The organism is Microcoleus sp. POL10_C6 (assembly GCF_036701585.1).
In the GTDB taxonomy this organism is placed as follows: domain Bacteria; phylum Cyanobacteriota; class Cyanobacteriia; order Cyanobacteriales; family Microcoleaceae; genus Microcoleus.
Map to the genome: position 1 here is coordinate 115,343 of NZ_JAUBRB010000001.1, position 57,671 is coordinate 173,013.

Here is a 57,671-nt window from a genome sequence, read left to right on the forward strand (position 1 = left end):
CGAAGAAATCCAACACAAATGCGTTATTACCTCCTTTAACGCTGGATTTCTGGAACAAGTGCGGCGGCTATCTGGCGATTTGGCGATCGGACATATTGTTGCTAATCTAGAAGCGTACAAAACTCAATTAGCTCAAGCTGTGACCTATCAGGATAATTTGATTAGCAGCCAGTATCGCGTTTTGCTGGAAAACCCCGCACTAATTCAAGAAAGCCGGAGTCAGGGAGTTGACATTGTGGCCTGGACGGTGGACGATCGAGCAGATATGCAAAAGTTAATTGATTTGGGTATAACGCGGATAGTCACTAATTGTTTGATATAATCTTTTTAACTTGATGTCTTGCACCATGATCAAGAACGGGCAAGATGCCCGTTCCACAAAACTCAATATATCTTGCACCATGATCAAGAACGGGCAAGATGCCCGTTCCACAAAACTCAATTAATAGATGAATTATTTTCGCAAAAGCATCCACGAAATGTCTGGCTATGTGCCGGGGGAACAGCCACCGCTAGGCACAAAAATTATTAAACTAAATTCTAATGAAAATCCCTATCCACCTTCTCCCAAAGCCTTAAAAGTGCTTCAGGAAATAGACGGAGAAATGCTGCGGCGCTATCCAGATCCAACTGGCAAAAGTTTCCGCATTGCTGCTAGTCAAGTTTTAGGAGTACCTGACGATTGGATTGCGGTAGGTAACGGCAGCGACGATTTATTAAACTTGATAGTTCGCGCTGTGGGGGAAGCCGGTAAACCAGTGGTTTGTCCCGCGCCTACCTATGTATTGTACCGCACATTGGCAGAAATTCAAGAGGCAGAATTTGTCGAAGTTCCTTATCCCGACGACTACAAGTTACCAGTCGATTTGCTAATAGCAGCCCAGGGTGCAGTGACATTTGTAGCTTCGCCAAACAGTCCATCGGGAACAGCCATATCTGTTGCAGATTTGGAGAAGCTGGCTAAAGAGTTATCGGGTATTCTTGTTATCGACGAAGCTTATGTAGATTTTGCCGAAGAAAATGCTTTGAACTTGACAGGAAAGTACAGTAATGTTATAGTTTTGAGGACGCTTTCCAAAGGTTATTCCCTAGCAGGATTGAGGCTGGGTTTTGCCATAGCAAATCCGGCGCTGCTGGCTGAATTAAATAAAGTCAAAGACAGCTACAATGTGGATGCTTTAGCCTATGCAGTGGCGGCGGGTGCGATCGCAGATCAAGACCACAAAATAGCCAACGCCGAAAAGATTAAGGATTCCAGAGCAAAACTAGCCGTTAGCTTCCAGGAATTAGGCTTTGACGTTTGGCCCTCGCAAACCAACTTTTTGTTAGTGCGGCCGCCAAACGGCGATGCAGAAAGAATTTATCAAACAATGAAAGTACGGGGAATATTGATTCGATACTTCAATCAGCCGCGATTAGAAGACAAATTGCGGATTAGTGTAGGTACGGAGGAACAGAATCAAATCTTAGTTAAAACCTTGAAAGAAATCCTATAAATAACGATCGCACTAAAATTAGTTTCTAGTGATGACTTTAGTCCTATGATTGGTATGAAGACTTGCATTCCTCACGACAAACAGCTTGATTACGGATAATTATTAGGATTATCACTAGCCAACCCTGCCGACTGAGCAATATCCAGCAATCTGTTGTCCGCCGAAACAAAAATTAGTTGAGTTTCGGGCATTGATGTTAAAACAGATTGAACGCGCAAAGCAGCCGCCAATTGCACAGCATCATAAGCCCGCAGTGGATATTGAACAATCAGTTCACCCGCCCTTTCAACCAGTGCCATATCAACTTCGATAACTCTATACCGACTATTGAATTCCGAGCGAAATTTTTGAATAAGTGCAGCCACTTCCGCAGCAGTTATACCGCCTTCACGTTGTCTGCGTGCAAAAGCACTAAGAACTTCCACCCAGGTGATGCGGACTACAAGCAGCGAGTTACCAGTCTGGGAATCCGTGAGCGTCTTGATCCAAGGGCTGCCAATTTCAACGACATATCTTTTGATGAGGGCGCTGCTATCCAAAAAATAAATGTTTACCACGGGCCGCGATCCTCGATAATCATTTCCGATAGAGGCTTGCCCGGTTTTGCCCCTAACCTTTTAGCCAATTCATACACATCTTCATCAGTGACAGCCTCGACGTTATGGGGATTGTTAGGTAGTGGAGTCACCAATCCTCGGTCAACTAAAAACTGGATTGCCAATTCTGCCTGCTTTTTTGGGTCATCTGGCCAGAGTTGAATCTGCACAGTTTCCCCATCATTCAATGACAAAGGACTCAAGGGACGAAAAACCCCGTTTTCGTAGATAGCAGTAATAGTTTCTGGCATAATTAGCCTCTTAATTAAATACTTTGACTTATTGTACTTCTTTTAATTACTTCGTTGCCACCACAGCCAAGTTCCAAGCCAATCGCTTCATCAAAGGCAACTTCTTCAAAAAGCCATCCCACCCTTCTAACCGAGAATATTCCGGTTTCAATCTCTCTTGTTCAATGATAATCTTTTTCCAATAACGCTCCTCATTGGGATGCACTTTTTCGATTAAATAAAAGCGTAAAAAAATCCAAAGCGATGTCAGCCAAAACGTATCGTAAGCCGTCTCCGAAAACAAAGATTGAACAAGTTTCACAATATTAATATCCAAAGGACTTTCATCCTCCGTCCGCACCTCAGTCGCCATCCTACGGTAAACATTAATCACCGGATTGTGCTTCATCGGGTCCCAAAAACAAGCTTTACCCCCAGGCTTCAGCACGCGGTGCATTTCGCGAATTGCCTTTTCAGGTTCCGGCAAATGGTGCAACAAATTAGAAGCGTAAACAATATCAAAACTATTATCCGGGAAATCCATGGCCATTGCATTCACCGTGCAGCCGTCTATTTTGACGCCGTTTTTCTCAGCCAATTTCAGAGCAACTTCTACCATGCCCTGAGAATAGTCCGCCGCGACACAATTGGCGCCTTTTTTAGCAAAATAAACGCTATTTTCTCCCGCGCCGCAGCCTAAATCTAACAGGCGTTTGCCTGTAATATCGCCCATTTGCTGGACGATAAATCTATTTTCTGGGGCGGTACAAGCTTCAAAGTAATCATTAACTCGAATGCCGTCAATATCGATTGTGGATGCCCAAGCATCGTGGAATTGCCGCTCTTTTTTTAAAGTTTCTTCTTGCATTTTTCAAGAGTTGGTTATGAGTCAAAAAAAGTAATTTTAAACCGCAGATAAACCCGGATAAAGGCAGATTAATTGAGATTTATCTGCTTCGATCTAGGTTCGTCTGCGGTTTGTTTCAAGAAAAATGGCTGACAATAAATTTATCAGCGCTGTGCTTTTGCAACAACTTGATTTCCGATCGCAGTTGGCTGTTCCGAGGATTTTTCAGTAGTATGCTGCAATGCCTGATACAGGCGATTTAAAGCGCTGATGTATGCTTCTGCGGAGGCTACGATAATATCGGTATTTGCTGAGTGACCGGAAAATACTTTGCCTTCGTGGCGCAAGCGAATTGTTACTTCGCCGATCGCATCTATGCCCGCTGTTACCGATTGTACAGAAAACTCGATCAACTCGTTCGGTACGTTTACCACCCGGTTAATTGCCCTGTAAATCGCATCCACAGGCCCAGTGCCGATCGCAGCATCGGTCAATTCTTCCCCCGCCGGATTCCGCACAGTGACAGTTGCTGTCGGGCGAGATTTGTCGCCGCAGGAAACTTGCACCAATTCTAACCGGAACAGTTCCGGTGCTTGGTGCACTTCGTTATTGGCTATCGCCTCTAAATCCCAATCAGTAATCTCTTTTTTCTTGTCTGCCAAATCTTTAAACTTGACAAAAGCCTTATTTAGCTCATCGTCTGCCATTTCAAAACCCAACTCTTTCAAGCGAGTGTGAAATGCGTGGCGGCCGGATAATTTGCCCAAGACGATTTGATTTTCAGTTAAGCCGATCGACTCAGCGTCCATAATCTCGTATGTCCGCTTATTTTTCAGCACCCCATCTTGGTGAATTCCCGACTCGTGAGCAAAAGCATTTGCCCCGACAATCGCCTTATTTGGCTGCACCAACATCCCCGTCAAATTGGAAACCAACCGCGAGGTTTTATAAATTTGGCGCGAGTCAATATTTGTCAGCGGTTCCTCAGAATCTGCAGGCCGGCCCAAGAACGGATTATAATATTGGCGCCGCACGTAAAGCGCCATTACCAACTCTTCCAGAGCTGCATTTCCCGCCCGTTCGCCAATCCCGTTAATCGTACATTCTAACTGTCTGGCGCCATTTTTCACAGCTTCCAAAAAGTTAGCAACAGCCAATCCTAAGTCATTGTGACCGTGAACCGAAATAATTGCGCGATCGATATTCGGCACATTTTCCTTAATTCCCCGAATCAAAGCCCCAAACTCGCTCGGAGTCGTGTAGCCGACAGTATCGGGAATATTAACAGTAGTCGCACCCGCTGCGATCGCTCGTTCTAGAACCTGATACAAAAACTCCGGTTCCGATCGACAAGCATCTTCCGGCGAAAACTCCACATCATCCACAAAAGACTTAGCGTAAGCTACCATTTCCGGCACAATTTCCAGAACCTCAGCCCGCGTCTTTTTCAGCTTATACTCCAAGTGAATATCGGACGTGGCCAGAAACGTATGAATTCGCGAATTTACGGCGGGTTTCAGAGCCTCGGCTGCTGTTTTAATATCCTCCTTTCTCGCCCTCGCTAAACCGCAAATTGTCGGCCCATTTTCTGTGCCAACCGATCGGGCTATTTTTTGGACTGCCTCGAAATCTCCCGTGCTGGTGAAAGGGAAACCCGCTTCAATCACATCCACGCCCAATCTCGCTAACTGGCGAGCGATCGTCAGCTTTTCATCCACATTCAGAGATGCACCCGGAGATTGTTCTCCGTCTCGCAAAGTCGTATCGAAAATAATAATCCGGTCTTGACTTGGTTGAGTTTTCATAGCTCTAAAAAAGTGTTTTCCTGATTTTTACTTGTCCGTTTTTCTGGATTTTTAGCCTCCAGTCACCAGTCCCCTGTCTCGCGCCAATAACGAATAATTAATAACCCATAACCCATAACTACTGACTAATGACTGCTGACTAATGACTAATGACTAATAACTAATGACTAATGACTAATAACTACTGACTAATAATCCATCTTCTCGATATGTTCCCTAATTTCATTTAGGTCTATATACCTATCTGTAGCATTTCGTAACTCTCTAGCAATCATTCCTTCGGTTGATACCACAGTAATATGAGTATTTTTCGAGCGGAGCAGCTCGATCGCCCGCTCAAAATCCCCATCCCCGCTAAACAGCACAACTTGGTCGTATTGATCCACGGTATTAAACATATCAACCACAATTTCTATGTCTAAATTAGCCTTTTGAGAATATCTGCCCGAAGCATCGTCGTAATATTCCTTAAGAATTTTAGTGCGAACCGTGTAACCCAGACTGATCAAAGCATCTCGAAATCCCCTTTGATCTTGGGGGTCTTTGAGACCCGTATACCAGAAAGCATTGATCAAGATGACATTCGGCTGCGAAGTTTTGAAATATTCGAGCACCCTGCGAGGATCAAAAAACCAACCGTTCTTTTGTTGAGCGTAGAACATATTGTTCCCGTCCACAAAAATAGAAAGGCGGTTCATTAAGTTTGTCATAGAAACTTAGACCTAATAATTGTAGAAAGAAGTTAATCTAAATATCACATTTTAGCAACATGGAGCTAACTGAGGCAATAGATTAGACTTCAGAAAACTCCATCTCCCCAGTATTTCATATTTTCGGCTCTACCGCCAGAGGGTTCTTTTAACCCTGCTTGCATTTGAGCGAGGGGCCCTCACAAACTATACGCCTAGTAACTCAATACCGGCTGCCGTGTCAAGGTTAATGGCGCCTTCAAACTACCGTGCCCACCGCCCTACCGCCAAGCAGGCATACGCCCAGCGCATAGCAGTAGATTTTGCTCCCCTGATTTCATAGCGCAGACTACCTCCGCTCAAGCCTTTTTGCTTTCAAGAGCCCAGCGAGCTAACTCTGTCCGGTTGTGCAGACCTGTTTTGCCCAGCATATTGCTGACGTGGCTTTCGATTGTCCGCTGGCTGACATTCATCACGTCTGCGATCTGGCGGTTTGCCATACCCTGCGCTAGCAACTGTACGACCTTTAACTCAGTGGGAGTCAATTCGACATTGCGGCGCGCCTTAATTTTTGGGCCACTGTCCATACCGGGATTTGAGTGGCTAATCAAGCGGGATGCTGCTTTCAGAGAAGATTCCACTTGGGCCACCAGTTCTTCTGGTTCAAAAGGCTTGACTATATAAACGTCAGCCCCAGTGCTCAAGCCTTTTACTCGGTCTGAACTTTGACCTTTTGCGGACAAGAAAAGAACCGGAATCCAGCTCGTGCGAGGGTCTTCTCTGATGTGTTTGACTAAAGTGTAGCCATCCATTTCCGGCATCATCACGTCGCAGATCATCAAGTCGGGAACTTCTTGTTCTAGTTTTTCCAGAGCGTCTCTGCCGTTTTCTGCTGTAATGACGTTGTAACCCCGAAACTCCAAGTAGTCCTTGACCAGCAAGATCAAATTGGGGTCGTCGTCAACCAGCATCAGCCGTTTTTGTTCTCCTGAATTATTGTCCTTTGTCATGTTTATTCCCGCTAAAGTATCCCGCATACTTCCTTCTTTTCACTTCTGTTTTTTCGGTCAGTCCCCCGCCACCCGGCTGGGAGTGGAGGACGACGATCGACTGAAGGGATGGCGGTGAGGGAAAGCGGGGCGGGTATTACCGCTTCCCAACCTGTAATCGACGGCTGTTTCTGAGTGTCTTACGACCTGGAACGCAGCCAAAACCAGTAATGGACGATCGCCCTGTCAAGATCGGCCTTGATTGATTGGAGATTGCCTAACAGAGCGCAAGTTAAATATTTAATCTCGATCGGTTCAATTTCAGGTTAATGCCCCGGTTTTAAATGATACTTCTGATATAGAGAAATTTAAGCAGACTCCCTACTTACGTATTTAACTGTTTCTAGTGTAGTTTGGCAACCTGCTTAGTGTCTGCCACTGAGAAATTTTTGCACAAAATTTCACAGTTCCTCCGATCGATTTTTTTGGTGTACCTTTTGAGAAACACCAGAAACACGGGAAGCCACCCAGGGAAGACAAGAACCTAACTACAGTTTTATGGAGCTGTAGCAGGTGCGATTGCCCGCAAGCCAAACTGTCTCAAATTCTCACCCTTAACCTTAAATTTAACCTTTAATTATACCCATGTACTTTAACAGCGCTATAATTAGACGTTTTGCTCCGCCTCAGCAGGCACTGGCAAAGGATGAGTCAAGAAAGCGTATTCTTGAACGACCTTTGAGTTTAGGAGATGTTCCTGAATAATTCTCTCAATGACGGGTGGAGTAACGTCGCGATACCACACTCCGTCTGGATAGACTACCATAATCGGGCCAGACGCGCACACTCGCAGGCAATTGGCTTTGGTGCGAAAAACGCAGGTTGGTCGAGTGGCAGTTGGCTTGTCCAACCCCAATTCTTGCAAGCGTTTTTTTAAGTAATTCCACGCCTCCAGACTGGTTTGCCGAGCGCAGCACTTGGGCACGGTTTGGTCGGCACAGATAAAAATATGCCGCTCGATTTGAGCGATTCCCAGGCTTTGGACGCAAGCGCTCAAGCCTTGGCTGCAATATTCCTGGTTATTTTCTGTCATTTTATTCATCACTCAAAAGTAATTGGTTAGCGGTCTAAAGTCATCACCACAGCGTCCACTCCCAGGGCGGTTTCATTGTCTTGTAGGGGCTGCCCCCCGTGGCTGCCCCTACCTATGAAATAACCGAAAAATCGTCGGTGGGGAGGGTAGGCACGGGGGCACTACCCCTACAAAATCCTCGTTTTTTGGAGAATGAAACAGCCCTGCACTCCCCCCTCTCCTTCCCTTCAACTCATGCTCGGTTCGGGAACCCGTACTGACAACTAAGTTGCGATCGCCCCTTTCTAGAGCTAAATTAGCACTCAGGAGTCGAGAGTGCTAATATGTCAGTTGTAAGTAGTCCGCTGTTGCTTTCATCGTGACCCCTGACGACTGACGACAATCTGTAATCTGGAGATTTATTTATGGCAGCAGTATCACTGAGTGTTTCTACCGTTAAACCGTTAGGCGAGCGCGTGTTCGTAAAAGTAAGCGCTAGCGAAGAAAAAACCGCCGGCGGCATCCTTCTGCCCGACACAGCTAAGGAAAAGCCCCAAGTAGGCGAAGTCGCGGCCGTGGGCCCCGGCAAGCGCAATGACGACGGCACCCGCATTGAAATGGAAGTCAAAGTCGGCGACAAAGTTCTCTACTCGAAGTACGCCGGCACCGACATCAAACTCGGCACAGACGAATACGTCTTGCTTGCAGAAAAAGACATTCTGGCGATCGTTAACTAATTAATCATTAGTCATCAGTCCTTAGTCCTTAGTCCTTAGTCATCAGTCATTAGTTTAAAGCGAACGCCGCCAAACAACTAATGACACGGGACAAATGACTAAAATCCATCATCCCCCATCCAAAATCTCAAATCCTCTCATCCCCAAAAACTATGGCTAAGCGTATCATCTACAACGAAAATGCACGTCGCGCCCTCGAACGCGGTATGGACATTTTGGCCGAAGCAGTGGCCGTAACCCTCGGCCCCAAAGGCCGTAACGTGGTTCTCGAAAAGAAATTCGGAGCTCCTCAAATCGTCAATGACGGTGTTACCATCGCCAAAGAAATCGAACTAGAAGACCACGTAGAAAATACAGGCGTTGCCCTGATCCGTCAAGCAGCTTCCAAAACCAACGACGCAGCAGGCGACGGTACCACAACAGCTACCGTTTTGGCTCACGCCATGGTCAAAGAAGGTCTGCGTAACGTAGCAGCCGGCGCAAATGCGATCGCCCTCAAGCGCGGTGTTGACAAAGCAACCACGTTTTTGGTAGAAAAAATTGCCGAACACGCCAAACAAGTAGAAGATTCCAAAGCCATCGCTCAAGTCGGCTCCATCTCTGCTGGTAACGACGATGAAGTCGGCCAAATGATTGCCAACGCAATGGACAAGGTGGGCAAGGAAGGCGTGATTTCCCTGGAAGAAGGGAAGTCTATGACCACCGAATTGGAAATCACCGAAGGGATGCGCTTCGACAAAGGCTACATTTCTCCCTACTTTGTTACCGACACCGAACGGATGGAAGCGATTCTCGAAGAACCCTTCATCTTGCTGACAGACAAGAAAATCGGCTTGGTACAAGACTTAGTACCAGTGCTCGAACAAGTAGCCCGTTCCGGCCGCCCGCTGTTGATCATTGCAGAAGACATTGAGAAAGAAGCTTTAGCTACCCTCGTTGTCAACAAACTGCGCGGTGTGTTGAACGTGACTGCTGTTAAAGCACCTGGTTTTGGCGATCGACGCAAAGCCATGTTAGAAGATATCGCCGTATTGACCGGCGGTCAACTGATCACCGAAGATGCCGGTTTGAAACTGGAAAACACCAAGCTGGAAGTAATCGGCAAAGCTCGTCGCGTCACCATCACCAAAGACAGCACCACAATTGTTGCCGAAGGTAACGAAGTCGCAGTCAAATCTCGCTGCGAACAAATTCGCCGTCAAATGGACGAAACCGAGTCTTCCTACGACAAAGAAAAGCTGCAAGAACGTTTGGCCAAATTGGCTGGTGGCGTCGCAGTCATCAAAGTCGGCGCGGCTACCGAAACAGAAATGAAGGATCGCAAACTGCGTCTTGAAGATGCGATCAACGCAACCAAAGCTGCTGTCGAAGAAGGAATTGTTCCTGGCGGCGGTACAACTTTGGCTCACCTGACTCCTCAATTAGAAGAGTGGGCTAACAGCAGCCTGAAGGGCGAAGAATTGACCGGTGCTTTGATTGTGGCACGGGCTCTGGCTGCTCCTCTGAAGCGGATTGCTGAAAATGCTGGTTTGAATGGCGCTGTGATTGCTGAGCGCGTCAAAGAAAAGCCGTTCAACGTTGGTTTCAACGCAGCGACAAATGAGTTTGTCGATATGTTTGAAGCTGGTATCGTTGACCCTGCGAAGGTAACTCGTTCTGCTCTGCAAAATGCCGCATCTATTGCTGGTATGGTGCTGACAACCGAGTGCATCGTCGTTGACAAGCCTGAACCGAAGGATGGCGCTGCTGCAGGCGCTGGCGGCGGCATGGGCGGTGGCGACTTCGATTACTAATCGATAGTTTGATGGGGCGGGCTTTAGGGCCCGCCCTGTTATATTGGTAACAGTTTTTAGTGTTAGGTATAACTTTAACTCTGAAGATAAATTAATTAAATTATTTTTTTCCTCAAAACGCAAGGTCACAACCTAATGGCCAAACCCTGCGTTTATATAAAAACTAGGAATTTTAAAATGGCTAAAACAAATGTGGAGATAATTCCCAACGAAGCCTTAGTAGTTCGTGATGGTCGTAATCATCCAGAAGATATTCAACGTGCCATAGGAACCCACCCCAGCGGCCTCACGGGAATTTCTGTAGAATGTGCAGTAGAATTGTCTGTAGCAGAATTAGCATTAGCAATCCCTCACAGACAAGTGGGTGTTACCACAGTGGCTAAAGTTCGCTCGGAAGGTGGAGATGTCATCCGTACTTCTGGCAGAAGTTTAAATCATGCAACTCTCACTGGCTTAACACCAGAAAAAGCAAGTCTTCTGCTGATACCAACGATTCCTAACCCATCTAGGACTTAGGCAACTGGCACATAGATTAGGGTGCGTCAGACCCTCAAACCCTGGTTATATTAATCCATCACTTCGTCTGACGCACCCTACAAGCTCATCTAAGTGAGTCAGTTGCGTAAATCTCCCCTCAAAAAATTTATCTTAAGTGTCGTAATAAATATGAGTTCTCCTAGAATCTTTGCAGACTTTCATAATGCTGATAAACAGAGTCGCCTTCGTCTGAATTGTGTTGGTACAATTGAAGATTTGAGCCGCCAAAATATTAAATTGCAAAATGGTCAATTGCTCACCCTCTATAGCGAAGAATTAGAAGTGGATGGCGTAGTGCAATATTCTGAAGAGGAAAGTCTTTGGGTGGCAGCAATTGATTGGGAGCAAATTAGACAAGTAGAGGATATGCTTCTTCCAGCAACTGTCTAGTTAGGGATTGCTAAATATTCGTCCTTGGGAATGGAAATAACATGAATCTATCATTTAAAGATTTCAGGTTTATTATAGAAGCCATTGAACATCAAATCAATGCCTATCAAGAACGTTTGCAAGTAATTGAAGATGTAGATGAGGATGAGGCTGCCGATCTAGGGAACGATATTAAATTTTTAGAGCTTCTCCACGCAGACATGACGACAACTTTAGAGCAGAATACCAAACCTTTAAGTTCTGATGATAGTTTTTTGCCCTATCGAAATGATAATTATTCGGAAAATTCACAAGATTTATCTTTTCAAGAATTAGTAAAATTAACGCTTAAATTGTCAGTTAGCGAGCGGTTATTTCTAGTAGAGGCTATTACCTCGTCTGTGCGTCAGGAAGTTACTATCAGCCAATAATCAGCCAATAATAGCATTTTTAGAAGTTTGTTATGATGATATTTTGATTATAGCAACCGCCATGAAACTTTACCACACTCCCATTTCCGCCAACTCCCGCCGCGTCTGGATCGCCCTCTTAGAAAAAAACCTCGACTTTGAATTAGTAGAAATCCACTTGGACGGCGATCACTTGCAGCCAGACTTTATCGCAATGAATCCTTTTCACCGCGTCCCTGTTTTGGTGGATGATGACTTCACTGTCGTCGAGTCTTTAGCAATTCTTGACTATCTAGAAGCGAAGTATCCAGAACCGGCAATGCTGCCAAAAGATGCCAAAGATTTGGCAGTTGTGAAGATGGTAGAATTGGTCACGGTTAACGAACTTGCGCCGGCACTTTACCCCCTCAGCAGTGAAAAAATGGGATGGGGAACTCCCCAACCGCAGGAAATCGCAAAGGCTAAGGAAAAAGTCGATACAGTGTTGAAATTCTTTGAAGGTTTGTTGGACGATCGCCCTTTTTTCGCTAGCAACAGTCTGACGTTTGCCGAGTGCGTTGCCGGCACCGTCGTGCCCTTGCTATCTTGGGTTGGTGTGTCCCTAGACGGCTATCCTAAAATTCAAGCTTGGTGCGATCGACTGCTTGCCCGCCCCTCATGGCAGCAAACTCAATTCACCGAGGCAGATTTGGCGGCTTTCGCATCTCGGAGACAAAAATTTCTCGCACAATCTGAAGCCTCCTGAACCAATCAATTGTGAAGCGATCGCTTTTTTTCCTAGCTGTTTTTGCCTGCATCCAAATTCCCATCGCAGCAATGGGGCAGCCCGCCGCCCGATCAAACTACGAACCAATTAACGTCAAACAGTTCCTGGGCGATCGCAAAATTACCGTCTCCAACCCCAAAGATATCGCAGCAAAACTCTTTAGCAGTGACCGAGAATCTGAAGGCCGAAAAAGCGACCAAATTGCAGTTGAATATCCCACGGGAGAAACAGCAGTAATTGTGCATACAGTCGTCGGTTTAGCTGACGATTCTGTTGCTGCAATGCGACACCGCATCGAACTCAGACTCAGGCAAAATAAGTGGGAAATTGTCTGGATTGGCCGACAATCCAAGTGTCAACCAAATCGCGGACACCAAAATTGGACAAGCGGCCGCTGTCAGTAGAAAGGTCGATCGGCTTTTTGCTTAAATTTATTCACCCCGCCTTCATTGCGAGGAAGGAAGCTAGGACTTTACGCAACCAATGATGAAAAACAGAGGCACAGAAAGATTCGCTACCGCTGGCTGCCGACAGAAATAAGTTATTCCTGCGTAAGTCCAGGAAGCAATCTGGGATCTGCGTTGTTTCCTGGCTGCGCCACAATAACTTAAAACTATTTTCGGTGTCGATCGCTCTTTTAGTCAAAAAGAGCGATCGAACTCAGAAGTTTACTTGCACATGATCAAATTTCCAGCCGAGATGAATCCGGGCACAGGGCCTGAAATCTCAAGCCAATTGCGCTCTTCTCCATTCTTATCTTTCACTAATTGGAAATTGGGAACAAGCGTTACTTGACCGTTAGCCGCTACGCTGCCTTTAACAGCAGAAGTCTTTGAAGGCTCCGCGCGGATAACTAGACCCTTCGGCGCTACGCGAGGTTCTACTTGGCGACACAGACTTACAGGGCCCACTGCTGGGGCTGGTGCTGGGGCTGGTGCTGGTGCTGGGGCTGGTGCTGGCGCTGGCGCTGGTGCTGGTGCTGGTGCTGGCGCTGGCGCTGGTGCTGGTGCTGGTGCTGGCGCTGGTGCTGGTGCTGGCGCTGGTGCTGGTGCTGGTACTGGTGCTGGTGCTGGTGCTGGTGCTGGCGCTGGTGCTGGCGCTGGCGCTGGTGCGGGACTTGGGGAAGGTGCCGGTGCAGGCGCTGGTGCAGGTGCTGGTGCTGGCGCTGGTGCTGGCGCTGGTGCGGGACTTGGGGAAGGAGTTTGACTAATTGTGCACGAACCTAAATTACTTTCGTCGTTGGGATAGCCACTAGCCACATACCCTGTGACGGGAGCGGTAATTTGAATCCAGAGGCGACCGTCGGAGGCTTTAACAGAAGTAGCACCTTGGGACAGCGTTACCTGTGTGTTAAGTGCTACCCCGCCAACTCTAGGGGATTTGGGGTCTGGGTTCTGACGAACCGTCAAACCTTCTTTGGGAGTGACTTTGCGGCAAAGGTTGCCAGCCTGGGCTATTTGAAACGTGGCGCTATCTTCAAAGGAAATATTTTCAGCATCTTGACTGACAGTGGATGTTGATGGGGCGGCAACAGCGATGGCATTCGCCTGCAAACTTCCGGCTACGATCGCGATCGCGCCCAGCAATGCAGCGGGTTTGTTCCAGCAATTCAAGTTTTTCATCCGTTCAAATCCTCACTTAACCACAATAATTATCTTAATTGCAGGTCAATATAGCAAAAAAATCGATTTGTCTTCCACAAAAAAGCTTTATATAACTTTTTTATGACCACAAGTCAAGTTTTATTGATATTATTTAATGTTTGGTGAGTTGAGCGAAGAGACATAAAGCTGCTACGCCTATAAATGGCTCATTATGGCAGAGCGGGATAGGGGGAGAAGGTCAGAGTGTCCGAGTCGGGGAATGGCAGAGGGGGAAAGTCAACAGTTAACTGTTTAAATGCGGGACAGTTTACTAGGAATCAAAGTCATGTGTTGTCCGCCAATATCTTGTCAGGTGTTCGTTAAACCATTTAGCTGCCTGTTGTTGCAGTTGAGTAGTATGGGGCTACATTTCAGGTGAATTCTTGGCAGCTTCGAGAGCGAGATTGTGCTGGACATGCTCCAAGATTCAGATTGACCAAGAATTTCTTGATGGTGCAAGCCCCCGGATTTATCCGTGGAATCAATCCCAAATCGAAAATCGAAAATCCTCAAGCCCCCCGCATTTATCCGTGGGGTCGCCTCTAAAATCTAAAATCTAAAATCTAAAATCGATTGACAGGCGATTGGCGCGATCGACCCCATCGTCGCAGTGGGGTGTCGGAAGCCGGATACAGTTCTTCGATCTCGCTGACATAACTCCATTGTCGATCGTACCTTACTTAAAATTGTGGTAAACAGCACCAATCGCTAGCATTGACCCGAGGGCTGGCGTCAATTTGATAAAATCTTCCAAAACGGAAACTTATCGGCTTGAGGCACAGTTGTGTTTTTCTGGCTAAAGTCGCCCCGCCATCAGCGACAGTTGCTGTAGCTGTTTGCAACCGATTTTGTTCCTGTGGAGACAACCAGCACAAAACCTCCGAACAAAAGCAGCCCGCTCACATCAGAAACCAAATATTTGCGCCAATTCTGATTTAATTATATTGCTATAGCAACCGCACTCGATGTTTAGGAGGTTTTCAATTGCTAAAACTAATGCGGTGATTCCTGCGGAATGGGAGCATATTAATGATAGGAAAAATCTTTTTTTCGCAGGGCGATGGCGATTAGCGCACGTACAAGGAGAGGAAAAGCCCAACGAATCTCCTCCCTTCTTCCTTCTTTCCCAAATAACTAAAGCCTTCTCTCTCAGAGAGTTAAAGCTTTCTTCCTTCTGCTATATAATAACCAAAGCGTTAAATATTTTTGCAGTGACAATAACTACTAACAAAAAAGACGGCAAATCCTCTAAATATCCCTTTGACGGTCTATCTTTAGACGATCGCAATCCCGACTTCATTCAGCTTTTGTTGCCATTCTGGGAATGGCTGTACCGCTACTACTTCCGCGTACAAAGCGACGGCTGGCACCACGTGCCTGCCAGCGGAAAAATGCTCGTGGTTGGTTCTCACAACGGGGGACTCGCCGCTCCAGATATGTTTATGTTCCTATACGAATGGTTCCGCAGGTACGGAACGGAACGCTTGGCCTACGGATTGATGCACCCAACGGTTTGGCAAGTTTCTCCTGATGTTGCTAGCATGGCGGTTCAGTGTGGAGCCCTCAAGGCGCATCCGAAAATGGCGATCGCAGCTTTGCGGAAAAATGCCCCAGTTCTCGTCTATCCGGGCGGCGCTCAAGATGTTTTCCGCCCCCACCACTTGCGCGATCAAATCTACTTTGCCGGACGCAAGGGATTTATCAAATTAGCATTGCGAGAAGAAGTACCAATTGTACCAATTATATCGCACGGTGCTCACGATACTTTGATAGTTTTGGCAGATTTGTACGAACAAGCAAAGCAATTGCATGAATTGGGAATGCCGTGGCTATTTGGCATCGATCCGGTGGTATTGCCCGTGTATTTGGGATTGCCTTGGGGATTGAGTATTGGGCCTTTGCCAAACCTGCCTTTACCCGTGCAAATTCGGACTCGCGTGTGCGAACCGATTGTATTTGAGAGGTATGGTTCGGAGGCGGCGCGCGATCGCGATTACGTTGATGCTTGTTTCGAGCGAGTTACCGCCCAAATGCAAGAACAATTAGATTGTTTGGCTGGCAAGTAACGATTGCACAAGTCTAGATTATTCTCTGCAGCAGAAACCGATTTTTTTTACGACAAAATAGCGTGAGTCGCGAGGGATATGGGTAAAAAAAATGGTTTCTTGACTCTTATGGGTAAGTCGTGACTGCAAACAGTTTTTGAAATAAATCATTAGATTTATTTCAAAAACCGACAATTGCGGTACTAAATCGGATTTTACCCATCTTAATTACGTGAAATACCCGAAAACCGCCGTCGCCAAAGTGATACTTTTTATCATGCAGGTTGTAGCGGACATCATATCAGGTTAAATCAACGCTGATGAAGAGGATTTAATCTGCGTTTATCTTCCTTACTCGGCGGTGAAAAAATAGACTTGGCAAAACTAACCTGATTCTGTATAAACTCTTGATCTTAATTCGGCATTCTGTCGAACGGTGACTAATTGCCCGATCGCCTTAACCGCAATACTCGGATGAAAAAGTACAGCCGGCGACTCAATCATGTGCAGAACTTCCAAAAATGCTTGACAAACTTTAGCATCTGAGACCAGCACTTTTAACACTAGATCCATGTAATCAATTGTCAGCCGCGTAGCGAGGTTTAGTTTGGCACCTTCACTTCCCCGATAGCGGGAATCCTGACTGATGGCAAATGTCCAAGGAATTGTATGTAATTTTGCTAGTTTTTGTTGAAATTGTCCCGCAAATCCTGTTAAATCGCCTTCTGGATACCACTCTCTTTGCTTTTGCAAACATTCATCTAGCATCTGAGCATCCAGTGCAGCAACGGTCATTCCTTGGCCATAAACTGGGTTGAAAGCGCAAACTGCATGACCGATAACTGCCAAATTTTCAGGATAACAAGAGAGGCGATCGTAGTGTCGCAAACGGTTTTCGGTACCTCGATACCTATAAATAGGTGTTATTGCTTCTGCGTCTTTAATTCCATGATAAATTGTCGGGGTTGGCAGACTGCGGGCAAATTCTAGAAAACCTGCTTCGTCTGTGGGGGGATAATCGCGATCGCCCCCGGCGAAACCCACCAGCCAGCGATTGCCTTCGATCGGGAAAAGTGCACCGCCACGGGTGCGGAACGGCGGTCCGGGTGATACAAATACTGGCGCTGTGTCTGACAATTTACCGCTGCATTTATAAATGCGAGTGGCATAGCCGACAAAAGCATTGATAACGGTTTCTTGTGGAGGTTCATAACCCAAACTTTTCAACCATTGAGGTGTTTTGGAAACTTTGCCACCAGCATCGACTACTAAATCTGCATACAAATTCTCTACATGGATGTTACCAGGGTTGTGGCGATCGCGAAAACGCACCGACACGCCAGCAACTTCCGTGCGCGAGGCCTTAGCCATAAACCCCGTTACTGTACCTCCTTCGAGGAAATGCACATTCGTATTTTCAGCCAAGCGGCGGCGAATTTGCCAATCAAGTAAATCTCGACTGAACAAAATTAAATTATTTAGATCCGGGCTAAATTGCGGGGCCCAACCCGCCGGACTAAACCACCCGATCGACTTCGGATCTAAACTAGGAGCACCAGCAGCTACCAGTTCGTTTTCCAAGCCGGGAAAAAACTCTTCGAGGATGATTTTTCCCCGATTTAAAAGGATGTGAAGATGACGAGATTGAGGAATCCCAGGGCGAGGTGCGGGTTGGTCTGAAAAAAAATCTCGTTCAACAATACTTACTCGGTCGAAGTGTTTTGCTAATACTCTAGAGGCCAACAGTCCTGCTAAACTGCCACCAATAATAATTGCATGACTTTTTCGCTGCACTATCGAATTCCTTGAAAGCTAATTTCCTATGGCATTGATTGATGAATTGTGAACAATTTGTCTGGGCTTCTGTGCCGACTCTTAATATCGATCGACCCAAGATTTTCCTCTGCAATTATTTTAATCCGACTTACCATTACTATAGCGGTTCTCAAAAAAGTGACGTATGCCCTATGCCCTATGTCCTATGCCCTATGCCCATGAGTACCTCATATGAGAGCTCGAAAGGCTATACCATCTATCTCGGATGCGTCGCAGCGCACCTTACTCATAACGGAGAACTAAAAACTTCACAACGGCCAATTTAAATACCACAAATATTCCTAAAGTGACAGCCGGCCGCAGACATATTTCTACACTTCCAACTGTAGGGGGATGCTTTAGCTCGTCAATAAGGCGATGCTTGCCATTGGGGGCATGAGTCTAAAACTATACATTGGTTAACTTGCGCCAATGAGCGCGCACCCACTCCTTAACGAGGAATATACTATGTATCAAAATTTGCCAATAAATCCACAACTGTATAACATCGGGTTCTGGCTGGCCCAAGTACCAGTAGACCAGACTACAACAACAAACACAGCAGAAGACGCAGCACTCCTTTATTCCGGGCCGCAATTTTTTATCGCCTTGATAGCTGGAGTCGTACTAGCCTGCGCTTTCCAACTCTTGCTAACAAATTTATCAGTAGCTGCGGGCCTTTCGTACATGGGACAATCCCACGACGACGGCCACCACTCGGATAGCGGCAGCCCCCCAGTCCGCCACATCGGCCGAAAGGTAGGTACTTGGACGCTAATCACCGTCACCGTTGCCCTATTCTTTGCTTGCTTGCTAGCAGTTAAGCTCAGCTTGATTAGCAGTCCCGGTTTAGGTGCGATCGTCGGTTTAGTCGTCTGGGCAACCTATTTCTCAATGCTCGTCTGGGTGAGTTCCACCACCGTTGGTCAGTTGATCGGTTCCCTCGTCAACACCGCGACATCAGGCTTTCAAGCCATTGTCGGCACCGCAGCCTCGGCCATCGGCGCCAAAGCAGCCAGCAACCAAGTAGTCGCCACAGCCAAAGCAGCAGCAGCAGCAGTGGGTCATGAACTGGGTAGCGCGATCGACCCCACAAGCTTGCGCGAAAACGTCGAAGACTACATCCAAAGCCTCAAACCGCCAGAATTAGACATCAAAGGGATGCGTAGCGAGTTTGAAAAATTGCTTAATGATCCGCAACTAAAAACTATTGCAGCCGAAAATTTGCCGAATCTCGATCGGCAAACTCTCGTAGATTTAGTAAGTTCGCGATCGGACTTATCAAAACGCGACGTAAACCGGATTGTAGACCAACTTCAAGATGCTTGGAAACAAGTAGGAAAACAAGGGCAGCAATCAGACGGCATCGCCCAATTAGTAGACTATCTCAAATCTGCCAAATCTGGAGATTTGGTCTCAGATAAATTGGCAAGTAGAGTAGAAAAAGCCCTCAGCAATCTGGGCGGTCAAAATTCTGGACAAAGCCCGACCATGATGTCCCAAGCAACGACAATGGCAGTCAATGCTTTAATGGGAATAGTATTGGGTCGCACGGATATTTCTGACTTGGATGTGGAAAAAGTAGTCGGTCAGCTCAAAGAAGCTAAAGAGAAAGTTACCCAGCAAACTGATAAAATTACCGCTCAAGTCAAAGGCGAACCCGTAACTTACAGCCCAATTCGTGCGGACGTAGAAAACTACCTACTCAACACTTATTCGTGGCAGATGAACCCCCAAGCCATCGAGCGCGAATTTCGGGACGTTCTCTACGATCCTACAGCCGATCCTGGAACTGTGCGCCGCGAATTAGAAAAACTAAAACAGTCTAATTTTGCCGAAATTCTGGCTAGTAGAGGCGTTTTTACCCAAGACAAAATTAAAGAAATTTCCCAGGAATTAGAAGCAATTAGACAGCGCGTTTTACAAACCGTGATCTTTGCGGAGGAGCAAGAAAAATCTCGCGATTTGCAGTGGCGGTTGGAAACTTATTTGAAGCTGACGCCGAAAGAAGAACTGACAGCAGCAGGTATCGGGAGCGATTTCAAAAAAATCTTAGAGGATTCCGACGCTAGTTACGAACAGTTGCGCGATCGGCTTTCTCCTTACACCCGCGACAGTTTTGTGCAAATTCTCCGAGGCCGCGAAAACTTCGGATTCCAGGAAGTAGAACAGATTGTTCAAGAGTTGGAAAGGACGCGAGATGTAGTTTTAGCAGATGCTAAAGGTCTGCAAGAAGCAGCGCAGGCCCGACTAGACAACCAGTGGCAAAGAGTACAAGAATACTTGAAGTCTACGGGCAAAGAAGAACTTAATCCCGAAGGCATCAAGCGCGATTTGAAAACGCTGCTGGACAACCCGGAAGCGGGAATGTGGGCGCTGAGAGCTAGAGCTTCTAAGTTCGATCGCGAAACTTTGGTAAAATTGCTATCTCAGCGGAAAGACCTCAGCGAAGACCAAGTAAATCACCTTCTCGACAGCGCCGAAGAAAATTGGCACAGCGCGGTGCATGCGCCGCAAAAGTTGGCCGAAAAAGCTAAGGATCAGTACGACCATACAACAACCGCCCTTGCAGATTACCTCCGCAATACGGGCAAATCAGAACTCAATCCTGAAGGGATTCAGCGGGATTTGACAAAACTGCTGCAAAATCCCAAAGAAGGAGCTTTAGCGCTGCGTGGCCGTCTGTCTCAAGTCGATCGCGATACTTTGGTAAAACTGCTTTCTCAGAGACAAGATTTGAGCGAGGAACAAGTCAATCAAATTATCGACCAAGTGCAGGAAACCCTTGGCTCGATTGTGAAAGCGCCGCGCCGTTTGGCAAAGCGGATGCAAAGCCAAGTGCAGGATTTTCAGAGCGTTTTAGAAGATTATTTGCGTAATACGGGCAAGGATGAATTAAATCCCGAAGCCATCAAGCGCGACTTGCAACTGCTGCTGCATGACCCGAAAGTCGGCGCTTACAGTTTGGGCGAGCGCTTGTCACACATCGATCGAGCTACAGTTGTTTCTCTGCTGTCTCAGCGGCCGGATATTTCTGAAGCAGAAGCCAATCGCATTGTCGATGGAATTTTGTCGGTGCGCGATGAGTTCGCAATGCAAATTCAGAAAATACAGGAGGGTATTCAGTCGGTAATTGACGGGATTCTCGGAAAAATTCGGGATTACCTCAATTCGCTCGATCGCCCTGAACTCAACTACGAAGGCATTACGCGGGATGTGCGGAAGTTATTTGACGATCCGCAAGCCGGATTTGATGCTTTGCGCGATCGGCTTGGTCATTTCAACCGCGATACTTTAGTAGCACTAATGAGTTCCCGCGAGGACATTTCCGAAGCAGATGCCAACCGCTTGATCGACCAAATTGAAAGAAGCCGCAACAGCGTCTTGCAAAGAGCAGAACGCTTGCAGCAAGAGGCGCAGCTTCGCCTCGAAAGCATCAAATTACAAGCCGAAAAACAAGCCGAAGAAACCCGGAAAGCAGCAGAAGTTGCCTCTTGGTGGCTGTTTTTCACCGCTCTTACCTCGGCCGCAGCAGCAGCCGGCGCCGGTGCTTTAGCCGTCATCCGATAAAAAAGACCCAAGTTGCGATCAGATTGCAGATAGTGCCTGATATGAGTTTCTATTGATATCAGGCACTAATGTTAGTAAAGGAGTTGATCGGGAAGTGGGAACGGGTTTTTATTAATTTGTTAGTACGGTTGAATAATGTTATGGTAAACCAGTTCCTACCCCTTTTTTGAGGCTGGTGCCAACGGTGAATCTATACATTTTAATTACCAGTTTTGATTAATTTAAAATAGAAAAGTAAAAAGCGGCTTTTTTTGATTGTTGTATATTTTATTTGCGGATGTAAATGAAAAGTCGCCGGATATTCATTACCTCTCCTATCACAATTTTTGAACGTGGTTCAGGCTTCCCGGCGGGATTTGCTTTTCGGCAGATTCTACAACTGTTGCAAGGATTGCTGAAGAATGACAAAAATCAAAACAGTTATTGGAGTGAGAACCTTTTGGCAAAGCAAACTTCGCGGGCCAGTTCCCTCTCTCCTCAATATTTTTTAGGTACAATAATAGAGAGGGTTCTCCACCCAGCACGCCTGTTCTCCCAACCGCCCACATCCCTGGCTGCGTCAGTATCAAACGCGAATTGTTTTGAGTTCGATCGGCGGTTTATGTTGAAGATGCCGATCGTCAGGTTATAACTTGTAGGTCATTAGGTTGTGCATAATAGGGAACTAAAGCTGTGAAAATACTACACTGACTGTGGGGGGCAAGATACCGGATACCTTGGAAATACCAAGGGCTTTGCTTTCGTCAGCCCAGAAAAGTCCAAACACGCAGGCCCTGCGATCGCCAATGCTAAACAACCTACGTCTCAAACCTCTCCTGGCTAGTTGCCTATTAGCACCGTGAGGAGGGCGACGCCATGCAACTCCGAAAAAAAACACTATTAATCATCGGTGCAGCGCTGATCAGCCTGATTGTGGTTCTGTATGCCACTGCATCAACTATTTTGCTGCATGATTTTCACAACCTCGAGGCACAGTACGTCCGCCAGGATGTCGCACGGGCTTTGGACGCATTAGATGATGACTTGTCGAATTTAGACACCAGCGCCCAAGATTACGCCGAGTGGGACGATACTTACTCTTTCGTGGATACACGGAACGAAAATTTTGTCAAGTCAAATTTCGTCGATTCGACATTTATTTACTTGAGACTAAACTTCTTGGTACTGCTGGACTCCAACGGTAAGACGATCTTCAGCAAAGGTTTCGACCTTAAATCCCAAACCGAAATCCCGATTCCCGAAAGCTTAAAACAGCACTTGACCGAGGCGCTACTAGACTCATCGACAGTGGATGGCGATCGCCCCGCCGCCAAAACAGGCGTCCTCACCCTGCCAGAAGCGAGGCTACTGATTGCCGCCAAGCCCATCTTCAACAGCAACGCCCAAGGCCCGTCGCGGGGGACGCTGATCTTGGGACGCTACCTCGACAGCAGCGAAATAGGTTTGCTTTCAGAACTGACTCACCTGTCAGTGGATTTTAGATTGCCGAGCTTAGATTTTAAAGTGGGAGCGGCGAACTACTTCGGGCACAGCGCCAAGGCGATGGCTCGATCGAGGCAGGAGTTGGAAAATGTCAAACTCAAAATTTCCAACCTCAAATCAGTAGAAATTTTAGTCGAGCCACTCAGCGACACCTTAGTCGCAGGATACGCCCTGATTCGCGACATCCACGGCAACCTCGCGTTGCTGCTGCGAGTAGAGACAGATCGCATCATCTACGGCCAAGGTCAGGCTACCTTGGAGCTGTTTACCTTATCAATACTGGCAGTAGGTTTAATATTTAGCGCCATCACCCTGCTGTTGCTAGAAAAATTAGTCTTGGCGAGATTGGCTTCCTTGAGCACCAGCGTCAGCAACATCGCAGCCAACGGCGATCCAAGCTTGAGAGTTCCTATGGCCGGAGAAGATGAACTCTCAAGCTTGGCCGACGCCATCAATCGAATGCTAGAAGCATTGGGCAATTCTCAAGTCGAACGTAATGAAAGCGAAGACCGCTATCGGTTGATGGCCGAAAATTCAACCGACATGATCACCAGACACGACCCCAAAGGCGTGTTTGTTTACGTCTCACCCGCCAGCAGGGCTTTGCTGGGATACGAACCTTCGGAACTCATCGGCCGCGTCCCCAAGGATTATTTTCACCCTGACGATTTAGAAACCATTGCCAAAGCTCACTGGAAAGTCCTGGCGCTCCCAGTTACTTACACCGTCAGCTACCGCATCCGCCGCAAAGACGGCAAATACATTTGGTTTGAAACCACCGGCCGCACGATTAGTGATCCCCAAACAGGCGAAGTCCAAGAAATTATCGGCATTTCCCGCGACATCAGCGTGCGGAAGCAAACAGAACAAGAACTGCGAGAAAGCGAAGCTGCAATCAAAGCTTTGTACCAAGTGACTTCGGCTCCCCGTACAGACCCGCTCAACCACCTCTCTACATTTGATTTGCGCCTCCAAGAACTGCTGGCAATGGGATGTCGGCATTTAGGTCTGTCCGTGGGAATTTTGTCCTGCATTCAAGGCGACAACTATCAAATAATGGCTGTTGAGTGTCCCGACGGGTCGATAGTCAAAGACCAAATCTATGATCTGGAAAAAACTTTCTGCGTCGCTACGTCAATGGCAAAAGAACCGATCTACTTTGAGTCGGTGAGATTTTCGGGTTTTTCCTTTAACATTGACGATCGAGCCTTCCCAATCGAAGCTTACATGGGCATTCCCGTCACGGTGGCAGGTGAAGTTTACGGCACTCTGTGCTTCTTTTCTCCGACTCCTGTGACAGAACCGTTCCGAGCTGTAGACAGAGAGTTGATGAAACTGATGGCTCAGTGGGTGGGAAGCGAACTCGAACGCCAGCAAACCGACGTAGATTTGGCAAAAGCTCGCGATCAAGCACTGGCGGCTACTAGAGCCAAAAGCGAATTTTTAGCCACCATGAGCCACGAAATTCGCACTCCGATGAATGGAGTCATCGGCATGACCGGTTTGCTGCTGGATACCCCCTTAACTCGCGAACAGCGCGATTTTGTAGAAACTATCCGCAGCAGCGGCGATGCCTTGCTGACGCTGATCAACGATATTCTAGATTTCTCGAAAATTGAGTCGGGCAAATTGGACTTGGAGGAACATCCGTTTGACATCCGCACTTGCATAGAGGAATCTCTAGACTTGGTAGCTGCTAAGGCGGCAGAAAAAAAACTGGAAGTGGGTTACTTGATCGATCGTACAGTACCGGCAACGGCGATCGGCGATAGCACCCGCTTGAGGCAAATTTTAATCAACTTGCTCAGTAATGCTGTTAAATTTACCGACGCTGGAGAAGTGGTGGTTTCGGTGACTGCCAAAAAGATTTCAGTGCCGGCGGCTAAGGCTAAAGAACCGCCCTTAATTGCTGGCGAACCGGTAGCAATTAACCCAGCATACGAAATACATTTTGCGGTCAAAGATACCGGTATTGGCATTCCGAGCGATCGCATGGATCGGCTATTTAAATCTTTCAGCCAGGTTGATTCTTCAACGAGCCGGCAGTACGGCGGTACCGGATTGGGTTTGGCAATTAGCAAGCGTTTGGCCGAAATGATGGGCGGCCGGATGTGGGTGGAAAGTATGGGGAGTATCGCGGGCAATCCTCCGGCCCATTTTAGATCATCGGCAGTTTTTGATTTGGGATGGGCAGAATCTTGCGAAATTGCCGAAAAATATGGCTATGGCAAATCTGTACTCAGCAACAAGCCGATCGGCCAAAATACGAAATCCGTTGGCTCTACTTTTTATTTTAGTACGATCGTTTCTGGCTGCAAGAATTCCTTACCACTTAACTTGAGCAATTCTCAACCTGAATTAGCTGGCAAGCGAGTCTTAATTGTCGATGACAATGCTACCAACCGCAGAATTTTGACTCTCCAAGCTCAGTCTTGGGGAATGGTGGTTAGGGCTTCAGCTTCGGCTAGTTTGGCTTTAGATTGGCTGGCTGCTAAAGAGATGTTTGACTTGGCAGTTTTGGATATGCAAATGCCGGAAATGGACGGGTTAGCTTTAGCGGCGCAAATTCGCCGGTATCCTGATTGCGAAAAGTTGCCGTTAGTGATGCTAACTTCGATCGGCAGGCAAGAAATTAACCCCCCTGCTATGGAGATGGATTTTGCTGCTTTTTTGAATAAACCCATCAAACAATCTCAGCTTTACAATGTTTTAATCAATATTTTTGGAGAACACACAACTGAATTTAAAGGCCAGCGCACTACCGGGTCTTTCTTGCAAACCATACCCGTGCTGGCGGAGAAATTACCCCTGCGGATTCTGTTGGCTGACGATCATTTGGTGAATCAGAAGGTGGCTTTGCAAATTTTACAGCGGATGGGGTATCGCGCGGATGTGGCGGGAAACGGTATCGAAGTGCTCGAAGCTTTGCGCCGGCAGCCTTACGATGTGGTGCTGATGGATGTGCAAATGCCGGAAATGGACGGACTGGAAACTACCCGCCACATCCGCGAGCAATTTTCAGCAGATTTAACTTTAGAAAATGACACGGGAGAATCAGAAATTTCCGCAACTGATGAGCAATCTAATAATCTAGACGGGACTAAAAATCCCACGGGAGAATCAGAAGTTTCCGCAACTGATGAGCAATCTAATAATCGAAAATCCCGAATCCAAAATCCCAAATTGGCGGATGAGGAATCTAACAATCGAAAATCGAAAATCGAAAATCGAAAATCGAAAATCGAAAATCGAAAATCGACGAGGCCTTGGATTGTGGCGATGACGGCAAATGCGATGCAGGGCGATCGCGAAGAGTGTATGGCTGCGGGGATGGACGACTATTTGAGCAAGCCGATCGCAATTGAGCAGTTGGTGCGAGCTTTGAGCGCGTGTAAATCTCGATCGAACTCTGCATTCGATCGTCTGCAGCCGATTGTTTGTTTGGATGCCCCGGCGGAACAGATCGAAGGAACGAGTGAATTACAAGTGCGATCGAATGTGGTTGTTGCGGGAAATCCACAACTGACAATTCCCAATTCGCCGGCAGTCCTCGATTGGGGTGCATCAAATCTCGATCGGGCTTTGTCAGAAAGCCAGAATTCCCTGAGTCCCAAGATTATAGAGGGACTGCGAGAAGTGGAAGCTTTGGACGAGGCGATCGAGATTTACCTCGAAACAGCTCCCGAACTGCTGCGAGGCATCTCTATGGCTCTGTCCAACGCCGATCCGCTGGCTTTGCGGCGATCGGCTCACTCTTTGAAGTCGATTAGCGGTACTCTCGGTGCTTTTCGCTTGTTTGAACTGTGCGAGGAACTCGAAATCATGGGCCGCATCGGCACAAATGCTAACCAGCCTTTACCTGATCCGGCCTGCGCGCTTTTAGAAGAGGTTGAGGCCGAGTATCAAAGAGTCGAAGCGGCGTTAAAAATAGAGCAGTCTGTGGATTGTTAGCGGTTAGATCCTGTCCGATTGATTTCTCATAAATTCCAGTCCGCTTCGGGTAAGGCTGTCCATCTGAAACAACAGTAGACAATCGAAAGTTATCTCACCCACCCCAAGGAGGGGACTGTTAACTATTAACTTACTTTTTAGTTACCAAAACCCAATCATCCGCTGTTTTGAGAACCTCAGCATTCTGCAAACCTAAATGTTTTAAAACTGGTTTTTCTAACAGAAAATAAGGTTGAGGGAGAGTTTGCCATTTCTGTTTGAGCGTCGGCGCGTCGGCGACAATAACTTGGCGTTGACTATAAAAATTCAGCGATGGACGGCCCAAGCGGTGAGAAGTAAACACCTGTTGACCGGCGGGAGTTCCTGTGCGGACAATTTCGGCGATCGGCTTAACAGGATAATCCTCGGCCAGTTCCCAAACCCAGTTATCAGAAGCCACTAATACCAACAGCGTCAGGTAAGTTCCCCAAATTAAAACTAATATAAACTGCCGATCTTTGCGGTGCAGCAACACCGCCGCCATTGTCATTGTCAAAGCTACAAACATCAGCATTAACTGCAAATCTCGCTCTGGAGGCGCAATTTGTCCCCCGATCCGTACCCAGCCACTGAAGTACACGCAACCGACGACAGCAACTACACCCAGCATTGCCAAAATCGCGGGATGAGGCAACAAAGAAATAGCATCAAAACGTTCTTCTGCTTCCTCTTTGACCGGCTCTGGCGGCAGCCACAGTTGCTCCCAAACTTCAGCGAGATAACTGCCAACGGCAAGAGCAAAAGCTGGATAAATTGGCAAAACATACCACGGCAATTTAGTAGTCATCACAGAAATAGCCAGCAGATATACTCCAGTCCAAACCAATACTAATTTTGGCCCGGCAAAACTGCGATTTTCCCAACTCAGACGCAGCCCTTGTAGCCAAAATAACTGCCACGGCCAAGCTAATTTTAAAATTTCTAAAAGATAATACCAAGGCGGGCCTCTGTGACTGCTCACAGGTTCCGAAATTCGCCGGAAAGATTCGTTAACTAAATTAGTGTTGATGAAATATTGGCCGTAGTGCAGCCATTGGGCAAAATACCAAGCAGCTACTGGTAAAGTTCCGATCGCCAATCCGCCCCAAAGATACCCAGAAGTGAGGAGTCGCGGGGTATCCCAAACCAAAAAAATACAGCCAACAGCACCCAGCAGCAGCCCCAACATCACGCCCTTAGTCAGGCAAATGAGTCCGAACCCAATCCCCGCGCCCAAAGCGTAGCGCAAGTCGCGGCGCGATCGTAACAAACACCACATCGCCAGCAGCAAAAAACACAAAACTGCTCCATCCAACATCGCCAAACGTCCATGCCGCACCACCGGTAACAGCGTCAGATAAACGAGGGCAGAAAAAATGGCGATCGAACGCTGCGGAAACAACTCCCTGCCAATGGCGTAAAGCAAGGGCACTGAAGCCGCCGTCAGCATCGCCGGTGCCAACCTCGCCGTCAATTCGCTGACACCGCCGACGGCAAAACACAGCCCGATTAGCCAGTGTACCAGCGGTGGTTTGTTCAAATAAGGCATAGAGTCGATCGTTGGATACAGCCAATTTAAGTTGCCGCGCCAAATTTCGCGACTTACCTGCGCTGCAATGCCTTCATCCCAATCCCGCAAAGCCACGCCGCCCAGATTCAGCCCGAAAATCAGCACTGCCGCCAACAGAAAAGCCAGCATCCACACTTTGTCTGTAAAGCTGTCATTCCAGCGATTTTTCGGTTTGCGGCCCAGGAATGGAAAGATTTCTGACATAAGTTAAGAGAGTTTTGAGCGTCCCAAACTGAGGGTAAACTTAGACAGCAGTTATTTGCGACTAGGAAAATACCATGAACTTGCCTGTAATTATAGATATTATCATTGGCTTAGTATTTATCTACCTGACTTTAAGCTTGCTAGCTTCGGAAATTCAGGAACTGATTGCTACTGTTTGGCAGTGGCGCGCGGAACATTTAAAGAAGTCGATCGAAGTGCTGATTTCTGGAGGCAGCGAAGGCGCAAAAGATCCCCTGCAACTTAAGAGAGTTGGACAGTTGGCTCATTCGATTTACGCCAATCCGATTATCAAAGATTTGAATCAGGGAGCGAAAGGGCTGTTATCAGAGGGATTCCGCTCTGTTACGCACCGCATGGGGGATTTTTACCACGGAGTTACGGGTACTAAAAATGTTTTCGGCAATAAATCCAGTGGGCCTTCTTATATTCCAGCCGAGTGTTTTTCTGCTAGCCTTTTGGAGACTTTAAAGGTTTCTAGTTTGCTCAGCTCTATCTCTAAAACCCGATTGGAAAGATTTAAGGATTTACAATTAGCCCAAATTCAACAGATTGGACAAAATCTGAGTTTACCGGATGCTACTAAACCGATCATCGAGCAAGAATTTAGGTGGCTGAATGCGGAGTTCAATCGAGTTGTTGAAGATTATCAAAACAATTTAGCAAGTTTGAACAACAGCTTAGATCGGATGTCAGAAAAGCTAGGATTTTATATTAAGGATTCTCAGGTTTATCTACCAGAAACAGAGCTGGCAGGGAGAGAATTTCAGAGGCAGATGGCATTTGTGAAGGCTCGTTTTGACAGCAGAAATGAGCGGATGGCGCTGCTAGGGCAACTACAACCGAGTTTCAGCAATCTGTTAAATACTGTTAAAAAAAGTCAAGAGTCGGCAGCAGAAATTATGGAACTCAAAGAGGAGAGTCCGATTTATCAACAAATTCAAGAAACCTTGGACAGTATGCCAGAATCTTTGAAACGCAGCCTTTATATTTTAGCGCAGCGCGCTGAAAAAAGCGGTGGAGATACTCAAGAGCAGTTGCAGCGGTTTCAGAAAGAAATTGAAATTTGGTTTGACCAATCGATGGAGCGTGCTTCTGGTGTTTACAAGCGGAATGCTAGAGGGGTTGCGATTTTGCTCGGAACTGCGATCGCTGTAGCTGCTAATGCTGATAGCATTCATATTATTAATCGGTTGTCGAAGGATTCGATGTTGCGATCGACTGTTAATGTGTACGCTGAGCAGTTGGTGGAAAAAAATGCTAAGACTAAATTAGATAATTTAACAAGTCTGAGAAAAGTTCAAAAGGATGTAGATATAGCTTTGGATGAGGTAGCCCTGCCTTTTGGATGGAGCGAACAGAACAGCTTGGAACGAGATGCCAAGGGGAATTTATTGTGGCTGGCTTTGATTTCCAAATTGTTTGGTTGGATATTAAGCGGCGTAGCTATTTCTATGGGGGCTGCTTTTTGGTTTGAGGCGCTCAACAAGATTATTAATATTCGCAATGCAGGGAAAAAACCGCCATCTTCCACAGAATCTTGAGCGGTGCAGTTGCGAGGCCCATCTACTAAGTGTCATACCCTTTTAGATTTTAGATTTTAGATGGGGGCATGACTGAAGACTATCGAGGTTTGAAGCACCGGCTTACAGTTGGATTCTTTTTTGAAAGTGGGATCACGGATAGGATACCGGATCGATCGGTAATTTGGCGTTTGCCGGAAGTCAGGGAAAACACGCAGAATATAAATTCCGTGCGATCGCGGATGGCAGTGCTGCAGAAATAGGGGAAACTAATAGATAGGTTAAATAAGAATGGGCGAAATAAACAAGGTCGCTGGCAGTTTCAGAAGCTCTGACTCCAAGGCTGTATCTACCGCTAAACACACTTTTGGAGGACGGAATATGTTAACTTCTTTCAGGGAAACGACTCCCGCCTCGGAATACGCAGATCCCCCATCCCAAAGCTTTGTATTCAATGACTCCAGCATCAATGAAGGTGGATATTTTGTTTCCAGAATTTTGGCTGGGGAATCTGAGTGCATCGAGAAAATCACCTCCGCACTTCAAAAATCTGCCTCTATCCTTAGAGAGATTGACAAATTTGGCTCGACTTCTGGCGGCAGCTCGAACCAAGTGCAATTAGGCTTTGTTATCCTCAGTTCAGATTACCTGGAACCATACAAAAGTCAATTGTCAAAATCGCATACCTCTATGACTCAAAACAACGGACTTGGTTCGTGTTATGCCGATCGATATAGTGATACACTCAGCAACGGCGGTGGGAGCGATCGACTGTTTGCTAATTAAGGAGAGTAATTTAATGGAGGGTATCGAACCTACCGAGAGCGACTGAACCCGAATACAATTTTAATTAGGGAGGCAGGCGCGATCGCAATCAACGATTTCGATCTGACTAAATCAGCAATCATCTCAATTCGCGCTGAATAACTTGAATCACTTTTGCAGTGAGGATGGCAGTCCTCACAGTGTCGGTAGCACCCCATAAGCCAATTGATTTCCAGCCATAGGTTCCACTTAATATTAGATCGTTTTGACCGCAAGCATCCAGGATACAAGCCCCCGGATTGATCCGTAGAGAAATAAAAAACCTGTATCCGATGAAACTTGCCCCCGAATTTATCCGTGGTGTCAATGCTTCAATTCTAAAATCTAAAATCGATTGACTGTTAGTAAATGCAACCAAACGTCCTGGTAATCAGTATTTAGGTGTACCGCCCACCTAGCAGCTTCAAAGCATATAGAATTCTTCAAAATCTACATAATTCAGTTTTCCCTTGGATGAAATACAGCTAGGGAAACTCTAGTGCATTGTGCCTCTACGTAAAATATCACAATCAAATAAAAACTACTCAATATAATTAAGAGGAGTTATTCTGGGGGAAATTACCTCCACCCTTTCCGACTACCTGAAATCAGACTACTTTTAGCCAAATAATGTCGCACAAATTTGATGGTACAACCTAGATTGATTTATTTAAATCTGCAATATAAATGTTGTAATATCTTCCCATCGGTAGAGGTCATAATTTTCATTATGGTCAATAGAGAAAAGGTAAATGTGGCTCAAAATAAATCAACAAAAAAAATTTTAAAATGACGCCATTTCCAAATTAGGTGTTAAGATATAATCAAATAAGTCTGATGAGATTACTCCGGGGTGTATCTACTAATAATGCCCTTAATGGAGTCTCCAATATGAGTTCTACATTCGCTCAAGTTAACTCACAATCTGCTTTTGAAAAAGTGCCACTGCGCTCCTTAGTCTTCATTGACTCCAGCGTGGAAGATTACGAGTCACTTACAGCGGGAGTGCTGCCGGGACAGCAGGTAGTAATACTCGATCGCACCAAAAACGGCATCGAACAAATCAGCTCTGAAATTGAAAAATACGCCTCTACTAACGGGGCGATAGACTCGGTTCACATTATTTCTCACGGCAATTCTGGCAGCCTACAACTCGGCAATACTGCTCTGGGTTCAGATAACATAGAGCAATACAAAAGCCAGTTGGAAAAGTGGCAAACTTCACTAGCCCCACAAGCAGACATCATGCTTTACGGCTGCGATGTAGCAGGCGGTACAGGTGCTAATTTCGTCGATCGCTTCAGTCAATTAACCGGGGCTGACGTTGCGGCATCCACCAACACAACCGGCAGCGGCGGCGACTGGAATTTAGAATTTGCTTCTGGCCAAATTGAATCTCCCTTAGCCTTGCAGGCCGATGCGATGGCAAGTTACCAAGGTAATTTAGCTACGATCGTAGTAGCCAACAATAGCGATAGCGGGCCCGGTTCATTAAGAGCTGCGATCGCCACCGCTGTTGCAGGGGATACAATTACCTTCGCTCCAGGTTTAGCCAGCCAAACCATTACCCTCACCAGCGGTCAACTCGATATTCCCGTTGGCAAAAACATCACGATTGACGGCGCCGCCGCACCCGGTTTAACTATCAGTGGTAACAACGCATCCCGCGCCTTTTTTGTCAATGCCAACGTTGCGACTGCTACCACTTTTGCGGTCAAAAACCTCATTATTACTAACGGCAAAACGGCTGATCGAGGTGGCGCGATCGGCACAACCGACGAAGTAAACCTCACAGTAGAAAACGTTCAGTTCAACAACAACGTCGCCGATCAAGGCGGTGGCGCAATTTTCGGTAATTTCAACAATACCCTGACTGTTACCAACAGTAAATTCAACGGCAACGTAGCTACCGCAGCTAACGATGAACGTGGTGCAGGTGCGATCGGCTTTTTGAGTTTCAAAACTTTTACAGTCACCAACAGCGACTTCACCAACAACAAAGGAATTAACGGCGGGGCAATTAACAGCCTTCAAGGTAAGCTGACAATTGACAACTCTCGATTCATCGGCAACGACACCACAGCAGCCACTTTCGCCACAGGGCAGCCCAATTCTTTCTTAAGAGGTTTCGGCGGCGCACTTTATACCGATCGAGCCAGCAATCCGAGCGAAGCTTCCGGCACAATTAAGATTACCAATAGCGTATTTCAAGACAATAAAGGTCGAGGTGAAGGAGGCGCAGCTTATCTGTTCACCGGCAGCCAAGACAAAGTTATTTTGGAAAAGAGCACCTTCCAAAATAACGAAATTCTGGCGCTACCCGGTGGAAACCCTGGAAACGGTGGTGGGGTAACGATTTTGAGCGACAGCACCAACCAGGGATTGACCATTACCAGCACCACCTTTGCGGGCAACAAAGCCGGCAATCAAGGTGGCGGCCTGTGGACACGCAATGCCCCTGCTACGATTACTAACAGTACGTTTTCTGGCAACTCCACGGCGTTTGCTGCTGGTGATTTCAACAAACTCGGCGGTGCAATGACTCTTGGTGCACCCACAACCATTCTCAACACGACGATCGCCGATAATTCTGCAGGCTGGGTTGGTGGAGGTATCTTCGCCGATGCCAATAATGTCACCCTCAAAAACACGATTCTTTCCAACAATACAGCGGCTAACGGAGGAAACCCTTGGGGCATTCAGCAACACGCCACCGCCCAATATAGCGATCAAGGAGGGAATTTTCAGTGGCCGGTGATTGACACCGATACCAAGGTGACGACAAGTGTGACGATCGCAGACCCCTTACTTGGCCCTTTGCAAACCCTCAACGGCGCTTTAGTCAGGCCGCTGCTGATAGGAAGTCCGGCAATTGATAAAGGGGTTGCCACCGGCGCACCCACTACGGATCAGCGCGGCGTGACTCGCCCTCAAGATGGCGACAGCATTCCAGGTGCGATCGTGGACAGCGGCTCTTTTGAATTGGGAGGTAGTGTCGTCCCAGTGCCAACTCCCACACCCGCGCCAGTGCCTACTCCCACACCCGCGCCGGCGCCTACTCCCACACCCGCGCCGGTCCCAACTCCCACACCCGCGCCGGCGCCTACTCCCACACCCGCGCCGGTCCCAACTCCCACACCCGCACCGGTCCCAACTCCCACACCCGAACCGGTCCCGACTCCCACACCCGAACCGGCGCCAACTCCCACACCCGCGCCGGCGCCAACTCCCACACCCGCGCCGGTCCCGACTGAGACTCCGACTCCGGCGCCGACTCCCACACCCGCGCCGGCGCCAACTCCCACACCCGCGCCGGCGCCAACTCCCACGCCCGAACCGGTGCCAACTCCCACGCCCGAACCGGTGCCAACTCCCACACCCGCGCCGGCGCCAACTCCCACGCCCGAACCGGCGCCAACTCCCACGCCTGCGCCGACTCCGCCGCCAACACCAACTCCCGCACCGACTCCAACTCCGGCCTCAGATGATTCCCTACTCGATAGCCTCAACGCCCCGCAACTAGATCCTGCCACCATCACCCCCAACCCCGTCCAACAAACTATCAACGGCGGCGAGGGTACCGATTTCATCATGGGCGGTGTCATCAACGAGTCAATTAACGGACAAGCCGCCAACGATACTCTCTACGGCATGGGCGGCAATGACAACATTGACGGCGGCGCAGATAACGACTCAATCTTCGGCAATCAAGGCAGCGATTTCATCTCTGGCGACGCTGGCAACGATACCATCTACGCTGGCAAAGATAATGACACTGTTGTTGGTGGTGAGGGCGACGACTTTTTGAGGGGAGATTTAGGAAATGATACAGTTGCCGGCGGCGGTGGCAACGACACGCTTTTTGGTGGCAAAGATGACGATATCTTACTCGGTGAAGATGGTAACGACTACATTTTAGGCAACTTAGGAAATGACACAATTAATGCTGGAAACGGCAACGATATTGCTTTTGGCAATGAAGGCGCAGACCTAATTTTTGGCGATTTTGGAAATGACACGCTTTACGGCGGCAAAGAAAACGACAGTCTCGATGGCGGTGAGGGCAACGACTTGCTGTTGGGTGGCAATGAAAGCGATGTGCTGTTCGGCGACACCGATAACGATACGCTTTACGGCGGTAAGGGTAATGATATTCTCAGCGGCGGTGCTGGGGACGATTTCCTTTCCGGGGATATGGGGGACGATACTTTGACTGGTGGTTCGGGAAATGATGTGTTTTTCCTCAATCAAAGTTCGGGTAGCGACATCATTAATGATTTCCGCAAGGGAGAGGATTTAATTGGGTTGAATTCTGGTTTGAGTTTCAATCAACTCAGTATTACTTCCAGCAACAATCAAACTTTGATTACTGTGACGGGAACCAATCAATTGTTGGCGAAGCTTAACAATATTACCCCCGGTATTCTCACTGCTACCGATTTCACTCAGGTAACAATCTAACTGCCTGGGGTAGGGTGCGCTATAAGCAGCCAGCCCGCTTAGAAGTGGTGAAGATAGCTCCCAAACTCCTGAAATTTGGTGGATGACGTTAGCGCAGCCCGCCCCTAGGGGGGCTACGCCAACGAATAGGAGCGATCTGATTCTTTTCAACTGCGATCGGTAATAAATCTTGTTTATTGCCGATCGCCCACACCTAGAATGAGGCACATCCGTCTATTGCAATCCTGAGCTGGCTAGCCATAAGTAGCGCTTGAATAAAGCCAGCTTTCTCAACACTAAATTTCCGATTTCTGGGAACTTTTTTCCAGATAGTAAAAAAGTTAAATTAATCAAAATTTTAGGAAATTTTCCTGGTTTTATCTAATGTGAATGTATCAGGTACTAGCTAGAGCAATTCTCAGGAAGTCCGAAGTCCAGAAAAGATTTTCTGGATTTTACCTGACCAAGGCTTCCCAATGGTTTGATGCACTACTTATCTGGCTAAGGAGGTGCATGGCAAATCTACATATAGAGGTTCCCCGTGGCGGACTATTTACATTACATCCTCTGCTGCATTTAATTGCTAAAAAAATCGCAATTTTCACCCAGATTAAACGGATTATGGAGACCAGTCTCGAATTTCACTTAGGGATAAAATTAAAGTTTTTCCCTAAATTTTAATCTCCCCGATGGAGCACCGAGATTTTAATTCTGCCTTCGGCTTTTTGTATCTCTAGCCTTCTGCTTTCAAGGTGAATCTACCAGCAAATAGCAAACATTCTCATAGGGTATGCGAAATGAACTCCACTTTTGCCAGTATTGATTCACAATCTGCGAGCCGCAATTCTCGTTCTAAATCTATTGTCTTCATTGATTCCGAGTTAGATGACTATCAAACTCTTACGGGTGGCGTGCTTCCCGGTGCAGAGATCATCATTTTAGATAAAAATGGTAACGGAGTCGAGCAAATTACTGCGAAACTGCAAACAATTTCTGCTGCGGGGCGAACTGTAGACCAAGTTCACGTTTTTTCTCACGGCAATTCTGGCAGCTTGCAGCTAGGTTCTACGACGTTGAATTTGGATAATTTACCACAATATGAAAGTCAGTTGCAAGGGTGGCGAAATGCGCTAAGCGACAAAGCAGATATTGTGCTTTATGGTTGCGATGTTGCTGCGGGTTCGGGAAGCGATTTTGTCGATCGCCTGGGCGAGTTAACCGGGGCTGATATTGCGGCATCTAGCGATCGCACTGGTCGCGGTGGTAACTGGAATTTGGAGTTTGCCAAGGGTGATATTGAAGCCCCGCTAGCCTTGACTCCAGAGGCAATGGCGAATTATCAAGGGACTTTAGCGACGATCACCGTTACTAACAATAATGATAGCGGGCCGGGTTCATTGAGAGATGCGATCGCCTCCGCAGCAGCCGGCGATACCATTCAATTTGCCTCGACTCTGGCCAGCCAAACAATTACCCTCACTTCTGGTCAACTTGTTATCAACAAAAACTTGACAATTGATGCAGTTGATGCAGCGAATTTAACCATCAGTGGCAACAATAATTCGCGGGTAATCCGCACAGAGAGTGCAACAAATGTTACTCTAAAAAACCTGATTATTGCCAACGGCAAAGTTTCTGGAACCGATCAGAATAATGAGGCAACTAGCGCCGGTGGTGGCATTCAAACAGGAGGTAGCAGCACTTTAACTTTAGAAAATAGCCAAGTCAATAATAATGTTGCCGGTTTTGGTGGCGGCATTTACACGGGTTTCCGCAGCACGACGACTGTAATTAACAGCAAGTTTAGCGGCAATGATGGTTCACTAGCGGATAATACCGAACGTGGTGGCGGTGCGATCGCAACTAAAAGCGGCGGTGTTTTGACTATCAGAGATAGCGAATTTACCAACAACAAAGGCAGCTACGGCGGAGCTGTTAATAACCTGTTGGGCAGCATGACGATCGAAAACTCTAAATTCATCGGCAACCGCACAGAGAAAGGCGTTGGTGGCGCAGTTTACGTCGATGGTGCTAATGCTTCGGGGCCGAATGCAACCCCCGGCCCCGTTGCCGGAACTATTGCTATCCGCAACAGCGTTTTTGATGGCAATATTGGAGCGAGAGAAGGAGGAGCGGGATTTTTATTTGGCTATCTTCAAGATAAGATAGTTTTGGAAAATAGCACTTTTGTTAACAATAAAGCTGTTAAGGATCTAGCAGGAGTTGGAGGTTCCGGAGGCGCAATTCGTCACGGAAATGTGGATCTTACTGTCACAAACTCCACTTTTGCTAATAACCAAGCTGAAGATAATGGGGGCGGTTTGTGGGCAGGAGGGAATGGAAATATCAGCGTTGTCAACAGTACCTTTTCCGGCAACAGCGCTGCTAAGCAGGGCGGAGGAATGGTTGTCGCTAACAGAGATTCCTTTTCGACGAACATCGTCAATTCGACTTTTGCTAAGAATACCGCTGAATTTTCGGGAGGTATTGCTACTTTTAACGACCCTGTGAAATCGCCAATTACTGTCAAGAATTCGATTTTTGATAGGAATACTGCAAGTAACTCTTTTAAAACTAGGCAGCACACTGGACGGGAGCTCATCGATGGGGGAAACAATCTTCAATTTCCCGCTAAACTGACGACCGGAGATCCTAATGATAGTAATGTTACGGCAAGTATTACGATCGCCGATCCCTTACTCGGCCCGTTGGAAAATATTAACGGCGCTTTCGTGCTGCCACTGCTAGTAGGAAGTCCGGCAATTGATACTGGTACTGGTGCGGGCGCGCCGGCGGCAGATCAGCGCGGTGTGAGTCGCCCTCAAGATGGTGATAATAACGGAAGTGCGATCGTTGATATTGGTGCTTACGAATTTAATCCTACAGTCACGCCCACCCCAACTCCCACACCGACTCCGACGCCAACTCCCACTCCAACTCCCACTCCGACTCCCACACCGGAACCGACTCCGACTCCCACACCGGAACCGACTCCGACTCCCACACCCGAACCAACTCCCACGCCCACACCGGAACCGACACCAACTCCCACGCCAACTCCGGTATTAGATGATTGCCTACTCGATAGCCTCAACCCTCCGCAACTAGATCCGGCCACCATCACCCCCAACCCCGTCCAACAAACTATCAACGGCGGCGACACTACCGACTTCATCATGGGCGGTGTCATCAACGATTCAATTAACGGACTTACGGGCAACGATACTCTCTACGGCATGGGCGGCAATGACAACATTGACGGCGGCGCAGATAACGACTCAATCTTCGGTAATGAAGGCAGCGATTTCATCTCTGGCGACGCTGGCAACGATACCATCTACGCTGGCAAGGATAATGACACTGTTGTCGGTGGTGAGGGCGACGACTTGTTGAGGGGAGATTTAGGAAATGATACAGTTGCCGGCGGCCTTGGCAACGACAGCATTTTCGGCGGCAAAGATGACGATATCTTGCTGGGTGAAGATGGTGACGACTACATTTTAGGCAACTTAGGAAATGACACAATTAATGCCGGAAATGGCAACGATATTGCTTTTGGCAATGAAGGTGGAGACCTAATTTTTGGCGACATCGGTAACGATACCCTGTACGGCGGCAAAGAAAACGACAGTCTCGATGGCGGTGAGGGCAACGACTTGCTGTTGGGCGGCAATGAAAACGATGTGATCTGTGGCGACATCGGTAACGATACCCTGTACGGGGGCAAAGGTAATGATATTCTCAGTGGTGGCAGCGGTGCAGATTTCCTTTCCGGGGATGTTGGGGACGATACATTGACGGGAGGTTCGGGAAATGATGTGTTTTTCCTCAATCAAAGTTCGGGTAGCGACATCATTAATGATTTCCGCAGGGGAGAGGATTTAATTGGGTTGAATTCTGATTTGAGTTTTAATCAACTCAGTATTACTTCCAGCAACAATCAAACTTTGATTACTGTGACGGGAACCAATCAATTGTTGGCGAAGCTTAACAATATTACCCCCGGTATTCTCACTGCTAACGATTTCATTACTCTGTAATTATTATACTAAATCCGGTTTGTCTATACCCTCGATCATTCTGCGTATCCTTCGGCGGTTAAAACCGCTACTAAACAAACGAAGTCTGAGTCCGCAGAGTGAGATAAAAGGAGTATTTAAGCCGGATTTAGTATTATATCATCTTCCAATAAAAAGTAGCCAAGTATGATAAATATCCTCTAATATTCTGATGCTATAGCCACACATATTAATCTGTTTTTCCTAATAAAGCGGACTTGATATTATTCCATTTTAATACGATCGCACAAATCTCTGTCCTCCTCCTTGACTTCAGCATTGGTTCGCAGATAATCCCCCACGCGATCGCACGCATAACCCAGTTCATCGAGTTTGAGAATACGCTCTAGATCCCACAAAATCACAGTGCGATCGTCCCCAACCGAGGCAATCTGTTTACCATCGGGACTAAACGCAACTCCCCAAACGTTCCCTTCATGTCCGGTTAGCGTCGTGATTTCTGTCCCGTGGGTTTTCCAAAGTTTGAGTGCGCCAGTTGAGCCTCCCCCCACCAGCATTTGACCGTCAGGACTGAAATCAACCGCCATCATGCCTCTACTATTTCCCTTGAGGGTTTTGAGCAACGCGCCATCACTCGTCCAGAGTTTAATCGTGTCATCCCTGCTGGCAGTTGCCAAAGTGCGACCGTCTGGACTGATGGCAACTTCCCAAACAGGGCTGCGATGACCCTTTAGGGTCTTGGAAAACCTACCGTCAAGACTCCACAACCGAGCAGTGCTGTCGCTACTGGCTGAAAGCAGCCTCTGCCCGTCAGGGGTAAAGTCCACATCGTAAACCCTGGCTTGATGCCCTGTGAAAGTTCGTAGGGGCGGTGCCCCCGTGCCCGCCCTGCCCTCCTTGTTCCACAGTTTCACGGTTTTATCGTTGCTAGCAGAAGCCATTAGCCGACCATCTGGACTTGGGGAGATATCCCAAACTCCAGCTTCATGACCTGTTATGGTTTTCAGTAACGTCCCGTCGAACTGCCAGAATTTAATTGTTTTATCTTCATTAGCGGTAGCAAGGAAAGGTGTATTAGCAGGATTGGCAAAGTTAGTACCAGAGAGGAAAGCAACCGAGTGAACGGCAGTATCGTTTCCAGCAAAAGACTTCAGCAACCGGCCGTCTCGCCCCCACAGTTTGAAACTGCCATCGGAAGAAGCGGAAGCTAGCATCTGACCTTCGGGGGAGAAATCCACATCCCAAATCGTGCCGCCATGTCCGTAAAGGACTTTCGAGAAGGGGTTTGTCGGGTTCCAGAGTCGAGCAGTATTGTCGTCGCTAGCAGAGACAACTATTTGACTGTTGGGAATAAAAGCAAGCCCGCGAATTCCAGATTGATGCCCTTTAAGGACTTTCAAAAGTGTCCCGTCCGGCTTCCAGAGGTTGATGGTTTGGTCGGCGCTAGCGGAAGCAATCACATCGCCTGCTGTGCTGACGGCGACTTCAAACACTTCCGCACTGTGACCGCTAAGAGTAAGTAGGGGCTGTGCCCCCGTGCCTGCCCTTCCGTCGGGTTGCCAGAGTTTGACAGTGTTGTCAGCGCTGGCAGAGATAATGGCGGGACGTTTGGCGCCGCTATTGTCTGCAAGTAAAGCGAACTTAACGTCCCAAACGCTTGCGCTGTGACCTTCCAGAGTGTTCACCAGTTCGCCATCTAGAGTCCAGACCTTGACCGTATTATCTGTGCTGCTAGAGGCTAGCAGGTTTCCATCCGGGCTAAAGGCAACACCCCAAACCGAACCTTGATGTCCTGTCAGAGTCTTGAGCAGTTTGCCATCAACACTCCACAGGCGAATGGTGCTGTCTTCACTGGCGGAGGCGATGCGCTGACCGTCTGGACTCACGGCGATCGCCCAGATCGCAGCCTTGTGTCCCTGAAAGGTTTTGAGCAGTTTGCCTTCCCGACTCCACAGATAAATGTTGCCGTCCACGCTGGATGTTACCAGGCGCTGGCTGTCGGGACTAAAACGAAGGGCGTAGACGCTGCTGATTGTGTGTTGGAGAGTGTGCAGCAAGGTACCATCCCGTTGCCAAACCTTGGCTGTTTGGTCGCCGCCTCCGGTGGCGATGAGTTGACCGTCGGGGCTGACATCAACTGCCAGAACCGGGCTGGAATGGCCCAACAGGCGATTGAATTCTGCCGTTCCATAGATGGCTTGTTGCAGCACTTGTTGAACTTGAGATGGCAACTGGGGGCTGGAATTAGCTAGGCTGTCGATCCTGCGTCTGGCTTTAATGGCGCTCACGAGGGCATCTAATCGCTGTTGGGAGGCGAATTGCCCTGCCGATGAGGAAGTGAGGGCTTGAATTTCACTGATGCGGGCTTGGTGTTCGCTGGTGATGGCGTAATGATATTGCCAGAGGGCGAGAATGCCAAAGGCGATCGCAACTATTAGCGCTCCGCTGAGCGCCCCAAGAAATCTTCGCTGCCGCTTCGCTGTCTCTCGCTCTAAAACTAACCGTTTGCGTTCTTCTGTGAGTCTGGCTTCAACTTCTCTGAGCCTCGCCGCTTCCAGCGCTTGCTGCACTTCCAGCCTGTCTAATTCACCAGAAGCGGCTAAAAAGTGATAATCCAAATCGCTCAAACTTTTTCCCTGGGCCCAGTAGGAAGCGTCTTTTAACGATTGTCCCCGCAACAATCGCGATTCATCGGTTTGTTTGGAAGCGATCCAAGCGTTGAAAGCTTGGGAATAAGGACGCAGTTGCTCTAACTGTTTTTCTACCCATTCCAGGTTAAAGATTTCTTGATAAATCGGGTTTCTTACCTTCAACAAACCTTGTTTTTTTACTACCAAACCCGATAGCAGCAGTTCGATCTGCTCTCGACTGTCATCCGCTTCAACTTCACCACATTGTAAGAGGTTTTGATAGATACCTAAGCTACGTGCAGTGAGTTGTTCGTTGCCAAGAATGCGATCGCGAATTGTCTTTAAATGCTCAGGCTCATCTTGCGATTCCCATTTATTGATGATGTTTTCTATTACCACAGATTCCACAAAAAATCCCTCTGTTCCCGGTGGAATTTTTAAATCACCGCTGTGGGCTTTTCCTGCCATTTTTACTACTAATTCACATATTTTTTGAGTTAAAAATGGTTGTCCTCCCGTCCAATCTAAGATTTCTTTGAGAACTGCCTGCGGATTGGCTATGACCTTTTCTAACCCTTTCGCTAATGGTTGAGCTTCTTCTAAGCTAAATCCGGACAAATCGATCGATTTTCCGATATTAAAAGGTGTCCGATTTTTATCGGTGATTAAATCGCTGGGTGTAGCTACTCCGAAAATTACGAAGGTAATCCGGTTGTATGAGGGATTGAGGGCTCGTTGGTTGTAACAATAACGAATCAAGGCGAAAAAGTCATCGACGGGAAAATCTAAGCCTAAAATACTATCAATCTCATCGACAAATATAAAAATTCGCTCATTGGGAAATGTGACTAATAAAATTTCTTCAATAAATTGACTCAATCTTTGCAGGAGAGAAACTTCTTCTTGTTCTTCCCACCAGGTTTTTAAATTAACTTTGCCTACAAGATGGAAACTGCGCCACAAATCCCCAACGATTCCTTTATACCATTGTAAGGGAGTGATATTTTCGCTACCGATGCGGGTCATGTCGATCGTGCTGCATTGAAAACCTTCTGCTTGCAGTCGATGGAAGGTGCGAACGAGAAGGGAAGATTTGCCCATTTGTCGCGAATTGAGAATGTAGCAAAACTCGCCTCGTTTTAAGGCTTGATAAAGTTCGATATCTGCTTGTCGTTCGACATAGGTAGGCGCATCAGTGGTGAGACTGCCACCAATGTGGTAAGAGTAATTTTTCATAATTGATAGTTAATTGTTTCGGATAATTTAGCGATCGCCCACTGCATCGCACAAATGTCTGTCCTCCTCTTTCACATCGGCATTTGTTCGCAAATAATCTCGCACCCAATTGCAACCAAACACCAGTGGATCTGTATTGAGAATTCGCTTCACATCCCACAAAATCGCCGTTTGGTCATGGCTGGCGGAGACAAGGAAAGTGCCGTCGGGACTAAAGGAAACTTTTGTCACCAAACCTCTATGTCCCGTGAGCGTCCTCAGCAAGATGCCATTTTTATTCCAGAGTTTCACCGTGTTATCCAGACTTGCCGTAGCGACGATTTCACCATCCGGGCTAAAGGAAACTCCCTGCACTCCCTGTGCGTGACCTTTAAGCGTTCTCCGTAGCTGTGAAGAGTGAGGAACTGAGGTGTCAATAAGAGTCGATAAGGCATCTAATTTCCAGAGTTTGGCGGTGCCATCTGTACTGGCTGAGGCGATCGTCTTGCCATCGGGACTGAAACTGACCCCCATAGTCATAGCCTGATGGGCATCAATCGCCTGCAACAAAGTGCCATCGGGCTTCCAGATCGCGAGAGTACCGCTGCTACCGACGGCGGCTAAAGCTTTTCCATCAGGGCTAAAGGCCACACTCCAGAAGGCGTTGCCATCTAGCTTCAGAGTTCGCACTAACACGCCGTCTGGCTGCCAGAGTTTCACCGTGCCGTCTGAGCTTGCGGAGGCAATAATTTTACCGTCCGGACTCCAAGTAATTCCGTAAACTACACCTTTGTGGGCGTTGATTTCTCTCAGAAATCTGCCATCCTTGTGCCAGAGTTTAACTGTTTTTTCACCCCCTGAAGCAATAAGTTTACCGTCAGGACTGAATGCCACATCCCAAAGCCCCCCTGTACCCTCCTTAAGCGTCTTCAGCAACGTGCCATCGACGCGCCAAAGTTTCACCGTGCCGTCTGTACTGGCAGTGGCGACGATTTTACCGTCAGGAGCGAAAGCAGCTCTATAAACAGCAGCGTCGTGACCTAGCAGGGGCAAGAAAAAAATGTTTTTCGGCTGCCAAAGTTTGACAGCATTTCCTATACCCAGGGAAGCAATGAAACTGCCGTCACGACTGAAAGCGATATTCCATAGCGCACTGCGATGTCCTGCAAAAGTTCTGAGATCTTTGCCGTCTTTGCTCCAAAATTTGATTGTGCGATCGCCGCTGGCTGTGGCGATAATCTCACCGTCAGGACTGAAATCTAGACTCTCAACGCCAGATGCGTGACCTTTAAGGGTTCGCAGGGGCTGTAACTCTTCGTCTGACGGGGCATGGGAGGGCCAAAGTTTAACAGTTTTATCCATGCTCGCGGAGGCAAATATCTCGCCGTCAGGACTGAACTCGACCTCCCAAATTGCAGCGCTATGTGCTTGAAACGTTCGCAGTAACTTTACTGCGTCCCAGAATGGGCCGTCTTTTTTCCACAATCGGATCGTACCCTCCGCACTTGCGCTAACGAGCATTTCCCCGTCGGGGCTAAAGCTCAGGCTCCTCACCGCATCGGTGCGATCGAGAATGGTTAATAAATTGCCGTTTTTGTCCCAGAGTTTAACGGTGTTATTCTCACCGGATGCAGCTAAAGTCTCGCCATCTGGGCTGAACGCCACACCGTTAAACTCCTTACTGTGTCCCTCAAGGGTGTGTAGGAGTTTGGGACCCGGCCAAGATGTTCCCTCTTGCTGCCAAACTTTAACTGTGCCATCTCCACTGGCGCAAGCGAGGAGTTTGCTATCGGGGCTAAAAGCCATCCTCCACACTATACCGTTGTGGGGAAGAGTCGCAATCAGGGTGCCATCTCGCTGCCAGAGTTTGACCTGGTTATCTGTACTTGCAGAGGCAATGGTCTGAGCGTCGGGACTGATTGCTAATCTATACAGTGTCGCCTGATGTCCTGATAAGCGGTTGAACTCGGAAGCTCCATAAACTGCCTGCTCTAGTAATAATTGCACGCGCTTTTCTAGTTCGGGATTTGCTCCACCCAGTTGTTGCAGTTTGCGCTTGGCTTTGATGGCGGCGATGAGGCTGTCTAATTTTTGCTCTAAGGTGAAGAGGGCTTCGGAGGAGGTGGCGATCGCTTCTACCTCACTCAATGTAGCTCGACGATATTGCCAAAAAGCTGCTGTTCCTAAACCGAGGGCGATCGCTAATGCTAAAGAGAGTGCAGCAATAAACCACTTTTGCCGTCTGGCATTTTTTTCGACTTCTTTTAACCTTTCTGCTTCTAAGGTCAGTTGCATTTCTTGTTTGTCGAGTTCGGCGCTAGCTGCTAAAAATTGATAGTCTAAATCGCTCAAACTTTTTCCCTGCATCCAGATTTGAGCATCTTTTAAGGCTTGTCCCCTCAAAAGGCGCGAATCATCTGTTTGTTTGGCAGCGACCCAAACATCGAAAGATTGGGAGTAAGGACGCAGTTGTCCTAATTTTTTTTCTACCCATTCTATATTAAATACTTCTTGATATATTCGGTTTTTTACCTGCAAATAGCCTGCATTCTTTACCACTAAACCCGATAGCAATAGTTCGATTTGTTCTCGGCTGTCATCGGTTGGTACCCCCCCTAGCCGCCCCTTAGTAAGGGGGGGAGCCGAAGGCGGGGGGGTCAGAATTTGCTGGTAAATGCTGAGCAATCTTCCGGCGCGTTGTTCGTTTCTCAGGATGCGATCGCCTATCGTTTTCAGATGCTCCGGTTCGTCTTGCGATTCCCATTTGTCGATGATTTGCGATCGTACCAAACTATCCACCCAAAATGCCTCTGTTCCCGGGGGAATATTTACTAATCCGCCTGCCGTTTCTCGGCTGGCTCTATACGCCAAATAGCAAATTTTATGGGTGAGGAATGGCTGTCCTGAAGTCCAAGCTAATATTTGTTTGAGAACGGCATGAGGATTACTGACGGCACTCTCTAATCCCTTAACTAATAGTTGGGCTTCGTGCAGCTCAAAACCATGCAAATCTATAGCATGACCGATATTAAAAGGAGTTCGCTTTTTGTCGGCAATTAAATCGCTTGGCGTCGCTACTCCAAAAATTGCAAAAGTAATGCGGTTATACTCTGGATTAATCGCTCGCTGATTGTAGCAAAACCGAATTAAGGCAAAAAAATCATCGACAGCGAAATCCAAACTGAGAATGCTATCGATTTCATCGATGAATATAAATATCCGCTCGTGAGGAAAATTGACCAGCACGATATCTTCAATAAAATGACTCAATCTTTGCGAAAATGAGACCTCTTCTTCGTCGCGCCACCAAGTTTTTAAATTAACTTTTCCTAACAAATTGAAGCTGCGCCACAAATCCCCAACGATTCCTTTATACCATTGTAAGGGAGTGATATTTTCGCTACCGATGCGGGTCAGGTCGATCGTGCTGCATTGAAATCCTTCGGCTTGCAGTCGGTGCAGGGTACGGACTAAGAGAGAAGATTTACCCATTTGCCGGGAGTTAAGGACGTAACAAAATTCGCCAGCTTTTAAGGCTTCATAAAGTTCGGAATCTGCTTGCCTCACTACGTATGTAGGCGCATCACTCGCGAGACTGCCCCCAATTTGGTATGTTACCTGGGTCATGCCGTTTATGGGTGGGTTTAAAGGTGAGTATGTAGTAAATTTATTTAGAGGTGAGGATGTGGTGCTGGAGCTTCATTATAATATAAATAATGCCCAATTTTGGTTAATTACCCCTTTTTTTAGTCCGGGTAGGCGGACTTTGTTTGTATAGCAGCGATTTCCAATCGCCAGGAAAAGTGGAGTTTTCAAGGCGGATATTGGATTACGAAAAGAAACTGTAAAGCCGACTCTAAATAAAGTTGTACGAACCAAAATAGAGGCGGTACAACTCGCAGCTTAGCGTACAGCGGTTGTTATCGATATTAATCAGTCCCATACTAAATAATTTAGAAGCCACTATCGGCTCTAATTCCACTCCGTGTTCCGATTTTACCACTTGTTTAAGTGCAACCGCAAGTTCGGGATACTCTTGGAATGTTGCCCAAAAACTCCGCAAGTAATCCTTATAAATTCCCGCTATTGTCGGAGCTTCTTGTAGTAGCTGATCTAGCGTTACACTGTTTTGACACAGGTGGTAAAGAGCTAGCCGCACCAGATAAGGATGTCCCCCCACCATTGCCATTAGTCGATCGCCATTGGGGCCATCTGTCCAATCCAGTCCGTGACGCTGGGCTAAAGCAAGTATCTGCTCTCCTGTAAAATAGGGCAATTGCAGGGGTAAACCGACATTAAAAGGCGATTCAGTGAGCTTTAAAGGAATATAAATTTCTGTGGAGTGAAGAACAATTAACCGCAGTTTTTCCAGGGTTTTAATCCGCTTTGCTTCTTCATGCCAGCTTCGCAGCAGCGGCAAAAATTCTCGGGCAATTTTTGGATACTCAAAAATTCTATTTACTTCATTTAAAGCTAACACAAGAGGGGTACTGATTTCTGCTAATACATATTGTTGCAAATATATGGTGCAGCTTACTTTGCTACCCATGTCTTCATCCCAATAATCATCTAATAGAGGTGGTAATTCTAGGTGACGGCTGATGTTGGCACAAAACCAGCGTAAAAATTTATCGAGGTTGTCTAAAACAGCTTCCTCGGCTTGCTGAAAATCTAAACTTACTGTTCGATAGTCAAGAGAACTTGCACGATCTAAAATCCTTAGCAGAAGGGAACTTTTTCCCATCTTCCTGGGAGCTTTAATCCGCAGCACACTTCCTGGTTTGGTAATCTCTCGATAGGCGAGTTCTTCAATTAGCGGGTGATGGATATAAAATGGCGAACCGAGGGGCACGGGAGAGCCGGGAAATTCTAAAGGTGTTGCGAGGCATTCGCTGCGGGTGAATTCTTCAATTAATTCTCGTTCCTCTGTGGTCAGGGAACGTGATTCTACACAAGAGCGAAAATTTGATTTGCTAATAGATGTCTGCAAGATTTGAGAGAGAGATTGCCACAAGGATGAGGCGATGTTTCTCAGGTAATGCTCTCCGTAATGAGAGGCAGATGCGATACTTGTATAAGTCTTTCCTTCCCAAACTTGGCGGAGTATGATTTCTTGTACGGGATATAAATCTTTTTGTAATCGCACACGAGTTAGCTGTAGTACCTCATCTATCGTCATAACGAGCAATAACCATATAAGTGTATCGTTGATATTATCACTTATGATTGAGTGTAAAGCTTAGAGCGATCGCCGATTGGATTTCGACACGATCCTGTCGCGACATTTTTCAGGGGGTAATTGATCAAATCGGTTAAATATGCCCGAAGAGTATCACTGTCAATAATCAAGAATTCCCTCGCGGGGTGGGGGCGGGTGTATTTATTTAACCTGTCTGCACTATTCAAGGGTACAAGAGTGAACGCACCTCTACAGGTTTTTGAGAATGGTTCTCTTCGTTAATTTAAATCCGTGACATCCGTTAAATCTGGTAATTACCCCGTTGCCTGACTGGTCACTCAGTGCTATAACCCAATTTTAATGGGCGCTGGCGCTCTTACTGGAAAGGAATCTGCGCTCAGTTTTTCTTGATCGTTGCCCAAAATGTCATGCCGGTGTCACAGTTGATAGTGAAAGCAGAATTAAAAATGTGACAGTTGACCTTGCTAAAGCTTAGTCGATTGATGTTAATTTAATTACAAGTAGTTTCATATCGCTGCATTTACTCATCACAAGTGTTAAGTCCAAAAGCCTAATTTTTATTTTGGGGCCAGCAGTTTTTTAAATTTTCCTGTAACCACCTCTCAAAAATATTAGCAAATAACCGAGTTAATTTGATGCAAATGGTTCATGAAATATTTTCAAATTATTTTATTCCTCACGGTCATTGCTACTTGTGGAAGCCGGGATTAGTGAGGCTACACGTTTTGTCCGATGGCTTGATAGCCGTCGCTTATTTTTTGATACCGATTACGCTGATTTATATTGTCAAAAAGCGGCAAGACGTGCCTTTTGACTGGGTTTTCCTGCTGTTTGGCTCTTTTATTATCTGCTGCGGGATTACCCATATTATGGAAATATGGACGCTGTGGCATCCTAATTATTGGTTCTCTGGTTTTCTTAAAGGGATTACGGCGCTGATTTCGCTATGTACAGCAGCAGTGCTGGTGGAACTAATCCCAAAAATCTTGGCTATTCCCAGTCCCGATCAATTGGCGGTGGCAAATGTAGCTTTACAAAATGAGATTGGCGATCGCAAACAAGCTCAAGAAGCACTCTCGGAATTAATGCTAGAATTGGAAAAACGGGTGATGGAGAGGACGATCGCTTTAGAAGTTGCTAATGAACTTTTGCAACAGGAAAATCGCGATCGCTCTTTGGCTGAAAATTCATTGCGGCACTCGGAAGCTAAACTGCGAGAACAAACTCAACAGTTAGAGAACGCTCTGCAACAACTTAAAGGCGCTCAAACTCAACTCGTGCAAACAGAAAAAATGTCGTCTTTGGGGCAAATGGTAGCTGGGGTTGCCCACGAAATAAATAACCCTGTTAACTTCATTTATGGCAATCTGATTCCGGCTGAGGAATACATTAAAGAGCTTTTGGAATTGATTAAGGCTTATCAAGTTTATTACCCCACTCCTGCACCGGAAATTGTAGACAAGATTAACAGAATTGATCTAGGTTTTATTTTAGAAGACCTGCAAAAAATTTTTCGTTCGATCAAAATTGGAGCAGAGCGAATTAGGGAAATTGTTAAATCTTTACGCACTTTCTCCCGCTTAGACGAAGCCGACATGAAAAAGGTAAATATCCATGAAGGAATCGATAGCACTTTAATGATTTTGCAGCACCGCTTGAAAGAACAACCAAACCGTCCGCCGATTCAAGTGATTAAAGAGTATGGAGATTTGCCACTATTGGAATGCTACGCGGGACAGCTTAATCAAGTATTTATGAACATTGTTTCTAATGCTATTGATGCTTTAGAACAGAGTGTAGCGCAGGGTGATTTCCCCAACGGCTATTGGGAAAATAATTTTTCTGACAACTTACAAAACACCTATTGCCCACTCCTAAAAATTCGCATCCGCACGCTTTTAGTTGATGGCAAGTGGGTGCAGATTCACATTGCTGATAATGGCACTGGCATAGATTATGATGCGATCGCTAAAATTTACGATCCATTTTATACAACGAAACCTATCGGTGCTGGTACCGGACTGGGTTTGGCGATTTCTTATCAGATTATTCAAGCCCATGAAGGTTATTTGCGCTGCACTTCCGAGGTTGGGAGAGGGACTGAGTTTATCATTGAAATTCCTTTGCGATCGCAATTTAGCGAGCGCCACCTAGTACAAAAGCAAGCTGTTATGAACAAGCTGGGTTGAGGCGTTAATAAATAATGCTGAATCCAGCTAAATTTTTCGGTTTCTTTTATTTTTTGCCTAACTTAGGCATCATCAAATCCATATTATCTGCAAATAACAAGTATTATGTGGGAAGCACTCAAAAATATCTTTTCCCCAACTCAGTATATGCCTCACGGTCATTGCTATCTTTGGCAAACGCCTTTAGTGTGGCTGCACGTAACTGGGGACTTTTTAATCGCGATCGCCTACTATTCAATTCCGGCGATGCTGATTTATTTTATCTTCAAGCGGCGCGATGTTCCTTTTTTAGGAATATTTGCTTTATTTGGTGCATTTATTATTCTCTGCGGCACGGGACACTTGCTAGACATTTGGACGTTGTGGCATTCTGCTTATTGGCTGTCGGGGATTGAGAAAGGAGTTACTGCACTGGTTTCCTGCTACACCGCCGCCTCGATGGTAACACTATTGCCCCAGTTTTTGTCTTTAAAAACCCCCCAAGAATTAGAAGCCATAAATCGCAAGTTGCAGAGTGAGATTGCTGTGCGGGAAGATGCGGAATTAGCGTTGCGCCACGCTTATGATGACTTAGAAATTAAAGTTCAAGAACGCACCACCGAGTTGAGAGAAATTAATGGTTATTTAGAAGCTGAAATCAGAGAAAGAATAGCCGCTGAATCCGCTTTGCGCGAACGAGAAACTAGGTTAACAGAACAACAAAATGGTTTGCTCGAATTAGCCAAAAATTCTAGTATCTACGAGGGAAATATCGGCGAGGCGTTGAGAGAGATTACACAAATGGCAACCCGTACCCTGAATGTCGATCGGGCAAGTATTTGGTTTTATCAGGAAGATAAATCCGCGATGTGCTGTGCCGATCTTTACGAACTGACACCCAATCAACACAGCGGGGGTGCAGCACTGAAAGTTGCTGACTATCCTAGCTATTTCCAAGCTTTGAATAGAGAACAGGTACTCGCAGCGGTTGATGCCAAAACCGATCCGCGCACCCGAGAATTTAGCGAATCTTATTTGAGGCCTTTAAACATCTCGTCGATGCTAGATGTTCCTATTACCCATAAAGGGCAAATTGCGGGTGTAATTTGTTTAGAACATCAGGGAACGACCAGGAATTGGACGCTCGACGAACAAAGCTTTGCTAGCTATGTGGCGCAGATCGCAGCTTTAGCAATGGAAGCTCGCGATCGCAAGCAAGCCGAGTTAAACTTGCGTTCTGTCACCGAACGCTTGCAATATTTGCTGGCGACTACTCCGGCGGTGATTTTTAGCTGCAAATTAGGGGGGAATTATGACGTAACATTTGTCAGCGATAATATTGTTTCAATGATGGGTTATGAAGCCAGAGAATTTCTTGATGGTTCCCTTGATTGGCATAGCCTCATTCACCCAGACGATAGAGAAAATGTTGCAACTACATTCGCTCAGATATTGGAAAAAGAATCGATTTCCTACGAATACCGCGAACGGCACAAAGACGGTACTTATCGCTGGATATACGATGAGATCAAGTTAGTCAAAAATTCTGCTGGCATACCTGTGGAGTGCGTGGGTTATGGAGTAGATATTACTGCTCGCAAACAGGCGGAAGCAGCTTTGCAGCAACAAGTAAAAAGGGAGCGGCTCGTGAATTCCATGCAAGAGCGAATTCGTTCCTCTCTTAATCTAGAAGAAGTGCTGACAATGGCTGTGGAAGAAGTCCGCCAGTTTTTGTCAACTGATAGAACAGTTATTTACCGCTTTAATCCAGATTGGAGTGGATTTATAGCCGTCGAGTCGGTATCTGTCGGTACGATGCCGATTTTGGGAATTGATATTAATGACCCTTGTTTTCGAGAACACTATGTCTCTATTTACCAGCAGGGACACGTCCGCGCGATCGACAATATTTATACGGCAGGTATTTCAGAGTGCCACATTAATTTACTAAGCGAGTTGGAAATTAAAGCTAACCTCGTCGTTCCCCTTTTGCAAGGTGACAAACTATGGGGGTTACTCATTGCTCATCACTGCCGCAGTCAAAGGCATTGGAACTCTTCTGAGATAGAATCTCTCAAGCAAATTTCCGTGCAGCTAACAATTGCCATCCAGCAATGCACCCTTTTTGAACAAGCCAAAACAGAAATTGCCGATCGCAAATTAGCAGAAACAGCATTACAAAAAGCTGTCGTAGCTGCTGATACAGCTAACCGTGCCAAGAGCGAATTCCTTTCTTCTATGAGCCATGAATTGCGGACTCCCCTGAATGCCATTCTCGGATTTAGTCAGGTGATGGTGCGCGATTCATCTCTCAACAATCAACACCAACAGCACCTAGAAATTATTAATCGCGCCGGTGAACACTTGCTTGCCCTAATTAATGACATTTTGGAAATGTCCAAAATAGAAGCCGGCAGAAGTCAGCTTAATGAAAGCAGTTTTAATTTAATGCGCTTGCTAAAAACCTTAGAAGAAATGTTCCGATTAAAAGCTAAATCTAAGAAATTGCAGCTAAATTTGGAAGTGGGTGACGGCGTACCACACTTTGTTACGGGAGATGAAGGTAAATTGCGGCAAATTTTGATTAATCTTGTAGGAAATGCGATCAAGTTTACAGAGAGGGGTAGCGTTACTTTGCGAGTGAAAAAGAAGGTACAAGAAAGTTTGGGGGCTGAAACCGCAGAGTTTTCGGACACACAAACAAAACTTGTCGGCGCGGCTTCTGAACATTCCGAAAGCTTAGCGGTTGAAACCACAGCTATACAAAGGAAACCCGGATGGTGCACTGGTTTTAATGAGTCCGAAAGCTTGGCACACTGTGATTGTGTAGACGCGAATCACCTTTACCCGGAATTGTTACGCCTTCAGTTTGAAATTGAAGATACTGGCCTTGGCATTGCCACAGAAGAAATGAATAAGTTATTTGAACCATTTGAGCAAACAAAAACAGGTCAAAAGTCTCAACAGGGGACTGGATTAGGTTTACCAATTAGCCGCAAATTTGTACAAATGATGGGAGGAGATATTACAGTCAGCAGTACACCTCAGTTGGGAAGTAAGTTTGCATTTGATATTCAAATCAACCATGCCACTCCCACTGAAATTAAAATTCTTAAACCGCAGAAAAAAGTAATGGGTTTAGCACCGAATCAACCAGAATACCGGATTTTGGTTGTTGACGATCGCGCCGATAACTGCCTAGTCATAGAGAGATTATTGTCACCATTAGGCATCCTCGTCCGGGAAGCTAGAGATGGTCAAGAAGCTATTGCGGTATGGGAGGATTGGCAACCGCACCTGATCTGGATGGATATGCAGATGCCTGTCATGGATGGCTATGAAGCCACCAGAAAAATTAAAGCTCATCCTCTCGGAAAACAAACTGTAATAGTTGCTCTTACTGCGAGCGCTTTTGAAGAGGAACGACAAACTATTTTAGGAGCAGGATGCGATGATTTCATGCGTAAACCCTTCGAGGCAAAGATACTATTTGCGAAAATGGAAGAACTTTTAGGAGTACGTTACATTTACGAGGAATCTGTTGATGCACCACTAGAAAATAAAAACGAAATTAGCGGAGTGACTAGCAATCAATCTGTCGAGTCACAACTCGGTCAAATGCCTCTTGAGTGGGTAGAAAAGATATCTCATGCTGCTCATGAATGTTGCGACGATAAAATTGTTAAGTTGATTGAGGAAATGCCGAGCGAGTTTGCTTTTGCTGCAGAATACTTAACTACTTTGGTGCAGGATTTCCTATTTGACGATATTATAGAGATAGCGCAGTCAGCAGTTGCAACGAGGTAAAAATAACAGTTTTCAACTAATCTCAACTTGGGAGGCTATTTTATTTAAAAAAGACCTAAGATTACGCCCCAATACCGTCTCCTAGCCATCTATTTTTAGCAAGGTAAATCGGATTTTATACCGTTGCGTTTTTTTGAGGTAAACTTCTTAAGTCTTAATATCTTTTATCTTGACCAACTACCGTGAGCGATCGCATGGACAGCCATCATTATCCTACAATTCAAGCCAACATTTTAGTAGTTGATGATAAGCCCGATAATGTGCGGCTTTTATCTACAATCTTGACCGAACAAGGGTATCAGGTTCGTAAAGCGCTGAACGGGCAAAGGGCGATCGCTACAGTGCAAGAGTTTCCGCCAACTCTAATTTTGCTGGACGTGATGATGCCAGACATGAATGGATATGAGGTATGTGCAAAGTTGAAAGCTTCACCAAAAACCAGTTCCATTCCCGTGATTTTCTTAAGCGCCTTAGATGACGTTTTAGATAAAGTGAAAGCTTTTGAGGTGGGAGCAGTTGACTATATTACTAAACCTTTTCAAGGTAAAGAAGTATTGGCACGAGTGGCAAATCAGTTAACAATTCAAAGTCAACAACAGTTACTGCAACAGCAAACGAAGCAATGCCAAGAACTTGTCGAACGTTTGCAAAACGAAATTAAAGAGCGGCAGGGGGTGGAGCTAGCTTTACGGCTTGCTCAAACAAAGTCGGATCATTTATTGCTGAATATTTTACCAGCAGCGATTGTTGAAAATTTGAAAAAGGGCGAGGGTTCTCCTGCCCAGAGGTTTGATTCAGCAACAGTTCTTTTTGCCGATATTGTCGATTTTACGTCTATTGCTGCTAGAATGTTACCTCTAGAATTGGTAAATGTACTAAACCAGATTTTTTCAAGGTTTGACCAACTAACTGAAAAACACGGTTTGGAAAAAATTAAAACAATTGGAGATGCTTATATGGTAGCGGGGGGGTTGCCTGTGCCGAGGGCAGATCATGTAGAAGCGATCGCGAATATGGCCTTGGATATGCAGGAAGCGATCGCTGATTTTCAAACTGACAGAGGCGAACCATTTCAAATTAGGATTGGCATTCATACAGGGCCCGTAGTTGCTGGCGTAATTGGCACTAAAAAATTTAGCTATGACTTGTGGGGAGATACTGTTAATGTTGCTTCTCGGATGGAATGTCAAGGCTTACCGGGATATATTCAAGTTACTACTGCTATTTACGAAGTGTTAAAAGATCGGTATTTATTTGAAGAAAGAGGTGCGATCGCGATTAAAGGAAAAGGAGAGATGATCGCCTATTGGCTAAAGGCTAAAAAAGATAATTCAGCGTTTGAAACCGATTATAGTCAAAGGAAGTCCTCTCCTAGCGAAGTAATAGAGTACCCAAATACCCCACTGCTTTAAGAAGTCGGGCATCTCACCTAAAAGCTACGGATGAAAGTTGAACTAATTATTAAAAAATGAAAATAATTTGCAACTGCAAATTAGTATGTTCCCGGACGATTTCAATGCGATCGATAAATTCTCGAAAGTAAAACCTGCGTTCTGATTCTGATAAATCGAGCCAAAATTGCGGCAGGGAAACTGTTTGGGCAATTTCTCGCAAATTTACGGGGGGTAGTTGCGCTAATTTGCTTTGCAGTTCGGCAATTTCGGTGCGGATTTTGTAGGCTCTAAACTCAGCCGTTTCGGTGTCTAATATGCCGCTGTCAATCAGGGCGGAAAGTTGCTGTATGATTTCTTGTTTCGATGCGATCGCCCTGACAATTCCTGCTTTAATTCCATTCATATTCGGCATTTGCAACCCAGCAACAGCATCGGGTAAATCCCGACAAATACCGGCGATGGTTAATTGCAATACTTCATCGTAGGAAAGGCCGCTACATTTAGGCTGTTTTGGACAGTTAATCGGTCGCAAATAAAGGTATTCTTTTTTTTGGCGGTAGGAGGTGACTTTGGCAACTGTCATGGGCGATTTGCATTCGGCACAAATTGCTAAACCTGCGAGGGAACGTGGGGCGCTAGCGCTGCGAGGAGAAAGGCAGCGGTTGCGGCGCAGCAACCTGTCTATTTGGGCGGCTTCTTCTCTGGAAATAATCGGGACGTGGGTGTTAGAAATTACTTGGCTGTTTTGATATTCCAAATCGCCGCGGTAGGCGGGATTTGTCAGCCAGCGACGGCCGGTGCTTACAGAGATTTTTTTGTTGTATTTCTTGGCTAAATACCGCACGGAACCTCGCAAGGAACCGTAAATTAAAAAGTGTTCAAAAAAGTCTTTGACGGTGGGGGCGGTGGTTTTATCGATCGTATAACAATCTTTGCCGCGCCGGTAGCCGTAGGGAGCCTTACCCGGTGGAATCCGGGATTTGATGCGGTTGCGGGCGTGTCCTTTGCGAATACTCCGGCTGTGTTGGCTGCGCTGGATTTCTGCGAGGATTTGCAGCAAGTTTTGGCGGTTTCGCGGTTCTGTTTCTGCTTGTACGATGATTTCGACGCCGAGGTTTTCGAGTTGGGCGAGGTGCGAACACACTTGCTGTACGGTGTCGCCGAGTTCTTCAAACCGCTGAATTAATAAGTATTTGACTGGTTCTGTTTGGCAGTCTTTGAGGAGTTGTTGCAGTTGTTGTCGCCCTCCTAAGTCTTGATAGGTGCGATCGACTTCTTGGCCCCAAATTTCCGGTGCGGGTGCTGCTTCCAGTAGCGGTTCGGTGTAAGAATAAGCGATGATTTTCATCTGTTACTCGCTGAGTTCGATGATGTTGCCGTCGGGATCTTGGGTAAATAATGCCGATCGACCTGACGCGCTCATTTGAAACGGGCAATTGTGAGCGATTAACTGCTGTTTGGCTGCCTCTAAGTTGGCCACAGAAAATGCTAGATGTCGGTTGCGTCCCCATTTGGCATGGTCTACGGCATCTGGGATAATTGTTGCACCTAAAATTAGGTGGAGCTGGAAGTCGCCGATTTGATACCAGATTCCGGGAAATTTTAAGTCGCGATCGATTTTTTGCAGTTTTAGTACGGTGCTGTAAAAGTGTTGGGATTTTTCCAGGTTGGAGATAAGTAGGGCGGAGTGGAGGGATTGAGTAATTTGCATTGTTTGTTGGAATTTATTGTTTTATTTTAACCGCTGATGCAGGCAGATGAGCGATGATGAACGCAGATTTTTTGATGTTGGTTGAGTTTTTGATATGATAACATTGTC

General features: G+C 46.6%; 36 protein-coding genes (1 of these 36 cut by a window edge). 22 read left to right on the forward strand and 14 right to left on the reverse strand.

Annotated features, from left to right (window positions below; translation table 11 throughout):
- Both QUA34_RS00450 and hisC read left to right on the forward strand, forming a co-directional pair.
- Positions 1–322 carry the 3' end of a glycerophosphodiester phosphodiesterase family protein gene (locus QUA34_RS00450; RefSeq protein ID WP_333383170.1) on the forward strand. 392 nt of this gene lie to the left of the window's left edge, so 322 of the gene's 714 nt are visible here — the last part of the coding sequence; its start codon lies beyond the left edge, outside the window; its stop codon occupies positions 320–322.
- Between the two features lie 127 nt (positions 323–449).
- Entirely contained in the window at positions 450–1,496 is a 1,047-nt protein-coding gene (gene hisC / locus QUA34_RS00455; RefSeq protein ID WP_333383172.1) for a histidinol-phosphate transaminase, read from the forward strand.
- Positions 1,497–1,585: 89 nt separating this feature from the next.
- Here hisC and QUA34_RS00460 read toward each other — a convergent pair whose 3' ends face one another.
- From QUA34_RS00460 to QUA34_RS00490, 7 genes are all read right to left on the reverse strand, one after another.
- A complete protein-coding gene (locus QUA34_RS00460; protein ID WP_333383174.1) occupies positions 1,586–2,053 on the reverse strand; it encodes a type II toxin-antitoxin system VapC family toxin in 468 nt (155 codons plus the stop codon).
- Positions 2,047–2,343 carry an antitoxin family protein gene (locus QUA34_RS00465; RefSeq protein WP_333081106.1) on the reverse strand — a complete coding sequence of 99 codons (297 nt, stop codon included), beginning with the start codon at positions 2,341–2,343 and terminating at the stop codon, positions 2,047–2,049. Before QUA34_RS00465 ends, QUA34_RS00460 begins: the two co-directional genes overlap by 7 nt.
- Positions 2,344–2,389: 46 nt before the next feature.
- Entirely contained in the window at positions 2,390–3,190 is an 801-nt protein-coding gene (locus QUA34_RS00470; RefSeq protein WP_333383177.1) for a class I SAM-dependent methyltransferase, read from the reverse strand.
- A 143-nt stretch (positions 3,191–3,333) separates the two neighbouring features.
- Positions 3,334–4,974: a 2-isopropylmalate synthase gene (locus QUA34_RS00475; protein ID WP_333323860.1), complete on the reverse strand. Its 1,641-nt coding sequence runs from the start codon at positions 4,972–4,974 to the stop codon at positions 3,334–3,336.
- A 188-nt stretch (positions 4,975–5,162) separates the two neighbouring features.
- The gene (locus tag QUA34_RS00480; RefSeq protein WP_006633075.1) at positions 5,163–5,684 is read right to left on the reverse strand and encodes a LabA-like NYN domain-containing protein; all 522 of its coding nucleotides are present in this window, start codon (positions 5,682–5,684) and stop codon (positions 5,163–5,165) included.
- 338 nt (positions 5,685–6,022) lie between these two features.
- Entirely contained in the window at positions 6,023–6,673 is a 651-nt protein-coding gene (locus QUA34_RS00485; RefSeq protein WP_333081102.1) for a response regulator transcription factor, read from the reverse strand.
- Positions 6,674–7,319: 646 nt separating this feature from the next.
- Entirely contained in the window at positions 7,320–7,745 is a 426-nt protein-coding gene (locus tag QUA34_RS00490; RefSeq protein ID WP_333383180.1) for a ferredoxin, read from the reverse strand.
- Positions 7,746–8,149: 404 nt separating this feature from the next.
- On the opposite strand from QUA34_RS00490, the gene groES reads away from it, so the two are divergent.
- The 10 genes from groES to QUA34_RS00540 all read left to right on the forward strand — a co-directional run bounded on the left by groES (position 8,150) and on the right by QUA34_RS00540 (position 16,045).
- Positions 8,150–8,461 carry a co-chaperone GroES gene (gene groES / locus QUA34_RS00495; protein WP_332945088.1) on the forward strand — a complete coding sequence of 104 codons (312 nt, stop codon included), beginning with the start codon at positions 8,150–8,152 and terminating at the stop codon, positions 8,459–8,461.
- A gap of 152 nt (positions 8,462–8,613) precedes the next feature.
- Entirely contained in the window at positions 8,614–10,254 is a 1,641-nt protein-coding gene (groL, locus tag QUA34_RS00500; protein ID WP_333081100.1) for a chaperonin GroEL, read from the forward strand.
- A gap of 177 nt (positions 10,255–10,431) precedes the next feature.
- On the forward strand, positions 10,432–10,770 hold the full coding sequence (locus QUA34_RS00505) for a flavoredoxin (protein WP_333383183.1): 339 nt from the start codon (positions 10,432–10,434) through the stop codon (positions 10,768–10,770).
- Between the two features lie 150 nt (positions 10,771–10,920).
- Positions 10,921–11,181 carry a hypothetical protein gene (locus QUA34_RS00510; RefSeq protein WP_333383186.1) on the forward strand — a complete coding sequence of 87 codons (261 nt, stop codon included), beginning with the start codon at positions 10,921–10,923 and terminating at the stop codon, positions 11,179–11,181.
- A gap of 41 nt (positions 11,182–11,222) precedes the next feature.
- Positions 11,223–11,591: a hypothetical protein gene (locus QUA34_RS00515; RefSeq protein WP_333383188.1), complete on the forward strand. Its 369-nt coding sequence runs from the start codon at positions 11,223–11,225 to the stop codon at positions 11,589–11,591.
- A 61-nt stretch (positions 11,592–11,652) separates the two neighbouring features.
- Positions 11,653–12,315 (forward strand): glutathione S-transferase family protein, encoded by a 663-nt coding sequence (locus tag QUA34_RS00520; RefSeq protein ID WP_333383191.1) that lies wholly within the window; start codon positions 11,653–11,655, stop codon positions 12,313–12,315.
- 11 nt (positions 12,316–12,326) lie between these two features.
- Positions 12,327–12,740 (forward strand): hypothetical protein, encoded by a 414-nt coding sequence (locus QUA34_RS00525; RefSeq protein ID WP_333383194.1) that lies wholly within the window; start codon positions 12,327–12,329, stop codon positions 12,738–12,740.
- Positions 12,741–13,258: 518 nt separating this feature from the next.
- Positions 13,259–13,546 carry a hypothetical protein gene (locus QUA34_RS00530; RefSeq protein WP_333383197.1) on the forward strand — a complete coding sequence of 96 codons (288 nt, stop codon included), beginning with the start codon at positions 13,259–13,261 and terminating at the stop codon, positions 13,544–13,546.
- 326 nt (positions 13,547–13,872) lie between these two features.
- Entirely contained in the window at positions 13,873–14,064 is a 192-nt protein-coding gene (locus QUA34_RS00535) for a hypothetical protein (protein ID WP_333383200.1), read from the forward strand.
- A gap of 1,126 nt (positions 14,065–15,190) precedes the next feature.
- Positions 15,191–16,045 (forward strand): lysophospholipid acyltransferase family protein, encoded by an 855-nt coding sequence (locus QUA34_RS00540; RefSeq protein ID WP_333383203.1) that lies wholly within the window; start codon positions 15,191–15,193, stop codon positions 16,043–16,045.
- Positions 16,046–16,408: 363 nt separating this feature from the next.
- On the opposite strand, the gene QUA34_RS00545 is transcribed toward QUA34_RS00540, so the two are convergent.
- Positions 16,409–17,818 (reverse strand): 2-polyprenyl-6-methoxyphenol hydroxylase-like oxidoreductase, encoded by a 1,410-nt coding sequence (locus QUA34_RS00545; protein WP_333383206.1) that lies wholly within the window; start codon positions 17,816–17,818, stop codon positions 16,409–16,411.
- 489 nt (positions 17,819–18,307) lie between these two features.
- On the opposite strand from QUA34_RS00545, the gene QUA34_RS00550 reads away from it, so the two are divergent.
- Together QUA34_RS00550 and QUA34_RS00555 are read left to right on the forward strand one after the other, a co-directional pair.
- Entirely contained in the window at positions 18,308–21,409 is a 3,102-nt protein-coding gene (locus QUA34_RS00550) for an MFS transporter (protein WP_333383208.1), read from the forward strand.
- Between the two features lie 855 nt (positions 21,410–22,264).
- On the forward strand, positions 22,265–26,842 hold the full coding sequence (locus QUA34_RS00555) for a response regulator (RefSeq protein ID WP_333383209.1): 4,578 nt from the start codon (positions 22,265–22,267) through the stop codon (positions 26,840–26,842).
- A 130-nt stretch (positions 26,843–26,972) separates the two neighbouring features.
- Here the strand turns inward: QUA34_RS00555 and QUA34_RS00560 are convergent, their stop codons facing one another.
- Positions 26,973–28,634, reverse strand: coding sequence for a glycosyltransferase family 39 protein (locus QUA34_RS00560; RefSeq protein WP_333383212.1), 1,662 nt, complete (start codon positions 28,632–28,634; stop codon positions 26,973–26,975).
- Between the two features lie 74 nt (positions 28,635–28,708).
- On the opposite strand from QUA34_RS00560, the gene QUA34_RS00565 reads away from it, so the two are divergent.
- From QUA34_RS00565 to QUA34_RS00585, 5 genes are all read left to right on the forward strand, one after another.
- Positions 28,709–30,196 (forward strand): hypothetical protein, encoded by a 1,488-nt coding sequence (locus tag QUA34_RS00565; RefSeq protein WP_333383214.1) that lies wholly within the window; start codon positions 28,709–28,711, stop codon positions 30,194–30,196.
- Between the two features lie 68 nt (positions 30,197–30,264).
- Complete coding sequence (locus tag QUA34_RS00570) at positions 30,265–30,438, forward strand: hypothetical protein (RefSeq protein WP_333323831.1); 174 nt, start codon at positions 30,265–30,267, stop codon at positions 30,436–30,438.
- Between the two features lie 118 nt (positions 30,439–30,556).
- Positions 30,557–30,961, forward strand: a complete 405-nt coding sequence (locus QUA34_RS00575; protein WP_333383217.1) for a hypothetical protein — start codon at positions 30,557–30,559, stop codon at positions 30,959–30,961.
- A gap of 909 nt (positions 30,962–31,870) precedes the next feature.
- Positions 31,871–35,440 (forward strand): DUF4347 domain-containing protein, encoded by a 3,570-nt coding sequence (locus QUA34_RS00580; RefSeq protein WP_333383220.1) that lies wholly within the window; start codon positions 31,871–31,873, stop codon positions 35,438–35,440.
- 776 nt (positions 35,441–36,216) lie between these two features.
- Entirely contained in the window at positions 36,217–39,459 is a 3,243-nt protein-coding gene (locus QUA34_RS00585) for a DUF4347 domain-containing protein (RefSeq protein WP_333383223.1), read from the forward strand.
- A gap of 242 nt (positions 39,460–39,701) precedes the next feature.
- Here the strand turns inward: QUA34_RS00585 and QUA34_RS00590 are convergent, their stop codons facing one another.
- The 3 genes from QUA34_RS00590 to QUA34_RS00600 all read right to left on the reverse strand — a co-directional run bounded on the left by QUA34_RS00590 (position 39,702) and on the right by QUA34_RS00600 (position 48,429).
- Positions 39,702–43,304 carry an AAA-like domain-containing protein gene (locus QUA34_RS00590; protein ID WP_333383226.1) on the reverse strand — a complete coding sequence of 1,201 codons (3,603 nt, stop codon included), beginning with the start codon at positions 43,302–43,304 and terminating at the stop codon, positions 39,702–39,704.
- Between the two features lie 27 nt (positions 43,305–43,331).
- The gene (locus QUA34_RS00595) at positions 43,332–46,910 is read right to left on the reverse strand and encodes an AAA-like domain-containing protein (RefSeq protein ID WP_333323488.1); all 3,579 of its coding nucleotides are present in this window, start codon (positions 46,908–46,910) and stop codon (positions 43,332–43,334) included.
- 229 nt (positions 46,911–47,139) lie between these two features.
- Positions 47,140–48,429, reverse strand: coding sequence for an AAA-like domain-containing protein (locus QUA34_RS00600; RefSeq protein ID WP_333383229.1), 1,290 nt, complete (start codon positions 48,427–48,429; stop codon positions 47,140–47,142).
- A 689-nt stretch (positions 48,430–49,118) separates the two neighbouring features.
- On the opposite strand from QUA34_RS00600, the gene QUA34_RS00605 reads away from it, so the two are divergent.
- From QUA34_RS00605 to QUA34_RS00615, 3 genes are all read left to right on the forward strand, one after another.
- Positions 49,119–50,672 (forward strand): ATP-binding protein, encoded by a 1,554-nt coding sequence (locus QUA34_RS00605; protein WP_333383232.1) that lies wholly within the window; start codon positions 49,119–49,121, stop codon positions 50,670–50,672.
- A 105-nt stretch (positions 50,673–50,777) separates the two neighbouring features.
- Positions 50,778–54,458, forward strand: a complete 3,681-nt coding sequence (locus QUA34_RS00610) for a GAF domain-containing protein (RefSeq protein WP_333383234.1) — start codon at positions 50,778–50,780, stop codon at positions 54,456–54,458.
- A 194-nt stretch (positions 54,459–54,652) separates the two neighbouring features.
- The gene (locus QUA34_RS00615) at positions 54,653–55,870 is read left to right on the forward strand and encodes an adenylate/guanylate cyclase domain-containing protein (RefSeq protein WP_333383430.1); all 1,218 of its coding nucleotides are present in this window, start codon (positions 54,653–54,655) and stop codon (positions 55,868–55,870) included.
- A 49-nt stretch (positions 55,871–55,919) separates the two neighbouring features.
- Here QUA34_RS00615 and QUA34_RS00620 read toward each other — a convergent pair whose 3' ends face one another.
- Together QUA34_RS00620 and QUA34_RS00625 are read right to left on the reverse strand one after the other, a co-directional pair.
- Positions 55,920–57,200 (reverse strand): recombinase family protein, encoded by a 1,281-nt coding sequence (locus QUA34_RS00620; RefSeq protein ID WP_333383237.1) that lies wholly within the window; start codon positions 57,198–57,200, stop codon positions 55,920–55,922.
- A 3-nt stretch (positions 57,201–57,203) separates the two neighbouring features.
- A complete protein-coding gene (locus tag QUA34_RS00625; protein ID WP_333383240.1) occupies positions 57,204–57,563 on the reverse strand; it encodes a VOC family protein in 360 nt (119 codons plus the stop codon).
- Positions 57,564–57,671 lie beyond the last annotated feature (108 nt).

Bases quoted from the DNA above. Each gene is read 5' to 3' on its own strand.
- hisC (WP_333383172.1), top strand. From the start codon at position 450: ATGAATTATTTTCGCAAAAGCATCCACGAAATGTCTGGCTATGTGCCG.
- QUA34_RS00465 (WP_333081106.1), bottom strand. From the start codon at position 2,343: ATGCCAGAAACTATTACTGCTATCTACGAAAACGGGGTTTTTCGTCCC.
- QUA34_RS00470 (WP_333383177.1), bottom strand. From the start codon at position 3,190: ATGCAAGAAGAAACTTTAAAAAAAGAGCGGCAATTCCACGATGCTTGG.
- QUA34_RS00475 (WP_333323860.1), bottom strand. From the start codon at position 4,974: ATGAAAACTCAACCAAGTCAAGACCGGATTATTATTTTCGATACGACT.
- QUA34_RS00480 (WP_006633075.1), bottom strand. From the start codon at position 5,684: ATGACAAACTTAATGAACCGCCTTTCTATTTTTGTGGACGGGAACAAT.
- QUA34_RS00485 (WP_333081102.1), bottom strand. From the start codon at position 6,673: ATGACAAAGGACAATAATTCAGGAGAACAAAAACGGCTGATGCTGGTT.
- QUA34_RS00490 (WP_333383180.1), bottom strand. From the start codon at position 7,745: ATGACAGAAAATAACCAGGAATATTGCAGCCAAGGCTTGAGCGCTTGC.
- groES (WP_332945088.1), top strand. From the start codon at position 8,150: ATGGCAGCAGTATCACTGAGTGTTTCTACCGTTAAACCGTTAGGCGAG.
- groL (WP_333081100.1), top strand. From the start codon at position 8,614: ATGGCTAAGCGTATCATCTACAACGAAAATGCACGTCGCGCCCTCGAA.
- QUA34_RS00505 (WP_333383183.1), top strand. From the start codon at position 10,432: ATGGCTAAAACAAATGTGGAGATAATTCCCAACGAAGCCTTAGTAGTT.
- QUA34_RS00510 (WP_333383186.1), top strand. From the start codon at position 10,921: ATGAGTTCTCCTAGAATCTTTGCAGACTTTCATAATGCTGATAAACAG.
- QUA34_RS00515 (WP_333383188.1), top strand. From the start codon at position 11,223: ATGAATCTATCATTTAAAGATTTCAGGTTTATTATAGAAGCCATTGAA.
- QUA34_RS00520 (WP_333383191.1), top strand. From the start codon at position 11,653: ATGAAACTTTACCACACTCCCATTTCCGCCAACTCCCGCCGCGTCTGG.
- QUA34_RS00535 (WP_333383200.1), top strand. From the start codon at position 13,873: ATGGCATTCGCCTGCAAACTTCCGGCTACGATCGCGATCGCGCCCAGC.
- QUA34_RS00550 (WP_333383208.1), top strand. From the start codon at position 18,308: ATGTATCAAAATTTGCCAATAAATCCACAACTGTATAACATCGGGTTC.
- QUA34_RS00555 (WP_333383209.1), top strand. From the start codon at position 22,265: ATGCAACTCCGAAAAAAAACACTATTAATCATCGGTGCAGCGCTGATC.
- QUA34_RS00560 (WP_333383212.1), bottom strand. From the start codon at position 28,634: ATGTCAGAAATCTTTCCATTCCTGGGCCGCAAACCGAAAAATCGCTGG.
- QUA34_RS00565 (WP_333383214.1), top strand. From the start codon at position 28,709: ATGAACTTGCCTGTAATTATAGATATTATCATTGGCTTAGTATTTATC.
- QUA34_RS00570 (WP_333323831.1), top strand. From the start codon at position 30,265: ATGACTGAAGACTATCGAGGTTTGAAGCACCGGCTTACAGTTGGATTC.
- QUA34_RS00575 (WP_333383217.1), top strand. From the start codon at position 30,557: ATGTTAACTTCTTTCAGGGAAACGACTCCCGCCTCGGAATACGCAGAT.
- QUA34_RS00580 (WP_333383220.1), top strand. From the start codon at position 31,871: ATGAGTTCTACATTCGCTCAAGTTAACTCACAATCTGCTTTTGAAAAA.
- QUA34_RS00585 (WP_333383223.1), top strand. From the start codon at position 36,217: ATGAACTCCACTTTTGCCAGTATTGATTCACAATCTGCGAGCCGCAAT.
- QUA34_RS00590 (WP_333383226.1), bottom strand. From the start codon at position 43,304: ATGAAAAATTACTCTTACCACATTGGTGGCAGTCTCACCACTGATGCG.
- QUA34_RS00595 (WP_333323488.1), bottom strand. From the start codon at position 46,910: ATGACCCAGGTAACATACCAAATTGGGGGCAGTCTCGCGAGTGATGCG.
- QUA34_RS00605 (WP_333383232.1), top strand. From the start codon at position 49,119: ATGCAAATGGTTCATGAAATATTTTCAAATTATTTTATTCCTCACGGT.
- QUA34_RS00610 (WP_333383234.1), top strand. From the start codon at position 50,778: ATGTGGGAAGCACTCAAAAATATCTTTTCCCCAACTCAGTATATGCCT.
- QUA34_RS00615 (WP_333383430.1), top strand. From the start codon at position 54,653: ATGGACAGCCATCATTATCCTACAATTCAAGCCAACATTTTAGTAGTT.
- QUA34_RS00620 (WP_333383237.1), bottom strand. From the start codon at position 57,200: ATGAAAATCATCGCTTATTCTTACACCGAACCGCTACTGGAAGCAGCA.
- QUA34_RS00625 (WP_333383240.1), bottom strand. From the start codon at position 57,563: ATGCAAATTACTCAATCCCTCCACTCCGCCCTACTTATCTCCAACCTG.